The organism is Aeromonas simiae, from assembly GCF_000820125.1.
In the GTDB taxonomy this organism is placed as follows: Bacteria; Pseudomonadota; Gammaproteobacteria; order Enterobacterales; family Aeromonadaceae; genus Aeromonas; species Aeromonas simiae.
In genome coordinates this window covers 56,367-112,564 of sequence record NZ_CDBY01000049.1, presented here as the reverse complement: position 1 = coordinate 112,564, position 56,198 = coordinate 56,367, and the positions used below count along the sequence as shown (strand labels likewise).

Annotated in this window: 50 protein-coding genes, 2 tRNA genes and 1 pseudogene (2 of these 53 cut by a window edge); 21 read left to right on the top strand and 32 right to left on the bottom strand. The window is 62.7% G+C overall.

Annotated features, from left to right (window positions below; translation table 11 throughout):
• Window positions 1–746: the 3' portion of an ABC transporter permease gene (locus tag BN1134_RS09020; RefSeq protein ID WP_042046717.1), read on the top strand. It extends 433 nt beyond the left edge of the window; only the last 746 of its 1,179 coding nucleotides appear in the window; its start codon lies off the left edge, out of view; its stop codon occupies window positions 744–746.
• Window positions 747–884: 138 nt separating this feature from the next.
• Window positions 885–1,967: a calcium/sodium antiporter gene (locus BN1134_RS09015; protein ID WP_042046716.1), complete on the top strand. Its 1,083-nt coding sequence runs from the start codon at window positions 885–887 to the stop codon at window positions 1,965–1,967.
• Window positions 1,968–2,014: 47 nt separating this feature from the next.
• Here the strand turns inward: BN1134_RS09015 and prmA are convergent, their stop codons facing one another.
• The 4 genes from prmA to thpR form a co-directional block, all read right to left on the bottom strand.
• Entirely contained in the window at window positions 2,015–2,893 is an 879-nt protein-coding gene (prmA, locus tag BN1134_RS09010; protein ID WP_042046715.1) for a 50S ribosomal protein L11 methyltransferase, read from the bottom strand.
• A gap of 118 nt (window positions 2,894–3,011) precedes the next feature.
• A complete protein-coding gene (gene dksA / locus BN1134_RS09005; protein ID WP_042046713.1) occupies window positions 3,012–3,461 on the bottom strand; it encodes an RNA polymerase-binding protein DksA in 450 nt (149 codons plus the stop codon).
• 102 nt (window positions 3,462–3,563) lie between these two features.
• The gene (gene sfsA, locus BN1134_RS09000; protein WP_042046712.1) at window positions 3,564–4,322 is read right to left on the bottom strand and encodes a DNA/RNA nuclease SfsA; all 759 of its coding nucleotides are present in this window, start codon (window positions 4,320–4,322) and stop codon (window positions 3,564–3,566) included.
• Window positions 4,319–4,840 carry an RNA 2',3'-cyclic phosphodiesterase gene (gene thpR, locus BN1134_RS08995; RefSeq protein WP_042046711.1) on the bottom strand — a complete coding sequence of 174 codons (522 nt, stop codon included), beginning with the start codon at window positions 4,838–4,840 and terminating at the stop codon, window positions 4,319–4,321. The genes sfsA and thpR overlap by 4 nt, the downstream gene beginning before the upstream one ends.
• A gap of 89 nt (window positions 4,841–4,929) precedes the next feature.
• On the opposite strand from thpR, the gene hrpB reads away from it, so the two are divergent.
• The 4 genes from hrpB (at window position 4,930) to BN1134_RS08975 (ending at window position 11,882) form a co-directional block, all read left to right on the top strand.
• A complete protein-coding gene (gene hrpB / locus BN1134_RS08990; RefSeq protein WP_042046710.1) occupies window positions 4,930–7,374 on the top strand; it encodes an ATP-dependent helicase HrpB in 2,445 nt (814 codons plus the stop codon).
• A gap of 50 nt (window positions 7,375–7,424) precedes the next feature.
• On the top strand, window positions 7,425–9,737 hold the full coding sequence (gene mrcB, locus BN1134_RS08985; RefSeq protein WP_042046708.1) for a penicillin-binding protein 1B: 2,313 nt from the start codon (window positions 7,425–7,427) through the stop codon (window positions 9,735–9,737).
• A 12-nt stretch (window positions 9,738–9,749) separates the two neighbouring features.
• Complete coding sequence (gloA2, locus tag BN1134_RS08980) at window positions 9,750–10,166, top strand: SMU1112c/YaeR family gloxylase I-like metalloprotein (protein ID WP_042046707.1); 417 nt, start codon at window positions 9,750–9,752, stop codon at window positions 10,164–10,166.
• Between the two features lie 126 nt (window positions 10,167–10,292).
• The gene (locus tag BN1134_RS08975) at window positions 10,293–11,882 is read left to right on the top strand and encodes a DUF3369 domain-containing protein (RefSeq protein WP_042046706.1); all 1,590 of its coding nucleotides are present in this window, start codon (window positions 10,293–10,295) and stop codon (window positions 11,880–11,882) included.
• Between the two features lie 30 nt (window positions 11,883–11,912).
• Here the strand turns inward: BN1134_RS08975 and BN1134_RS08970 are convergent, their stop codons facing one another.
• Window positions 11,913–12,437 carry a DUF2937 family protein gene (locus BN1134_RS08970; RefSeq protein WP_042046705.1) on the bottom strand — a complete coding sequence of 175 codons (525 nt, stop codon included), beginning with the start codon at window positions 12,435–12,437 and terminating at the stop codon, window positions 11,913–11,915.
• A gap of 146 nt (window positions 12,438–12,583) precedes the next feature.
• On the opposite strand from BN1134_RS08970, the gene BN1134_RS08965 reads away from it, so the two are divergent.
• The 3 genes from BN1134_RS08965 (at window position 12,584) to BN1134_RS08955 (ending at window position 14,857) form a co-directional block, all read left to right on the top strand.
• Window positions 12,584–13,288 carry a phosphatase PAP2 family protein gene (locus BN1134_RS08965; RefSeq protein WP_042046704.1) on the top strand — a complete coding sequence of 235 codons (705 nt, stop codon included), beginning with the start codon at window positions 12,584–12,586 and terminating at the stop codon, window positions 13,286–13,288.
• A 240-nt stretch (window positions 13,289–13,528) separates the two neighbouring features.
• Entirely contained in the window at window positions 13,529–14,434 is a 906-nt protein-coding gene (locus BN1134_RS08960) for a sulfite exporter TauE/SafE family protein (protein ID WP_042046702.1), read from the top strand.
• 141 nt (window positions 14,435–14,575) lie between these two features.
• Entirely contained in the window at window positions 14,576–14,857 is a 282-nt protein-coding gene (locus BN1134_RS08955) for a hypothetical protein (RefSeq protein ID WP_042046701.1), read from the top strand.
• Between the two features lie 33 nt (window positions 14,858–14,890).
• Here the strand turns inward: BN1134_RS08955 and BN1134_RS08950 are convergent, their stop codons facing one another.
• The 5 genes from BN1134_RS08950 to BN1134_RS08930 all read right to left on the bottom strand — a co-directional run bounded on the left by BN1134_RS08950 (window position 14,891) and on the right by BN1134_RS08930 (window position 19,657).
• The gene (locus BN1134_RS08950) at window positions 14,891–15,859 is read right to left on the bottom strand and encodes a DUF481 domain-containing protein (RefSeq protein WP_042046700.1); all 969 of its coding nucleotides are present in this window, start codon (window positions 15,857–15,859) and stop codon (window positions 14,891–14,893) included.
• 83 nt (window positions 15,860–15,942) lie between these two features.
• Window positions 15,943–16,188, bottom strand: a complete 246-nt coding sequence (locus tag BN1134_RS08945) for a YfhL family 4Fe-4S dicluster ferredoxin (RefSeq protein WP_042046699.1) — start codon at window positions 16,186–16,188, stop codon at window positions 15,943–15,945.
• A gap of 1 nt (window position 16,189) precedes the next feature.
• Entirely contained in the window at window positions 16,190–17,554 is a 1,365-nt protein-coding gene (gene trhP / locus BN1134_RS08940; RefSeq protein ID WP_042046696.1) for a prephenate-dependent tRNA uridine(34) hydroxylase TrhP, read from the bottom strand.
• Window positions 17,555–17,662: 108 nt separating this feature from the next.
• Entirely contained in the window at window positions 17,663–18,394 is a 732-nt protein-coding gene (locus BN1134_RS08935; protein ID WP_084214762.1) for an EAL domain-containing protein, read from the bottom strand.
• 126 nt (window positions 18,395–18,520) lie between these two features.
• Window positions 18,521–19,657 (bottom strand): sodium:phosphate symporter, encoded by a 1,137-nt coding sequence (locus tag BN1134_RS08930; protein WP_042046695.1) that lies wholly within the window; start codon window positions 19,655–19,657, stop codon window positions 18,521–18,523.
• Window positions 19,658–19,887: 230 nt separating this feature from the next.
• Between BN1134_RS08930 and BN1134_RS08925 the strand changes: the two genes are divergently transcribed.
• Entirely contained in the window at window positions 19,888–20,244 is a 357-nt protein-coding gene (locus BN1134_RS08925; protein ID WP_042046694.1) for a hypothetical protein, read from the top strand.
• A gap of 93 nt (window positions 20,245–20,337) precedes the next feature.
• Here BN1134_RS08925 and BN1134_RS08920 read toward each other — a convergent pair whose 3' ends face one another.
• The 6 genes from BN1134_RS08920 to BN1134_RS08900 all read right to left on the bottom strand — a co-directional run bounded on the left by BN1134_RS08920 (window position 20,338) and on the right by BN1134_RS08900 (window position 28,041).
• Window positions 20,338–21,675: an APC family permease gene (locus tag BN1134_RS08920; RefSeq protein ID WP_042046740.1), complete on the bottom strand. Its 1,338-nt coding sequence runs from the start codon at window positions 21,673–21,675 to the stop codon at window positions 20,338–20,340.
• A gap of 451 nt (window positions 21,676–22,126) precedes the next feature.
• The gene (locus tag BN1134_RS08915; protein WP_042046692.1) at window positions 22,127–23,470 is read right to left on the bottom strand and encodes an APC family permease; all 1,344 of its coding nucleotides are present in this window, start codon (window positions 23,468–23,470) and stop codon (window positions 22,127–22,129) included.
• Complete coding sequence (locus BN1134_RS20300) at window positions 23,470–23,604, bottom strand: hypothetical protein (RefSeq protein ID WP_264293165.1); 135 nt, start codon at window positions 23,602–23,604, stop codon at window positions 23,470–23,472. The genes BN1134_RS08915 and BN1134_RS20300 overlap by 1 nt, the downstream gene beginning before the upstream one ends.
• A 229-nt stretch (window positions 23,605–23,833) precedes the next feature.
• Window positions 23,834–25,123, bottom strand: coding sequence for a 4-aminobutyrate--2-oxoglutarate transaminase (gene gabT / locus BN1134_RS08910; RefSeq protein ID WP_042046691.1), 1,290 nt, complete (start codon window positions 25,121–25,123; stop codon window positions 23,834–23,836).
• 73 nt (window positions 25,124–25,196) lie between these two features.
• Window positions 25,197–26,645, bottom strand: a complete 1,449-nt coding sequence (locus BN1134_RS08905; RefSeq protein WP_042046689.1) for an NAD-dependent succinate-semialdehyde dehydrogenase — start codon at window positions 26,643–26,645, stop codon at window positions 25,197–25,199.
• 7 nt (window positions 26,646–26,652) lie between these two features.
• Window positions 26,653–28,041 carry a glutamine synthetase family protein gene (locus BN1134_RS08900; protein ID WP_042046687.1) on the bottom strand — a complete coding sequence of 463 codons (1,389 nt, stop codon included), beginning with the start codon at window positions 28,039–28,041 and terminating at the stop codon, window positions 26,653–26,655.
• 236 nt (window positions 28,042–28,277) lie between these two features.
• Between BN1134_RS08900 and BN1134_RS08895 the strand changes: the two genes are divergently transcribed.
• Window positions 28,278–29,555 (top strand): NAD(P)/FAD-dependent oxidoreductase, encoded by a 1,278-nt coding sequence (locus BN1134_RS08895; RefSeq protein WP_042046686.1) that lies wholly within the window; start codon window positions 28,278–28,280, stop codon window positions 29,553–29,555.
• 57 nt (window positions 29,556–29,612) lie between these two features.
• Here the strand turns inward: BN1134_RS08895 and BN1134_RS08890 are convergent, their stop codons facing one another.
• Entirely contained in the window at window positions 29,613–31,502 is a 1,890-nt protein-coding gene (locus BN1134_RS08890) for a PTS fructose transporter subunit IIABC (RefSeq protein WP_042046685.1), read from the bottom strand.
• A gap of 488 nt (window positions 31,503–31,990) precedes the next feature.
• On the opposite strand from BN1134_RS08890, the gene ggt reads away from it, so the two are divergent.
• Window positions 31,991–33,778 (top strand): gamma-glutamyltransferase, encoded by a 1,788-nt coding sequence (ggt, locus tag BN1134_RS08885; protein ID WP_042046739.1) that lies wholly within the window; start codon window positions 31,991–31,993, stop codon window positions 33,776–33,778.
• Window positions 33,779–33,971: 193 nt separating this feature from the next.
• Window positions 33,972–34,367 carry a hypothetical protein gene (locus BN1134_RS08880; protein ID WP_042046682.1) on the top strand — a complete coding sequence of 132 codons (396 nt, stop codon included), beginning with the start codon at window positions 33,972–33,974 and terminating at the stop codon, window positions 34,365–34,367.
• 187 nt (window positions 34,368–34,554) lie between these two features.
• Here BN1134_RS08880 and manA read toward each other — a convergent pair whose 3' ends face one another.
• Entirely contained in the window at window positions 34,555–35,739 is a 1,185-nt protein-coding gene (gene manA / locus BN1134_RS08875) for a mannose-6-phosphate isomerase, class I (protein WP_042046681.1), read from the bottom strand.
• A 104-nt stretch (window positions 35,740–35,843) separates the two neighbouring features.
• Here manA and BN1134_RS08870 point away from each other — a divergent pair.
• A pseudogene (locus BN1134_RS08870) lies at window positions 35,844–36,682 on the top strand (helix-turn-helix transcriptional regulator).
• On the opposite strand, the gene BN1134_RS08865 reads toward BN1134_RS08870, so the two are convergent.
• The 3 genes from BN1134_RS08865 to BN1134_RS08855 all read right to left on the bottom strand — a co-directional run bounded on the left by BN1134_RS08865 (window position 36,624) and on the right by BN1134_RS08855 (window position 38,304).
• Window positions 36,624–37,439 carry a PTS sugar transporter subunit IIA gene (locus BN1134_RS08865; RefSeq protein ID WP_042046679.1) on the bottom strand — a complete coding sequence of 272 codons (816 nt, stop codon included), beginning with the start codon at window positions 37,437–37,439 and terminating at the stop codon, window positions 36,624–36,626. The pseudogene BN1134_RS08870 and the gene BN1134_RS08865 overlap by 59 nt on opposite strands.
• Window positions 37,426–37,737 (bottom strand): PTS fructose transporter subunit IIB, encoded by a 312-nt coding sequence (locus tag BN1134_RS08860; RefSeq protein ID WP_042046677.1) that lies wholly within the window; start codon window positions 37,735–37,737, stop codon window positions 37,426–37,428. The genes BN1134_RS08865 and BN1134_RS08860 overlap by 14 nt, the downstream gene beginning before the upstream one ends.
• Window positions 37,738–37,806: 69 nt before the next feature.
• A complete protein-coding gene (locus BN1134_RS08855) occupies window positions 37,807–38,304 on the bottom strand; it encodes an SRPBCC family protein (RefSeq protein WP_042046676.1) in 498 nt (165 codons plus the stop codon).
• Window positions 38,305–38,492: 188 nt separating this feature from the next.
• Here BN1134_RS08855 and BN1134_RS19255 point away from each other — a divergent pair, with 188 nt between their 5' ends.
• The 3 genes from BN1134_RS19255 (at window position 38,493) to BN1134_RS08840 (ending at window position 39,649) form a co-directional block, all read left to right on the top strand.
• On the top strand, window positions 38,493–38,663 hold the full coding sequence (locus BN1134_RS19255) for a YqaE/Pmp3 family membrane protein (RefSeq protein ID WP_042046674.1): 171 nt from the start codon (window positions 38,493–38,495) through the stop codon (window positions 38,661–38,663).
• A gap of 2 nt (window positions 38,664–38,665) precedes the next feature.
• Window positions 38,666–39,091, top strand: coding sequence for a GNAT family N-acetyltransferase (locus BN1134_RS08845; RefSeq protein WP_156991721.1), 426 nt, complete (start codon window positions 38,666–38,668; stop codon window positions 39,089–39,091).
• Window positions 39,092–39,241: 150 nt separating this feature from the next.
• Window positions 39,242–39,649 carry an H-NS family histone-like protein gene (locus BN1134_RS08840; protein ID WP_042046672.1) on the top strand — a complete coding sequence of 136 codons (408 nt, stop codon included), beginning with the start codon at window positions 39,242–39,244 and terminating at the stop codon, window positions 39,647–39,649.
• Window positions 39,650–39,780: 131 nt separating this feature from the next.
• Here the strand turns inward: BN1134_RS08840 and mscK are convergent, their stop codons facing one another.
• The 5 genes from mscK to cysK form a co-directional block, all read right to left on the bottom strand.
• Window positions 39,781–43,104, bottom strand: a complete 3,324-nt coding sequence (gene mscK / locus BN1134_RS08835; protein ID WP_042046671.1) for a mechanosensitive channel MscK — start codon at window positions 43,102–43,104, stop codon at window positions 39,781–39,783.
• A 148-nt stretch (window positions 43,105–43,252) separates the two neighbouring features.
• The gene (gene crr, locus BN1134_RS08830; protein WP_042046669.1) at window positions 43,253–43,762 is read right to left on the bottom strand and encodes a PTS glucose transporter subunit IIA; all 510 of its coding nucleotides are present in this window, start codon (window positions 43,760–43,762) and stop codon (window positions 43,253–43,255) included.
• Between the two features lie 43 nt (window positions 43,763–43,805).
• Window positions 43,806–45,533, bottom strand: a complete 1,728-nt coding sequence (ptsI, locus tag BN1134_RS08825; protein ID WP_042046667.1) for a phosphoenolpyruvate-protein phosphotransferase PtsI — start codon at window positions 45,531–45,533, stop codon at window positions 43,806–43,808.
• A 48-nt stretch (window positions 45,534–45,581) separates the two neighbouring features.
• Window positions 45,582–45,839, bottom strand: coding sequence for an HPr family phosphocarrier protein (locus tag BN1134_RS08820; protein WP_042046664.1), 258 nt, complete (start codon window positions 45,837–45,839; stop codon window positions 45,582–45,584).
• Window positions 45,840–46,290: 451 nt separating this feature from the next.
• The gene (cysK, locus tag BN1134_RS08815) at window positions 46,291–47,259 is read right to left on the bottom strand and encodes a cysteine synthase A (protein WP_042046663.1); all 969 of its coding nucleotides are present in this window, start codon (window positions 47,257–47,259) and stop codon (window positions 46,291–46,293) included.
• A gap of 857 nt (window positions 47,260–48,116) precedes the next feature.
• On the opposite strand from cysK, the gene BN1134_RS08810 reads away from it, so the two are divergent.
• Window positions 48,117–49,238 carry a beta-ketoacyl-ACP synthase III gene (locus tag BN1134_RS08810; protein WP_042046662.1) on the top strand — a complete coding sequence of 374 codons (1,122 nt, stop codon included), beginning with the start codon at window positions 48,117–48,119 and terminating at the stop codon, window positions 49,236–49,238.
• A gap of 40 nt (window positions 49,239–49,278) precedes the next feature.
• Here BN1134_RS08810 and tsaA read toward each other — a convergent pair whose 3' ends face one another.
• The 5 genes from tsaA to cydD all read right to left on the bottom strand — a co-directional run bounded on the left by tsaA (window position 49,279) and on the right by cydD (window position 54,376).
• Window positions 49,279–49,980, bottom strand: a complete 702-nt coding sequence (gene tsaA, locus BN1134_RS08805; protein WP_042046660.1) for a tRNA (N6-threonylcarbamoyladenosine(37)-N6)-methyltransferase TrmO — start codon at window positions 49,978–49,980, stop codon at window positions 49,279–49,281.
• A 58-nt stretch (window positions 49,981–50,038) separates the two neighbouring features.
• On the bottom strand, window positions 50,039–50,425 hold the full coding sequence (locus BN1134_RS08800; protein ID WP_042046658.1) for a DUF488 domain-containing protein: 387 nt from the start codon (window positions 50,423–50,425) through the stop codon (window positions 50,039–50,041).
• Window positions 50,426–50,441: 16 nt separating this feature from the next.
• Entirely contained in the window at window positions 50,442–50,813 is a 372-nt protein-coding gene (gene rcsF / locus BN1134_RS08795; RefSeq protein ID WP_042046657.1) for an Rcs stress response system protein RcsF, read from the bottom strand.
• Between the two features lie 73 nt (window positions 50,814–50,886).
• Window positions 50,887–52,614: a heme ABC transporter ATP-binding protein/permease CydC gene (cydC, locus tag BN1134_RS08790; protein ID WP_042046656.1), complete on the bottom strand. Its 1,728-nt coding sequence runs from the start codon at window positions 52,612–52,614 to the stop codon at window positions 50,887–50,889.
• Window positions 52,607–54,376 carry a heme ABC transporter permease/ATP-binding protein CydD gene (cydD, locus tag BN1134_RS08785; RefSeq protein ID WP_042046655.1) on the bottom strand — a complete coding sequence of 590 codons (1,770 nt, stop codon included), beginning with the start codon at window positions 54,374–54,376 and terminating at the stop codon, window positions 52,607–52,609. The genes cydC and cydD overlap by 8 nt, the downstream gene beginning before the upstream one ends.
• Before the next feature lie 201 nt (window positions 54,377–54,577).
• On the opposite strand from cydD, the gene BN1134_RS08780 reads away from it, so the two are divergent.
• Together BN1134_RS08780 and BN1134_RS08775 are read left to right on the top strand one after the other, a co-directional pair.
• A tRNA-Gly gene (locus BN1134_RS08780) sits at window positions 54,578–54,651 on the top strand.
• Between the two features lie 14 nt (window positions 54,652–54,665).
• Window positions 54,666–54,740 (top strand) — tRNA-Gly (locus BN1134_RS08775).
• A gap of 105 nt (window positions 54,741–54,845) precedes the next feature.
• On the opposite strand, the gene arcA is transcribed toward BN1134_RS08775, so the two are convergent.
• On the bottom strand, window positions 54,846–55,565 hold the full coding sequence (gene arcA / locus BN1134_RS08770) for a two-component system response regulator ArcA (protein WP_042046653.1): 720 nt from the start codon (window positions 55,563–55,565) through the stop codon (window positions 54,846–54,848).
• A 383-nt stretch (window positions 55,566–55,948) separates the two neighbouring features.
• Between arcA and BN1134_RS08765 the strand changes: the two genes are divergently transcribed.
• Window positions 55,949–56,198: the 5' portion of a DUF3293 domain-containing protein gene (locus tag BN1134_RS08765; protein WP_042046652.1), read on the top strand. The gene runs 137 nt beyond the window's last position; the window shows 250 of its 387 coding nt (coding positions 1–250); its start codon is at window positions 55,949–55,951; the stop codon falls past the right edge of the window.

Genomic DNA, 56,198 nt, shown 5'->3' with positions numbered 1-56,198 from the left:
CGCAGATCAAGGTGTCACGGCTGCTGGCCCACGGCGAGCCTCTGCCGGGCGCCAGCCAGGGGTGGAGTGCGGTCTCGCTCAATCTGGTGCCGGTGTTCAACCCCACCATGGGTTACCTCAACTACGTGGTGCCCGGGGTGTTTGTGCTGATCTTGCACCAGATCCTGCTGATGGGGGCGGCCCTGCTTGGCTCGACCCAGAACCAGATCACGGTGCGAGGCGGTAAGGGGTACTGGCAGCTGGCGCCCACCGGTCCGCTGCTGCTGGCCCGTACCCTGGTGATCGCCGTGCCTTACTTCATCCCGATCACCTATATGCTCGGTTTTTGTTTCGATGCCTATGGCATTGCGCGCGAGGCCAGCGCTTCCGAGGTGCTGCTGTTTGCCCTGCCGTTCGAGCTGGCCACCCTGATGCTGGGCATCCTGATCGGCGCCCTCTGCACCCGCCGGGATATTCCGAGCCAGGCCATCTTGCTCTCCTCCATGCCGCTGGTGTTTGTGGCCGGTTTCATCTGGCCCATCGAGATGGTGCCCGAGCCGCTGGTATGGATCTCTTACTGGCTGCCGAGTACGGCGGGGATGCAGGGGATGCTGCGACTGAACCAGATGGGGGCCGACTTTGCCCAGGTGCAGCCCCTGTGGTGGCGTCTGTGGGGGCTGACCCTGCTTTACGGCGCGCTCTCATGGTGGGCACTGCATTGGCGCAAGCGTTCATTGCCCATGACGGCGATGGCTAACGGCACATAACAAAAGGGCACCTCAAGGTGCCCTTTTTGCCATCGCGAATTGGGGTAGCATGGTGGGGGTCAATCGGTGGCAAGCACGTCAAGGGGGCTCGTCACCAAAGAGGGGCCTCGCAGGGGTTAACGGCACAAGGATGATCTTATGATGACGGCGGTGTGGCTGGCGCTCGGGCTGGCGTGTCTGGTTGGGGGGGCCGAGGCCCTGGTGCGTGGCGCGTCGCGTTTGGCGGTGGCGCTTGGGATCTCGCCGCTGGTGGTGGGGCTGACGGTGGTGGCATTTGGCACCAGCGCGCCCGAGCTGGCGGTGAGCGTGCAGTCGGCGCTGGAGGGGCAGGCCGGTATTGCGGTGGGTAACGTGGTGGGGAGCAACATCTTCAACGTGCTGTTCATCCTCGGTATCTCGGCGCTCATCGTTCCGCTTTCTGTGTCGCTACAACTGGTGCGCCTCGATGTGCCGCTGATGATCGCCGTCTCGCTGCTGGTGCTGCTGATGGGCTGGGACGGGCGCCTCTCGGCGCTGGAAGGGGGGCTGCTGTTTGCCGGCATCATCGTCTACACCCTGTTTCTGGTGATCCAGAGTCGGCGCGAGGGCAAGGCCGGGCAGGCGGAGTTCGCCGACGAGTACGGTGAGCCGGAGCCCCGCTCAGCCAGCCGTACACTGCGTCACCTGCTGCTGATCGTGGGGGGCTTGGCACTGCTGATCCTCGGCTCGCGGCTGCTGGTCGACAGTGCCGTCACCCTGGCCCGCTATTTCGGGGTGAGCGATCTCATCATAGGGTTGACCATCGTCGCTGCCGGCACCTCGCTGCCCGAGGTGGTCACCTCCATCGTGGCGGCGCTGCGCGGTGAGCGCGACATCGCGGTGGGCAACGTGGTGGGCAGCAACATCTTCAACCTTCTCTGCGTGCTCGGTCTGACTGCCGTGGTGGCGCCGGGTGGGCTCGAGGTCTCAGCGGCGGCGCTGCGCTTCGATATCCCGGTCATGATCGCCGTGGCGCTGGCCTGCCTGCCGATCTTCTTCACCGGCTACACCATAGCGCGCTGGGAGGGGGGATTGTTTCTGGCTTACTACGTCGCCTATACCGTCTGGCTGGTGCTGCACGCCACCGGCAGTGCATTGCAGACGAGCTATGCAGCCGCCATGGCGGGCTTCGTGCTGCCGCTTACCGCCGTCACTCTGCTGGTGCTGGCGGTGCGGGCGTGGCGCTCTGTGCCGGGCCGATAAGGCCGGCTGGGGATAAAGCAAGGGCTCCCGAAGGAGCCCTGTTAACGTCAGCCGTGCTTGGTGCCCGAGAGGCGGCACCACTCTTCCTGCACCGCCGTCGGATCCATGGTGAACCACTTGCCGTAGATGGTTTCGAGTTCGGGGGCCTGGCTCTCCAGCACGCCGGAGAGGGCCATGATGCTGCCGGGCTTGCCGAGATCGGCGATGAGCGGCGCCAGCTCGCGCAGGGGGCCGGCCAGGATGTTGGCGACCACCACATCGGCCTGGAGGCCGGCCGGTTGATCTTCGGGCAGGTAGAGCTCGAGGTGCTCTGCGACGCCGTTGCGTTCGGCGTTGTCGCGGCTGGCCTGGATCGCCTGGGGATCGATGTCGATGCCGATGACGCGCTCAGCACCCAGCTTCAGGGCCGCAATGCCGAGGATGCCGGAGCCGCAACCAAAGTCGACCACCGTCTTGCCGGTCAGATCCTGGCCATCGAGCCACTTCAGGCACAGCGCCGTGGTGGGGTGGGTGCCGGTACCGAACGCCAGGCCCGGATCGAGCATGACGTTGACCGCCTCGGGATCGGGCACGTCGCGCCAGCTCGGGCAGATCCACAGACGCTCGCCAAACTGCATCGGGTGGAAGTGATCCATCCACTCGCGCACCCAATCCTTGTCCTCCAGCTGCTCGACCTTGTGGCCGACCTGCTCGCCGAAGATCTGCTGAAAGAAGGCCACGATCGGTGCCGGATCCACTTCGGCATCGAACAGGCCCATCACCTCGGTTTCGCCCCACAGCGGGGTCTCGCCCGGCATGGGCTCGTAGACCGGCACGTCCTTGGCGTCCATGAAGGTGACCGCTTGGGCACCGCGCCCCAGCAGCATGTTGCTCACCTTGTCGGCGGTCTTGGCGGTGGCGTTGATTCGAATTTGTATCCAGGGCATGGCGCTGACTCTTGACGGTAAAACCCGCCGGATTCTACCACCGGGGGCGATGGGTGTCGAAACGCAAAGAGGGAGCCCGTGGGGCTCCCTCTTTGTATACGCGCGAGAGGTGGGCTGATCAGCCCGCCATCTGCTTCTCTTTGATCTCGGCCAATGTCTTGCAGTCGACACACAGATCAGCGGTCGGACGGGCTTCCAGACGGCGGATGCCGATCTCGATGCCGCAGTGCTCGCAGTAGCCGAATTCGTCTTCTTCCAGCAGTTGCAGCGTCTTCTCGATCTTCTTGATGAGCTTGCGCTCACGGTCGCGGGTACGCAGCTCGAGGGCGAACTCCTCTTCTTGTGCTGCGCGATCGACCGGATCGGGGAAGTTGGCTGCTTCGTCTTTCATGTAATCAACGGTGCGATCGACTTCCTGCATCAGCTGATTACGCCAGGCCGCCAGAATTTTGCGAAAGTGCGCCTTCTGGCGCTCGTTCATGTACTCCTCACCCGCTTGTTCCTGGTAAGGCTCAACTCCCGCAATGGCCAGGGGGCCCAGAGATTTCCTGTTTTCGCCTGTTGGCATGCCCTGTCTCCTATACTGCACGCGTCCCGTGCCATCCATAAATTAAGGCCGGTATCTATATCAGATGGGGTGGTGCGTGGCAAACAACCCATACCATTATTGCTACTCCGTCGAGATTTCTGATCCCTTGGGAATAATCCGGCTAACGGTTTCAAACGGGATAAACCCTTGCGGCTTAAAGCCTGTGATCTCAACATGGGGTTGGTAGCATAAAATTTCAACCCCTGCCCCAATCGCTTGCTCAAGAAGCAGACTGTATTGTGGATCAATGTGTGATGCAGCACACATTTTGGTAATCCCCGAGTGCAACACCATGAACAGCAACACGGCCCGGTGGCCGGCTGCCTTCATCGCCATCAGCTCGCGCAGGTGCTTGGCGCCACGGGTTGTCACTGCATCGGGAAAATAGCCCATCCCATCGTCACGCTCAGCATCGAGCAGGGTGACTGATTTCACCTCCACATAGCAGGATGGCCGCTGGTCATCTTCCAGCAGCAGATCGATGCGGCTGCCCTCTTCCCCGTATTTGACCTCGCTGCGCAGGCGCGCGTAGCCGGCGAGCGGGGCGATAGCACCGGCTTCGATCAGCTCGCGGGCAATCTGGTTGGCACGCGCGGTATTGACGCAGATGAGGTGGCCGCGCGGGCTCTGGGCGATTTCCCAGCTGTGGGGCAGCTTGCGCTTGGGATTGTCGGACGTGGAGTACCAGACCCGGGTGCCGGGGTCGGCGCAGCCGGTCATGGCGCCGGTGTTGGCGCAGTGCACCGTGAGGGTTGAGCCGTCGTCGAGCTGCACGTCGGTGAGAAAGCGCTTATAGCGCTGCAACAACAGGCCGCTTTGTAGTGGAGGATGAAATTTCATGCAGTCACTCGCTTGCGAAGTGGCCAGCAGGCGAGGGGCTCATAACGTACCCCCTCCTCGCTGCTGACCGACTGATAGAGACAAAAGCTGTCGGCATGTAGGACGAAATCGGGGGCCGGAGCGGGCTCCGGCGCCGCCGCGGCCTTGCGCGACAGGGTGATGTGGGGGCGGTAGTGCAGCTCGCCGTTGCCAAGGCCGAGGCGGGTGCAGTGGCGTTGTAGCTCGCGCACCAACACCGACAGCTCGTTGGGCCAGCGCTCGGGGCCGATCCAGGCCGCCTTGGCGCGACCAAACCAGCCACAGCTGTCGAGGGGGATGGTCAGTGGCGGACAGTGCAGCCGGGCCGCGATCGCCTCAAGCTGTGTCCGCTGCTGCGCCGTCACCTCGCCGAGAAAGGCCAGGGTGAGGTGCAGGTTGGTTGCCGGCACCGGCTCGCCGGGCCAGGGGCGGGCAGCGCGCCACGCCACGATAGGGTCGGCCAGCAGGCTGACCGGAAGGGCAAAAAACAGTCGGGCCAAGGGGTCTCCTGATGCAGCGGGGAAGGCCCCACGAAGGGGGCAAAGTGTGGCATCATAGGCGCCGTTTTTACCATGACGGAAGTGCTGATTTGTCGACTCTGCCGATCGCCGACCTGTTGCCCGCCATCGAGCAGGCGCTCTTGCTCCACACCCAGCTCATCTTGCAGGCGCCACCCGGTGCCGGCAAATCGACCCTGCTGCCCCTTGAGCTGGTGCGTCGCGAGCGCGTGGCCGGGCGCATCATCCTGCTCGAGCCGCGCCGGCTGGCGGCGCGTAACATCGCGGCCTACCTGGCCGCCCAACTGGGTGAGAAGGTGGGGGAGCGCATAGGCTTGCGGGTGCGCGGCGAGAGCCGGGTGAGCGGCAAGACCCGCCTTGAGATCGTCACCGAGGGGGTGCTGACCCGAATGTTGCAACAGGACCCCGAGCTGTCCGGGGTCGACCTGCTCATTTTTGACGAGTTTCACGAGCGCAGCCTGCACGCCGACACGGCGCTGGCCTTCGCCCTCGAAAGTCAGCAGGCCCTGCGCGATGACCTGCGTATTCTGGTGATGTCGGCTACCCTCGACGGCCTGCCCCTCGAGCGCCTGCTCAGCGAGGCGGTGGTGCTGCGCTCCGAGGGGCGCAGCCACTCGGTCGAGTGCTTCTACCGTCCGTGGAGCCGCCAGCAGCGCCTCGAACCCCAGCTCGGTGCCGTGGTGCTGGAGGCGCTGGCCAACCACGCCGGCAGCGCGCTGGTGTTTCTGCCCGGCCAGGGGGAGATAGAGCGTCTGGCCGAGTGGCTGCGCGAGCGGGTAGGGCCTGAGGTGGACATAGCCCCGCTCTATGGCCGCCTCGATATCCGCGCCCAGCAGGCCGCCATCGCTCCTGCCCCGGCCTGGCGGCGCAAGCTGGTGCTCACCACCAACGTGGCTGAGACCTCGCTCACCATAGAGGGGATCACCCTGGTCATCGACAGCGGTCTGGAGCGGCGCGCCCAGTTTGATGTGCGCAGCGGCGTGACCCGTCTCGAGACCCGCCAGATTGCCCGCGCCTCGGCGGTGCAGCGCGCCGGCCGGGCCGGTCGACTAGGCCCCGGCGTCTGCTACCGCCTGTGGAGCGCCGAGCAGCAGGATCGGCTCGATGAGCAGAGCCCGCCCGATCTGCTGACTCAGGAGCTAACCGGCCTGATGCTGGAGGCGGCCCAGTGGGGCAGCCGGGTTGAGGCGCTGCCGCTGCTCGATACGCCCCCTGCCGGGGCGCTGGCCCAGGCGCAGCGGCTGCTCACTTCCCTCGGCGCCCTCAAAGGGGAGCAGCAGCTCACCCCTCATGGCCGCGCCATGGCCCGTCTCGGCACCGCACCGCGGCTGGCGCATCTGCTGCTGCGCGCCGCCGAGCTGGAGGCCGAGGGTCTGTCAGGGATTGTCGCCGACGCCTGTTATCTGGTGGCCCTGCTGGAGGAAGATCTGCGAGGATCGGAGCGCCTCGGCGTCTTGTTCCAACGTCGCCGCGGCGCCCTGCATGGCCAGGCGCGGCGCTGGTTCGAGCGCCTCGGGGTCAGGCCGGGCGAGGCCCATGGGCAGTGGCTAGGCCTGTTGTGTGCCCTGGCCTGGCCCGATCGCATCGGGCGGCTGCGCAGCGGCAGTCGCTACCAGCTTTCGGGCGGGGTGAGCGCCGATCTGGTGGAGGATCACCCGCTCACGGGGGCGTCAGCTCTGGTGGCGGTCAATCTGGGCCAGAACGAGCGCGGCAGCCGCATCTTCGTGGCCGAGCCGGTTGAGCTGGGTGAGCTGGAGCGCCTCCTGCCCGAGCTTATCGGGGAGCGCGAGCATTTTGCCTGGGACGAGCAGGCCGACCGGGTACGGGCCGAGCGCCAGCGTACCCTGGGCGAGCTGGTGCTCGGCAGTGAACCACTGAGCGCCCTTAGCGATGAGCAGAAGGGGCGCTGCCTGCTCGACGGGGTGCGCGGCAAGGGGCTGCACTGCCTGCCGTGGGACGAGGCGAGCGAGGGGTTGCTGGCGCGGCAGCGCTGCGCCGCCGAGTGGCTGCCCGAACACCCCTGGCCTCAGGTGTCGGACGAGGCGCTGCTCGCCGGCCTCGAGCTGTGGCTGCTGCCGAGCGTGCTCGGCATGACCCGCCTCGAGCAGTTAAAGCGCGTCGATCTGGTGGCGGCCCTGCGCGCCCTGCTGCCCTGGCCGCTGCCGAGCGTGCTCGACGAGCAGCTGCCGGTCTATTTCACCGCCCCGACCGGCACCCGGGTGCGCATCCGTTATGTTCCGGGGCAGGCCCCCGCCATCCCGGTGCGGATCCAGGAGATGTTTGGTCAGGCCAGCACGCCGCGGGTGGCGCAAGGCAAGGTGGCGCTGCTGGTGGAGCTGCTCTCACCAGCCCAGCGGCCGCTACAGATCACCGCCGATCTGGCCGCCTTCTGGGCCGGCTCCTACGAGCAGGTGAAAAAAGAGATGAAAGGACGTTATCCGCGCCACTACTGGCCGGACAATCCGCTGGAGGCGATGCCGACACGGCTGACCAAGAAGCGGATGGAGCAGGGCTGACCCTGCCGTAACAACAACTCAGCGTGAATCGCCCGGGGAAAAAAGGAACGATGGCAACGACACGTAAGAAGAAACCGGCCAAGAAGGGCGCTGCGCGCCGCTCCATCGGCCGTACCCTGTTCTGGCTTGGTTTCAAGCTGGCGCTGGTGGGCGCCGCCTTCATGGTGGTGTTCGGCATCTACCTCGACACCAAGGTGCGCGAGCGCTTTGACGGCGAGAAGTGGCAGCTGCCGGTGATGGTCTACAGCCGACCGCTCGAGCTCTATCCCGGCCAGCGCCTCTCGCGCGACCAGATGTTGCGCGAGCTCAAGATGCTCAACTACAAGCCGGTACGCCAGCCGCACCAGCCGGGGGAGTATGCCCTCACCTCGGCCGGTATCGATCTGGTGCGCCGCCCGTTTGAGTTCTTCGACGGGGCCGACGGGGCCCGCGGCCTGCGGCTGGCCTTCAACGGCCCGCGTCTGGCCACCATCAGTGGCCTCGAGAGCGGTCGTCAGATGGGGTTTGCCCAGATGGACCCGGTGCTGCTCGATCGCATCAATACCGAGGATCGGGAGGATCGCCTGCTGGTGCGCCTCTCCGAGGTGCCGGACAGCCTGCTCATCACCTTGCTGACCACGGAGGATCGCGACTTCTACCAGCATGGCGGCGTCTCGCCGGTGGCTATCTTGCGTGCCATGGTAGCCAACCTGCTGGCCGGTCACACGGTGCAGGGGGGCAGTACCCTGACCCAGCAGCTGGCCAAGAACTTCTTCCTGACCCGCGAGCGCAGCCTGTGGCGTAAGTTGCAGGAGGTCTACATGGCGGTGATCATCGATTACCGCTACAGCAAGGATGAGATCCTCGAGGCCTACCTCAACGAGGTGTACCTCGGCCAGAACTTCTCCCAGGGGGTCTACGGCTTCGGGCTGGCCTCCTATTTCTACTTCGGCATTCCGGCCACCGAGCTCGACATCGATCAGGTGGCGCTGCTGGTGGGGCTGGTCAAGGGCCCCTCTTACTACGATCCCTGGCGCTACCCGGAGCGGGCCCTGAGCCGGCGTAACGTGGTGCTCAAGCTGCTGGCCGAGCACGGCAGCCTGACCGAGGCCGAGTATCAGCTTGCCAGCAAGCAGCCCCTTGGCATCATACCGCGCGGGCAGATGACCTATGGCCGCACCCCGGCCTTCATGACCCTGCTCAAGCGCGAGATCCAGTCCCAGTTCGGCCCCGATCTGCTCAAGCAGTCTGGGGTGAAGATCTTCACCAGCCTCGATCCCATCGCCCAGTTCGCCGCCGAAGAGGCGGTGGCCAAGGGGCTGGTGGAGATAGAGAAGGCGCGCGGCAAGAAGAAGCTCGAGGCGGCCATGGTGGTCTCGGACTGGCGCAAGGGAGAGATAGTGGCCGTGGTCGGGGGACGAGACCCGCGCTATGCCGGCTTCAACCGGGCGCTCGATGCGCGCCGCCAGATTGGCTCTTTGGTCAAACCCTCGGTCTACCTGACCGGCCTTTCCAACGGCATGAACTTGCAGACGCCGCTCAAAGATCAGCCGATCCGCATCCGTGGTCAGGATGGTCAGGTGTGGACGCCGCAGAACTATGACCGCAAGTTCTTGCAGAGCATACCGCTGATGGATGCCCTGGCCGGCTCGCGCAACGTGCCGACTGTCAATCTCGGCATGCAGGTGGGGCTCGACAAGGTGGTCGACACCCTGCACAAGCTGGGGGTGGAGCAGACGATTCAGCCTTACCCCTCCCTGGTGCTGGGGGCGATCGCCCTGAGTCCGCTCGAGGTCAACCAGATGTACCTGCCGATCGCCAATCGCGGCTTGACCCAGCCCCTGTCGGCCCTGCGCGCGGTGATCGACGGCAGTGGCCGGGTCATGTACAAGCAAAACAGCGTCGCCAAGCAGGTGGTGGATGCCGAGGCAAGCTGGCTGACCCTGTTTGCCATGACCAAGACCGTCAGCCAGGGCACGGCCCGCTCCCTGAATGCCCGCTTCCCCGGCCTGACCATGGCCGGCAAGACCGGCACCACCAACGAGCTGCGTGACTCCTGGTTCGCCGGCATCGACAACAACGAGCTGGTGAGCGTCTGGGTTGGCCGCGATGACAACACCCCGGCCGGACTGACCGGCTCCAACGGGGCGTTGCAGCTCTTTTCCAACTACATGGGCCAGCGTGGGGTCAACAGCCTGTCGCTGACTCTGCCCAAGGGCATCGGCTGGGCCAGCTTCTCGCGCAGCAGCGGCGGCCGGGTCGACAGCAGTTGCCCCGGCAGCGTGTCGGTACCGGCCAAGCTGGCGGGGCTGGGCGAGGCCATGTCGTGCGCCGGCTCGCCCCAGAGCGTGCTGGATGGCTGGTTCAACAACTTCTTCAACTAGGTGGGAAGCATCATGAGTGACAAGAGCGAAGGGGCGCTGCTGGGCGCCATCCACCACGTGGCGCTCATCGTGAGCGATTACGATCGGTCGCGGGCCTTCTATCACGAGCTGCTGGGGCTGCCGATCATCGCCGAGACCCTGCGCGCCGAGCGCCAGTCGTGGAAGCTGGATCTGGCCCTGCCGGGAGGCGGCCAGCTCGAGCTGTTCAGCTTTCCCGCCCCGCCGCCGCGCCCTTCGAGTCCGGAGGCGTGCGGTCTGCGCCACCTGGCGTTTCGGGTGGCGGCGCTTGAGCCGGTCATCGACCATCTGGAGCAACACGGCGTGGCCGTGGAGCCGGTGCGAGTGGACGCGCTGACCGGCCGGCGTTTTACCTTCTTTGCCGATCCGGACGGGCTGCCACTCGAGCTCTACGAGACTCCCGCATGCTGACCCAGGCCCTCCTCGTGAGGGCCTGTTTTTTCTGCGGCCCTGACGCTGGAGTGGCCACGATGAAGTGCTTGCTGGAGGCCCCGACGTTACGGTTATAGTGGTGACCTAGCGACAGGGAGAGCTGCAATGGCCGACATGGATGATGACAACGAGGTGTGGCTGATCGATGACGAGGAGGTTGAGCAGGAGAGTCAGGGCGCCGCACGCCCAGCCCCTCCTTGGTGCGTACTGATCGTCGATGATGAGCCGGACGTCCACGCGGCCACTCGGTTGGCCATCCGCGACATTCACTACAAGGGGCGCGCCCTCGAGCTTATCAGTGCCTACTCGGCAGCGGAGGCGGCGACCGTCTTGCGCCAGCGCACCGATATTGCCCTGATCCTGCTCGATGTTGTCATGGAGAGCGACGATGCGGGATTGCGGCTGGTCGAGCAGATCCGTAGCGAGTTCAATAATCAGCTGGTGCGCATCGTGCTGCGTACCGGCCAGCCCGGTCAGGCGCCCGAGCGCAGGGTGGTGCTCGATTACGACATCAACGACTACAAGACCAAGAGTGATCTCACCGCCCAGAAGCTGTTTACCACTGTGATTGCCTCCCTGCGCGCTTACGAGAGCCTGCGCGCCCTTGAGCGCAGCCGCCAGGGGCTCGCCTGCATTCTGGAGGGGGCGGCGGATCTCTATCAGCTGCGCTCGCTCAAGGAGTTTGCCTCCGGAGTGCTGCGGCAGGTGAGTGCCCTGCTCGATGTGGGGGCCGAGGGGATCGTCTGTGCCGAGCGCAGCTCGCGCCAGGGGGTGCCCCAGGTGTTGGCGGCCACCGGTATCTATATGCCGCTGTTCGGCGGCGCCCCGCTTGAAGACTTTCCCCAGCTGCTCGAGGCGTTGAGCCACGCCGAGGAGGCCGGCGCCCACCCCTTCGCCGAACCGCGCGAAGCCGTCTACCTGCGGGCACAGAACGGCCGCGAGTTTGTGCTCTGCCTGACTCCGGCATGGCCGCTGGAGCAGCTCGAGCGGGATCTGCTCGGTATCTTCTGCCAGCGCATGTCGGCGGCCTATGACAACCTCAACCTCAACCAGCAGCTACTCAGCGCCCAGGAGGCGACCGTGGTGGCGCTGGCCGCGTTGGCGGAGTTTCGTGACAGCGACACCGGCGGCCATGTGCTGCGGGTGCAGCAGCTGTGCGACGCCATCGTGCAGGAGTTACAGCAGGAGGCGGGGTATCGCGAGCAGCTCTCGCCCCGTTTCGTGGAGATGATCGGCATGGCGTCCATTTTGCACGACGTCGGTAAGGTGGGCACACCCGACAGCATCCTGCACAAGCCGGCGCGCTTTACTTCGGAGGAGCGGCAGGTCATGGAGTTACATGCCGGGATCGGTGCCCGCATCCTGCAAGAGGCCAGCAGCAGGGTGGAAGGGATGAGCTATCTCTCGCTGGGGGCCGAGATAGCTCGCCACCACCATGAGCATTTCGACGGCCGCGGCTACCCGGACGGGCTCGCCGGTGAGGCCATTCCGCTGTCGGCGCGCATCGTGGCGGTGGTGGATGTGTTCGATGCGCTGCTTAGCAAGCGGCCCTACAAGGAGCCCTGGCCGCTGGCCGAGGTGATCGACTATCTGCACGAGCGTGCCGGCAGCCAGTTTGATCCGGGCATAGTGGCGGCTTTGCTGCGCCTGGTGGCGCATGGGCGCATGCCTTACCCGCTGGAGGGGAACCGCTAATACAACGGGGAGCCAAGGCTCCCCGTTGTATTAGCGCAGTTCATTGCGTCGGCGTGGCGCCGGTCGAAACGGCCAGGCCAGGATGGCGTAGAGCAGATCCCCAAGCAGTGAGCCGAGCACGCCGGCGAGCAGACCACAGAGGATGGCCTCCTGTTTCAGGGGCACCACGTAGCTGTAGTGGGCCAGGGTATCGCGAACCAGTGCGCGGTCGGCGCTGCCGAGCAGGTGCAGGGTTTGCCGATACCAGGGGGCGGCGGCCAGGGATTGCTCCTGCTTGAGCAGGCTCTGCTGCTCGATCAGCAGGCGGATGCTGTCAGCATCGCCACGCATCACCGGGTCCGGGCTTTGCTGATAGTGGCGTTGTAAGGCGCCCAGATCGCCGGCGAAGTGGCGCTCGGCATTGGCTTGAAAGGGGGAGAGGCTGAGCTCGGCCTGTTGCAGACGAGCATCGATCCGCTGGAAGTAGAGCTCGAGCAGACCGGGCAACTGTACGCCGGCCAGCAGGCCGAGGGCAAACAGCACCATTCTCAGATAGCTGCGCATGACGAGATCCATGTCGAATAAGGGCGGGGCATACTAGATCGAAAAGGGCCCGCGCGCCAAGGCAGCATGTAACACCTGGAAACAGTTGACGGGTTGTTTTTCTCGGGGCGCGCGTTAACATTTGCCCCTTCGTGACGCTGACGAGAGAAGAATCGAGCATGAACAGACAAACTGGACTGTATGCGGCTCCGCTGCTGGGGGCCCTGATTGCCCTGAGCTGGTGGCTGCTCCCGGGGCACGGTTTCTGGGCTCGCTGGGATGTGGGGATCTTCCAAGGCTTCAACGCCCTGCTCGCCGAGCCGGGCCCGTGGCGACTCGCGATGGCCATCACCAATAACCGCCTGTTCGATCTGGTGTCCCTCTCTTGCATGGTATTGCTGTTGCTGACGCTGTTTTTACGCAGCGACGGTGCCGGGCGGGCTCGCTGGGTGGCCATTGGCCTGTTGATGGTGATCACGGCCCTGCTGCTCAACCGTATCGGCCACATGGTGCCGGTTGAGCGCCCGAGCCCGACACTCAGCGTACCGGGGGCCCTGCGCTTGACCGCGCTGATTGATTTTCCGACCAAAGACTCCTCCGGTGACAGCTTCCCCGGCGATCATGGCCTGATGCTGATGATCTTCGCCGCCTTCATGCTGCGCTTCGCGCCGCGCTGGATGGGGCTGACGGCCTGCCTCATGGTGGTGGTATTTACCCTGCCGCGCATCATGGTGGGGGCCCACTGGTTCACCGATATCTACATGGGGTCGCTCGCTATCTGCCTCATCTTCCTGCCCTGGCTGCTGCTCACCCCTCTCGGTGAAAAGGTGTTGGCCAGATTGATACCGCCAGTGGATCGCTTGTTCGGGCGCTGGTGGCGCTGAAGCAGGCGATGAAAAAGGCCGGGTTATCCCGGCCTTTTTTTTACCTATGCCATCGGAACACCCGGTGAGTCGTCGCGAATGACTCACTCCGATGGGGCTCGGATGCATCTACCGCCGAGCCTTTCATGCATAGCAGATCCTGGTGTGGGTGACTCGAGTGCTCGCGATTTTTTCTGCTGTCACTCTTTTCCTACCTGGCAGGCTGGCCTAAAATCGCCGCCCTGCTGAGGAGTATCCCCCATGTTGATGTTGTCTTTGCGGCTGGTATTTATCGCCGGCGCCCTCGTCTATCTGTTTCTGTTGTTGAGTGCATGGCACCGCCGTTGGCGCAGTGGCACGCTCGAATCGACCCCTTTTTGGAAGGTGGCGGCCATCGGTGGCTTTGCCAATTTTCTCGATACCCTGGGAGTGGGCAGCTTCGCGGTCAAGACCGCCTTCTACAAGCACTTCAAGATCATCGATGACAAGGTGTTACCGGGCACCCTCAACGGTCAGTGCGTGTTGCCGACCGTGGTGCAGTCCCTCATCTTCATCGGCGTGGTCAAGGTCGACCCCACCACGTTGGTTGGCATGATGATCAGCGCGGCCCTCGGGGCGGCCATCGGCGCCCGCTATGTCTCCTCGTTTGATCGCCAGACGGTGCGCATCGTGATGGCCAGCTCCCTGCTGGTGGTGGCGGGCCTTATCTTTGCCGGCCTGCTCGGCTTGTTCCCACTCGGTGGCGAGGCGATGGGGCTCACCGGTGGCAAGCTGGTGGTAGCGCTGGTGGGCAACTTCCTGTTCGGGGTGCTGATGAACGTGGGGATCGGCCTGTTTGCCCCCTGCATGACCATGCTCTATCTGCTCGGCATGCACCCCATCGCCGCCTTCCCCATCATGATGGGCTCGACGGCGCTGCTGAGCGTCTTCTCGGCGGGCACCTTCATCCGCCGCGGCGCCTTCGATGCCCAGGCGGTACTGGCAGTCGCCCTATTTGGCCCCATCGGCGTGGTGCTGGCCGCCTACCTGGTCACCTCGATGGACTTGGCCATGCTCAAATGGCTGGTGGGGGGCGTGGTCATCTACACCGCCTGGAGCATGTATGCCGCCTGGCGCGGTGAGCGGCGTCAGGGCCGCGTCACCATGACGGCGCAGCCGAGCCACTAAGCGGGCATTAACAGCGTGGGAACGAGGTGATGACATGGATGTACCTCTGCTGAATCGCTTCCCCCTTTTCTGGCCAGCAGAGGAGACAGCTGAGTCACCTTGTTCTAGGATCGAGCCGTTTCAATCGAAGAGATAAACACCATGAAATCACGCGTATTGTTGCTCTCCATGTGCCTCGCCGCCCCGGCGTGGGCAGGCATCCAGATCGACTCCAATGGCATCCACGTCAATGTCGATAACCAGACTGAGGTGCGCAAGTGGAAGGAGAAACATAAGAACGACTGCTCATGGATTGAGATCGGCGGCATCAAAGTGACCAGCGATGGCTGCACCGGCAAGGAAAATCAGAACAACCAGAACCGCAGTGTGCACGGCAACAACAACCCGGGTAAGGGGCACAACAAGGGTAATGGCAATCACTGATTGCAAAGGGCGCCAGCGGCGCCCTTTTCATGGCTAGAAACTGACCCCGAGGCTCAATAGCTGGCGCCACTCCCGGCCATTGACGTTGCGGCTGACCCCCTGATAGTCCACATAGACATCATCCCATGTGAGGTTGGCCGACCAGGAGAGGCGCAGGTTGTCGCTGATGTAGTAACGCATCCCCAGCTCACTGTCTACGGTGCGCTCATAGGTCAGGAACTCGGCGGGCTGGCTCAGGTAGTGGATGTATTCGCCACTGCTGAACAGCTCGAAGCGGGTATCTTCGATACGGTGCTGATAATCCCAGGCGAGGGTCATGGTCGGATAGGCGACGTGATCCGAGTTAAACAGCCGATAGAAGGTGGGATTGGCACGCCAGTACGCCTCGCGCAGGCCTCCCAGCAGCAGGAATTCGAGCTTCTTCTTGCTCTCCTTCCACACCCGGTAACCGGGCCCTGTGTTGTAATCCACCTCGAGATAGACAGGATCTTGCAGATCGCGCTGATAGTCGATGGTGCCCCGCCAGTACCAGCGGTCGGTAATGAAATAGTCGACTCTGGGTTTGAGACGGTAGTTGTGATCCGTGGTGACGCCGTTGGAGGTGTCGTATTCGTACTCCCCCTCCAGACCGCTACGCCAATCCGGGTTCTCCAGCTCCAGCTTGCCCTTGGTGCTGAGGCTGTTGGTGCGGTTGGTGCTGTCTTTGATCTTGAGGTTGATATCCCCGCTGCCGGTCAGGTGCCACTTCTCATCGTCAGGGGTGAGCAGGGTCAGATCGATCCCCTTGTTGCTGAGCTTGGGGGCTGCCTTCGGTTTGGCGCGCCAGCGCTTGACCGCACTGCGCGGGATCTCCACCTCTCCGCCAAAGGGAAACGTCAGGATGAGGCTCTCTTCATTGGCCTGCACCTCACCGGTCAGGCGATCGCCGTTTTTGAGCCAGATGACATCGGCCGCCGCAGGCAGGGCCAGCAGCAGGAGCAGAGCGAGGAGGAGTGGTCTCATGGGTTGCTTCATCTAAGGAAAGGGGTCACCGGCAAGAGAGGCGCAACCGGGGGCGCCTCTCTTGCTCATCAGCCAGGCTGACCTCAGCCGTGCAGGCGAGCGAATTTCTCCAATAACTGCGCCTCGGTCTCCACGTGGTTGGGGTCCCAGATGATGCAGTCGATGGGGCAGACGCTGATGCAGGTCGGCTTGTCGTAGTGGCCGACACACTCGGTGCAGCGACTGGGATCGATCTCGTAGATCTCCTCACCGAGGCTGATGGCCTGGTTGGGACACTCCGGATCGCACATGTCGCAGTTGATGCACTTGTCGGTGATAAGCAGTGCCATCTCAGGCCGCCGTGTGAGGGTTGCGGGTATCCTCGCGCTCACCGAGGTTGCGCAGCAGGATGCCGTAGTTCACGTCGACCTCCTTGGGCACCGGCACATAGACCACGTGGCCGTTGCCCGGCGCGGTGTCGATGAGCTCGCCCTTGCGGTTTTGCATCTGCTCCAGATTGAAGCGGATGTTGCCCTGCGGGGTCATCAGCTCCAGGCTGTTGCCGACCAGGAACTTGTTCTTCACCTCGACCTCGACCATGTCGCCGTTGCGGCCGGTGATCTCACCGACAAACTGCTGGGTGTCGGAGACCGAGTAGCCGTAGTCGTAGTTCTGGTACTCGCTGTGGGTGTGGCGGCGCAGGAATCCCTCGGTGTAACCGCGGTGGGCCAGATTCTCGAGGGTGGTCATTAAGGTCGGGTCAAACGGCCGGCCGGCCACCGCATCGTCGATCGCCTTGCGGTAGACCTGGGCGGTGCGGGCGCAGTAGTAGAACGACTTGGTGCGCCCCTCGATCTTGAGCGAATGCACGCCCATCTTGGTCAGGCGCTCCACGTGCTGGATGGCGCGCAGATCCTTGGAGTTCATGATGTAGGTGCCGTGCTCGTCCTCAAAGGCGGTCATGAACTCGCCCGGACGGTTGGACTCTTCGAGCAGCACCAGGGCATCGGTCGGCTTGCCACTGCCCAGGGTCGGGTCGACCTTCTGCACCACGATAGGCTCCTGACGGTGCACAATCTGGCCGACTTCGTCTTCCTTGCCCTCGTGCACCTTGTACTCCCAGCGGCAGGCGTTGGTGCAGGTGCCCTGGTTAGGGTCACGCTTGTTGATGTAGCCAGAGAGCAGGCAGCGGCCGGAGTAGGCCATGCACAGGGCGCCATGGACAAACACCTCCAGCTCCATCTCCGGCACCTGCATGCGGATCTCTTCGATCTCGTCGAGCGACAGCTCGCGCGACAGGATGGCGCGGGTCAGCCCCATCTGATGCCAGAACTTCACCGTGGCCCAGTTGACCGCGTTGGCCTGCACCGAGAGGTGGATGGGCATGTCGGGGAACGCCTCGCGCATCATCATGATGAGGCCGGGGTCGGACATGATCAGCGCATCGGGCTGCATCTCGACCACAGGGCGCATGTCGCGCACGAAGGTTTTCAGCTTGGAGTTGTGGGGCTGGATGTTGGCCACCACGTAGAACTGCTTGCCGAGGGCATGGGCTTCGTTGATGCCGAGCTGCAAGTTCTCGTGATCGAATTCGTTGTTGCGCACCCGCAGGCTGTAGCGGGGCTGGCCGGCATAGACGGCGTCGGCGCCATAGGCATAGGCGTAACGCATATTCTTGAGGGTCCCGGCCGGGGAGAGCAATTCTGGCTTGAACATGAGGTTCTCTCTGGTCTGATTGCAAATCAGGACACCGCCACCTGATGGCGGTGCGTAAGGGGTGCAAGATTGTACTCGTCCCCACCACCTCATGCAATTTTGCTACGCCTAGTGCCACTGCTCCAGCGGGGAGGGGCGGCCATAGGCAAACCCCTGGGCATAGTCGCAGCCGATATGCTCACACAGCGCCCCGTGATGGGCGTTTTCGATCCCTTCGCAGACCACTTCCATATCCAGCCGATGCAGGTAGTCGACCAGACCGCGCAGCATCTCGGTCGCGTGCTGGTCATCGCAGGCCTGTAGCAGCAAGGAGCGATCGAGCTTGATGATGTCATAAGGCTGCACCAGCATGCGCTGGAAGTTGCAGGCCTCGGTGCCGAAGTCATCGAGGGCGATGCGGGCACCATGGCTGCGCAAGGTGGCGATGAACTGCAACTGGTGGCTGTGCAGCGGGGCCACTTCCAGCACCTCGAACCAGATGGTGATGGCGACCTTGCGGGCCCGCGCCAGGATCAGCAGCAGCAGGTTGCGATAGACGGAGCTGGTGCGATCCGGCGTCAGGTTGATAGAGAGCACCCGGACGTTGTGGGAGGCCAACGTCGGGAGGTCATCGATGATGGCGTGCAGCATGGTGATGTCGATGGCCAGCACGGTATCGGCATCGAGACGCTCGAAAGGGATGCTGTCATAGCGGTCATGACGGTGGTAACGTGCCAGCGCTTCCACACCGACTCGCCGCTGTTTTCTGTCCAGGATGGGCTGATAGCAGGGAACGACGGCCCCTTCTTGTTTCAGGCCGGAAGTGGGCTCGACGTAGTGGGTAAAGTCTCCTTCTAACATGCATCCTCCTCCTATGTTCCCATAGTGTCACCATATCAGGAGTGGCGACCCCATGGGTGTAGGAGGCCTCTGAACCGAAAGCAGGAGGGGGATGGAGCGATGCAAAGCGTGCACCGCTCCAGGGGGTCAGCGAGCCAGCACCATCATCATGCCCGGCAGGGCGAAGAAGAGACCGACGACGTAACCCATGGCGATCAGCTTATTGCGGCTGCCGATCTCGGCAAGGTGTTCGGCCGCGCGCACCGGTAGCTCGCGCAGGAAGGGAAGACCATAGATGAGCACCACGGCAAACAGGTTGAACAGCACGTGCACCAGGGCGATGGTCAATGCCAGCTGGGCTCCGTCACCACTGATGGCGGTGGCGGCCAGCAGGGCGGTAATGGTAGTGCCGATGTTGGCCCCCAGCGTGAAAGGGTAGAGCTGGCGGGTGCTGAACACGCCGCCGCCGGCCAGCGGGATCATCAGGCTGGTGGTGGTCGACGAGGACTGCACCATGACGGTGACCAGGGTGCCGGAGGCGATCCCGGCCAGCGGGCCGCGTCCCAGCGCCTTGTGCAGGATCTCGTGGGCCTGGCCAACCAGCACGGCGCGCAGTACCTTGCCGAGCCAGGTGACACTGCCAAGGATGAGCAGGATCCCGATGGCGATGGTGGCGAGGGCGGCCGCCTTGCCGGGCATGAAGGCGGTGATGCTGTCGATGAGGGTGAGCGCCGGCTGGGTCAGCGGCTTCATGAAGTCCAGCCCTTTCATCGAGAGATCGCCGCTGCCCACCAGCAGGTTGGCCAGGGTATCGGCGCTGCGCGAGAGCAGGCCGAAGGCGAGCTCGAGCGGCAGGAAGATGGCGACCGCCATCAGGTTGAAAAAGTCGTGCACCGTCGCGGCGGCGAAGGCGCGGCGAAACTCTTCGCGATCCCGCACATGGCCGAGCGAGACAATGGTGTTGGTGATGGTGGTGCCGAGGTTGGCGCCAAGCACCATGGGAATGGCCATGCTCATGGGCAGGCCGCCAGCCACCAAGCCGACGATGACCGAGGTCACCGTGCTGGACGATTGCACCAGTGCCGTGGCCAGAATGCCGAGCAGCAGGGCGACGAAGGGGTTGCTGGCGAAGGCGAAGATCTCGGCTGCGCCCTCAGCGCCTCCCGAAAAGCCCTTAAAGCCATGGGAGACAGCGGCCACGGCCACCAGGATGAGATAGACCAGCGTCACTACGCCAAACCAGTTGAGTATCTGCCCGCGGGGGCGTGCTGCAGTGTCGTGCATGGAACCTCTTGATGCGACATCACGGGTTGGATGAGATGGGGGGCATTACAACAACGGTTTATGACAGTGAAATGACAATTTGACACTTTTATGATGCTTCAGTGACAGAGTCTGACTTTGTGATGACAGCCCTTTCCTACCATCCGGGAGCCGTGTCAGTAGAGGGGGTTGCCATTCGAAGCAAACGGCCTATGCTTCTCCACCGTAAGCAAACACAGGAGTCAAAGACTATGCGTGCGTTGATACTCGGCCTGACATTGGGCCTGATTGCAACCGGTGCCAATGCCGGCCTGCTCCATCGCGAGTGCACCCTCGACAAGGCTGTCAAGAATGAGGCAATGAACGCCACGCTGGGTGTGAAGAGCAATTGTGATGCGAACAAGCTGGTCGATCAAAAGACCCAGAAGGCCAAGGACAAGGTCGCCGACACCAAGCACAACGTGCTGCGTGACGAGCGCGATGCGGTGCAAGAGCGCAAGGATCAAGTTGAGCGCACCACCCGTCAGGTGCAAGAGACCCGCGACACGGCCAAGAAGATTGCCAATGATCCGGTCAAAGCGGCTGCCACTGCGGTGATCAACAAGTAAGACGAGTGCGAGTGCATTTAAAAAGGGAGCCATCGGCTCCCTTTTTGTTGTTCCACGGTGAGGTGGCAGGGGGAGCATGGCTCCCCCTTCTTATTAGCCTTCCAGCTCTTCGTACTGGCGGAACGGGATACGGAACACCGCCAGGCGCAGGAACAGGTAAGTGACGCCGAGCCCGGCCCAGATCAGCCCCAGCTCGAGGGAGCTCTGCTCCAGGTTGATCCACAGCGCGCCTATGGTGGCGGCGCCGAGCAGCGGCAGCAGCAGATAGAGCAGGTGCTCTTTCAGGGACTTGTTACGCTTCTCGCGCACCCAGAACTGGCCGATCACCGACAGGTTGACGAAGGTGAAGGCCACCAGGGCACCGAAGTTGACCAGCGCCAGCGCCATGTCGAGATCGAACGAGACGGCGGAGAGGGCCAGGGCGCCCACCAGCAGCACGTTGATGGCCGGGGTGCGCCAGGTGGGGTGGATGTAGCCAAACACCCGCTCCGGGATCATCCGATCGCGCCCCATCACATAGAGGATGCGCGACACACCGGCGTGGGCCGCCATGCCGGAGGCCAGCACCGCCGCCGTGGTGCACACCAGCACGATACTCTGGAACAGGGTTCCCCCCACGTAGAGGGCGATCTCCGGCAGCACGGCATCCGGCTCCTTGAAGCGGGCCAGATCCGGGAAGAACAGTTGCAGGCCGTAGGAGACGGCGACGAAGATGACGCCGCCGATCAGCGCGGTCAGCACGATGGCGCGCGGGATCACCTTGTCGGCGTTCGGGGTCTCCTCCGACAGGGAGCTCAGGCCGTCGAAGCCGAGGAAGGAGAAGCAGAGGATGGTGGCGCCGGTGAACAGCGGCAGCATGCTGGCCGACTCCACATGGAACGGACGGCTGCTCACTAGGGTGGCGGCGCCTTCACCGTGACTCACGCCCCAGGCGATGAGGCCGAGGAAGGTGACGATGATGGCGAGCTGGATCAGCACGATCGCCCCGTTGAGGTTGGCCACCAGCTTGATGCCGCGCAGGTTGAGGAAGGTCATCACGGTCACCAGGCCGAGGATGAAGATCCAGGGCTCGACGCCGGGGAACCTGGCGGTCAGGTAGATCTTGGCCAGCAGGATGTTGATCATCGGCATGAACATATAGTCGAGCAGGGAGGACCAGCCGACCATGAAGCCGATGTAGGGGTGGAACACCTTCTGGGCATAGGTGTAGGCAGAGCCTGCCGAGGGGAAGCGGCGCACCAGGTGGCCATAGCTGAAGGCGGTCAGCAGGATACCGGCCAGCGCCAGCAGGTAGGCGGTCGCGACGCGGCCGTCGGTGATCTCGCCGACGATGGCGAAGGTGTCGAACACCGCCATGGGGGTGAGGTAGGCAAGCCCCATGACAACCATCTGAAACAGGGTCAGGGTCTTGAGCAGCTTGGCACCGGCCATCATGCTTTCTCCTCTGGCAGTGCCTGTTGGGCACGTGGCAGCAACGAACCCAGGGACGCTATCGGAGCGTGAGCCTGGACATCAAGGGCGCCGGGGAGGCGCATACCGGTCATCGCCGGCAGGAAAGCAGTGAAACGCCCCATTTTCTTCCTCTTAGCGTCGGGAGATTGTGTGCAATCTCGGTATCATTTCCGGAGTGGTTCCGGCCTCTTTTGATGAATGTGGTACTGCCAGTAAAAGAAAGAACCGATGCCTCTGGCACCGGTCCTTTAATTCGGCGCGTATTCTGCCCAAAGAGAGGGGGGGAGACAAGCAAAAAGGCGCACGCTGACGCTTTTTATTTTGGGTGTGAGCAGTCACTATCGTTGTTGTTGTTTTCCCCTTTGATGAGTGCTTTGTTAGCAATAAAAAAAGAGCCCGCGAAGGGCTCTTTTTAATGGCGCACAGGGGCTTATTGGGCCTTCGCCTCCTGAGGCAGCAGGTTGACCCGGAACACCGTCAGACGCAGCAGCAGATAGAGGGCACCGAGGCCGGCCCAGATCACCCCCAGCTCGAAGGAGGCGGGCTCAAGGTTGAGCCACAGCACCCCGATGCAGGCGGCGCCACACAGGGGCAGGGCCAGGAACACCAGATGATCCCGCAGCGTCTTGTTGTGGCCGAGCTTGACGTAGAAGTGGGCGATCACCGCCAGATTGACGAAGGTGAAGGCCACCAGGGCGCCGAAGTTGATCAGCGCCAGCGCCATCTCCAGATCGAACGAGATGGCCGAGAGGGAGAGCACCCCCACCAGCAGTACGTTGAGGGCCGGGGTCTGCCAGGTCGGATGCACGTAAGAGAAGAAGCGCTTTGGCAAGGCGCGGTCACGCCCCATCACATAGAGCAGGCGCGACACACCGGCATGGGAGGCGAGCCCGGAGGCGAGCACCGCCACCGTGGTCGACACCAGCACGATGGTCTGAAACAGCTTGCCCCCCACATAGAGGGCGATCTCCGGCAGCACCGCATCCGGGTGCTGGAAGCGGGAGATGTCCGGGAAGAACAGCTGCAAGAAATAAGAGACGGTGATGAACAGCACGCCGCCGATCAGCGCGGTGAGCACGATGGCGCGCGGGATCACCCGGGAGGCGTCCGGCGTCTCTTCACACAGGGTGCTGATGGCATCGAAGCCGAGAAACGAGAGGCACAGGATTGAGGCGCCGGTCAGCAGCGGCAGCACGTGCATCTGCTCGGAGAAGAAAGGCCGGCTGCTCGCCATGGTGCCAAGCCCTTCGCCGTTGTGCACGCCCCAGGCGATGAGGCCGATGAAGACGGCGATGATGCTGAACTGGATCAGCACGATCAGGCTATTGAAGTTGGCCACCAGCTTGATGCCGCGCAGGTTGAGGAAGGTCATCACGCTGGCCAGCGTCAGGATGTAAGTCCAGGGGGCGACACCGGGCAGCAGGGTTTCCATGTAGATCTTGGCCAGCAGCATGTTGATCATCGGCATGAACATGTAGTCGAGCAGGGAGACCCAGCCCACCATGAAGCCGACATAGGGGTGAAACACCTTCTGGGCGTAGGTATAGGCAGAGCCTGCCGAGGGGAACTTGCGCACCAGGTGGCCATAGCTCAGGGCGGTGAACAGCATGCCGAGCAGGGCGAACAGATAGGCGGTCGGCACGTGGCCTTCGGTGATTTCGGTGACGATACCGAAGGTGTCGAACACGGCCATCGGGGTGAGATAGGCCAGCCCCATGATCACCACATGCCACAGTTTCAGGGTCTTCTTCAGACCAACAGCCTGGGTCTGCATCATGCATCCTCCCCTGTCTGCGCCATCCGGACGCAGTGATTCAACGACAGCAGGGCCTGACGGCGCTGGGTCTCAGAGGCGCCATATTGGCGCACACCGGCATGGGCCGGCAGGAAAGCATGCGGATGCTTCATGGTGTTCCTCACTGCGGCAAGAGATGGTGTGCCATCTCGCTATCACTTCCGGACGGGATGCCGGCCTCTGGTTATGGGTGGATCTACCATGGAAGAAGGACCGAGCGCACGGGGCGGCATCGGTCCTTCAAAGGCGGCGCATTGTGCCTCCACTCCCCCCCCTTGACAAGCGCAAATCAATGAGAAAACAGCATTAATTTTCGCTTGTAAGCGGTCACTTTCCCCCTGGTCAGGCCAGTACGGCCTCCAGGGATTGTTCGAGGAGATAAAGTCCTTCCGCGATGAGCGGCGCCGGGGTGGTCAGGGGGGCCAGAAAGCGGATCACGTTGCCGCGCACTCCGCACGAGAGCAGCACCAGGCCGCGCTGGCCCGCCTCGGCCACCAGCCGCTTGGTGAGATCCGGATCGGGCCGGGTCGCATCGCCGTTTTTCACCAGCTCCATCGCCACCATGGCGCCGGGGCCGCGGATCTGGCCGATGCAGTCGAAGCGCTCGGCCAGGCGGTGCAGTCCCGCCTTGAGCTGCTCGCCCTGAGCCAGCGCTTTTTGGTTGAGCTGTTCCTCCTCGATCAGATCCAGCACCGCCAGGGCGGCGGCGCAGGCAATCGGCGCGCCGGCGTAGGTGCCGCCGAGGCCGCCCGGCTTGGCGGCGTTCATCACCGCCTCCTTGCCGACCACGGCCGAGAGCGGGAAACCGCCGGCCAGGCTTTTGGCCAGGGTCATGATGTCCGGCTCGATGCCGGCGTACTCACAGGCGAAGGTCTTGCCGGTGCGGCAGAAACCGCTCTGGATCTCGTCGCAGATGAGCAAGATCCCGTGCTGGTCGCAGAGGCGGCGCAGGGCCTGCAAAAAGCCGGGGGCGGCGACATAGAATCCCCCTTCCCCCTGCACCGGCTCGATGATGATGGCGGCGACCCGGGTTGGCTCGATGTCGGCGGCAAACAGGGCTTCGAGGGCGGTGAGGGAGTGCTCCTCACTGATGCCGAGGTAATCGCAGGGAAAGGGGAGGTGGTAGATCTCGGCCGGGAAGGGGCCAAAACCCGCCTTGTAGGGGGCGACCTTGCCGGTCAGCGCCATGCCCATCAGGGTGCGGCCGTGAAAGCCCCCCTTGAAGGCGATGACGCCGGGGCGCCCTGTGTAGGTGCGGGCAATCTTGACGGCGTTCTCCACCGCCTCGGCACCGGTCGAAAGCAGCAAGGTGCGCTTGGGAGTGGGGCCGGGTACCAGGGCATTGAGCCGCTCGGCTAGCTCGACATAACCGCTGTAAGGGGTCACCTGAAAGCAGGTGTGGCTAAAATGCTCGAGCTGGGCGCGCACCGCGGCCACCACCTTGGGGTGGTTGTGGCCGGTGTTGAGCACGGCAATGCCGGAGGCAAAGTCGATGTAGCGCTTGCCCTCGACGTCCCACAGCTCGGCGTTCTCGGCCCGAGTGATGAACGCCGGCAGCAGGGTGCCGACCCCCTGGACCACGGCGGCCTCGCGGCGCGCCTGCCACTCCCGGTTGCTGGATGGATGGCTCATGTCTCCTCCCTGAGACGGGCGCCGGGCGCCCTGATGTGTGGATGAGCCGGGCCCAAGGCCCGGCGTGTCACGGCTAGCGGATGCCGCCGAAACAGAGGTACTTGGTCTCCAGGTACTCCTCGAGCCCCTCGGCCGCCCCCTCGCGACCCAGCCCCGACTCCTTGATGCCGCCAAAGGGGGCCAGCTCGGTCGAGATGAGCCCCTCGTTGATCCCCACCATGCCGTATTCAAGCCGCTCGGCCACTCGCCACACCCGGGCGATGTCGCGGCCATAGAAGTAGCAGGCCAGTCCGTAGGGGGTGTCGTTGGCCAGGGCTATCGCCTCCTCTTCGCTGGCGAAGCGCACCACGGGCGCGACCGGGCCGAAGATCTCTTCGGTCAGGATCGGGTTGTCCGGCTGCACCCCGGTGAGCAGGGTCGGGGCATAGAAAAGTGCCCCGGCGCCGTGGCGCTCACCACCGCACACCAGGGTGGCGCCGGCGGCGCGGGCGGCGGCAACCAGCCCCTCCACCTTGTCGATGGCCGCCGGGTTGATGAGCGGCCCTATCTGGGTGCCCTCCTGCATGCCGTCGCCAACCTTGAGGGCGGCGATGGCGGCGCCATAGCGGGCGACAAACTGGTCGTGGATGCCGTCTTGCACCAGGATGCGGTTGGCACAGACGCAGGTCTGGCCGGCGTTGCGGAACTTGGAGGCGATGGCCCCGGCCACGGCGGCATCGAGATCCGCATCATCGAAGACGATGAAGGGGGCGTTGCCGCCGAGCTCCAGCGACAGCCGCTTCATGGTGTCGGCGCACTGGCGCATCAACAGCTTGCCGATGCCGGTCGAGCCGGTGAAGGAGAGCTTGCGCACCGTCTTGTTGCTGCACAGCTCGTTGCCCACCGCGCTTGCCTGATGGGAGGTCACGATGTTGATGACGCCGGCCGGCACGCCGGCCTGCTCGGCCAGGGCCGCCAGCGCCAGGGCGCACAGCGGGGTCTCGGCGGCCGGCTTGATGACGATGGTACAACCGGCGGCCAGCGCCGGGCCGGCCTTGCGGGTGATCATGGCAATTGGGAAGTTCCACGGCGTGATAGCGGCAACCACCCCGACCGGCTGCTTGATGGTGGCCAGGCGGCGATCGCCGGAGAAGCCGGGGATGGTGCGGCCATAGGCGCGCTTGCCCTCTTCGGCGAACCACTGGATGAAGCTGGCGCCGTAGGTGACCTCCCCCTTGGCCTCGGCCAGCGGCTTGCCCTGCTCGCAGGTCATGATGCGCGCCAGCTCGTCGGCATGCTCGGTGATGGCGTCAAACCAGGCGTAGAGGCAACGGCTGCGCTCCTTGGCGGTGAGGGCGGCCCAGGCCGGCTGGGCCGCGGCGGCCGCGTCGATGGCGCGGCGGGTGTCGGCGCCGTCCATGTCGGGAACCCGGGTGATGATGGCGCCATTGGCCGGGTTGAGCACGTCGAAGGTGCGGCCGCTTTCGGCCGGGCACCAGCGACCGTCGATGAAGGCCTGGGACTTGATGAGGGAGTGGGACATGGGAACCTCAGGTGGTTTTCAGAATCCAGTTGAGCTCAAGCTCGGTGACGTGCCGCTCAAATTGCAGCAGCTCGTCATTCTTACAGACGTGATAGATATGGCAAAACTCCTCACCCAAATAGTGTTTGAGCACGTCGCACTGCTCGAACTCGGCCAGGGCATCGCTCATGCGAAACGGGAAGCTGTCCCCCTCGACGATGAGGCCGTTGCCCACCACGGGGGGCGGCGGCTGCAATCGGTGCTCGAGGCCGTGTTGCAGGGCGGCCAGGATGGCCGCGACCACCAGATAGGGGTTGGCATCGGCGCCGGCCACCCTGTGCTCGATGCGGCGATCCTGGCGATCGCCGCACGGGATGCGCAGGGCCACGGTGCGGTTGTTGTGGCCCCATGAGGCGTGCAGCGGCACATACATGCCGGGCTGGAAGCGGCGGTAGGAGTTGACGTTGGGGGCGAGCAGGGCGATCGAGGCGGGCAGCAGGTCTATCATGCCCGCCACCGCGTGCAACAGCAGCGGCGAGTCGTCCCCCTCGGCGTCGGAGAAGAGGTTGTTGCCCTGCTCGTCGACGATGCTGATGTGAATGTGCATGCCGCTGCCCGCCTGATCCGGGTAGGGCTTGGCCATGAAGGTGGCCTCCATCTCGTGACGCTCGGCCACCCCGTGAATGAGGCGCTTGAGGGCCAGCGCCTCGTCACAGGCGGCCAGCACATCGGCGCTGTGGCGCAGGTTGATCTCGAACTGGCCGGGCGCGGCCTCGGCCACGGCCCCATCGAGCGGCAGCCCCTGCTGCTCGGCCAGGGCGTGCACCTCTTGCAGGAAGTCGTCGAAGTCGTTGAGGTTGTCCACCGAGTAGACTTGGGCACCGACATCGCGGCGCTGGGTCACCGGCGAGCAGGGGGGCTGGATGCGACCACTTTCGTCCCGCTCTCGGTCGATGAGGTAGAACTCCAGCTCGACCGCCACCACGGGGTGGATGCCGCGCGCCTTGAGCGCCTCCCACTGGCGCTGGAGAATATTGCGTGGCTCGATGGGCATGGGGGCCTCGTCGTCCCCCTGCATGGTCAGCAGCAGCTGGCCGACCCGCTCCGGATCGCTGGCCGCCGGCATCAGGGTGCCTGGGATGGGCACGCAGCGGTGATCCGGCTCACCGAGATCCTGACCAAGCCCCGACTCTTCAACCGTATTGCCGTTGATATCCAGGGCAAACACCGAGACGGGGAAGTAGCACCCCTTCTCGAGTTTTTCCAGGGAACCAATGGGAATGCGCTTGCCGCGCAGGATGCCGTTGAGATCCGGCAGCAGCATGTCCATGTACTGCAGATCCGGGTGGTGCTCGAAGAAGCGGATGGCCTCCTCCATGAACGGACTTCGCACGCCATCCTTGGTCGTGTGATGCATAGGTCACCTTTGCGGGCTGTCAAGAATATTGAGCATATTCTGACCTTATGATGGCCCCCCCTGTTTTGCAAGTGTTAAATATATTTGAAAGTTAATGGGGCCGCATGCTAGAAAAAGGCCATATCAGCGGGAAATATGGCCTCGTTAGCGGTTTTTTAAAACGACAGGTGTTTATTATTTTAATCAACCCCTGTTGGCTATCGCGAACGGCCAGGATGGCTGCAAGGAGCAGGGAGATGACAGGACACGTCAACAGTTACTACGCCGCCAGCGCCAACCCTCACGTGCCATGGCCCCGTCTCGAGGAGGGCCTGACATGCGATGTCTGCGTAGTGGGGGGCGGCTACACCGGTCTCTCCAGTGCGCTGCATCTGGCCGAGCGGGGCTACAAGGTGGTACTGCTCGAGGCCAGCCGCATCGGCTTTGGCGCCAGTGGCCGCAATGGCGGCCAGATCGTCAACTCCTTCAGCCGCGACATCGACACCATAGAGCGCAACTGCCCCCCCGCCCAGGCCAAGCTGCTCGGCAGCATGCTGTTTGAGGGGAGCGAGATCATCCGCGAGCGGATCGAGCGTTACCGCATCCAGTGCGATCACCGGGTCGGCGGGGTGTTCGCCGCCGACACCGAGCGGCAGCTGCACGAGCTTAAAGCCCAGCAGGCGCGCTGGCAGCGCTGGGGCAATGAGCGGCTGGAGCTGCTCGATCGGGAGGGGATCAGACGGGTGGTGCAAAGCGATCGCTACGTGGGCGGCCTGCTCGATCTGAGCGGCGGCCACCTCCATCCGCTCAACCTGGCCCTTGGCGAAGCCGAGGCGATCCGCTCCCTCGGCGGCCTTATCTTCGAGCAATCCCCGGTGACGGATCTGGTGGCGGGGGAGGTCGTGACGGTGAAGAGTGAGCGGGGCTCGGTCAGGGCACGCTTCGTGGTGGTGGCCGGTAATGCCTATCTCGGCAATCTGGTGCCCGAGCTGGCGGCCAAATCGATGCCCTGCGGCACTCAGGTGTTGACCACAGAGGTGCTCGGTGAGGCGCGGGCCCGCGAGTTGTTGCCGCAAAACTACTGCGTTGAGGACTGCAACTACCTGCTCGACTACTACCGCACCAGCGCCGATCACCGCCTCATCTATGGCGGTGGGGTGGTCTACGGCGCGCGCGATCCGGCCGACATAGCGCGGCTCATCATGCCTAAGCTGCTCAAGACCTTCCCGCAGCTGGCCGGGGTCAGGGTGGAGTACAGCTGGACCGGCAACTTCCTGCTGACCCTGTCGCGGCTGCCCCAGTTTGGCCGCATCGGCAGCAACATCTATTACATGCAGGGCTACAGCGGCCACGGGGTCACCTGTACCCATCTGGCCGGCCGGCTGCTGGCCGAGGCCCTCGCCGGCCAGGCCGAGCGTTTCGATGCCTTCGCCAACCTGCCTCACTACCCCTTCCCGGGCGGGCGCCTGCTACGGGTCCCGCTCACCGCCATGGGGGCGGTCTGGTACAGCCTGCGCGATCGGCTCGGCATCTAGCACCCGAAACAAAGAAGTAAGGCCACCTCGCGGTGGCCTTACTGGTGGTGGCTGCGCTTACGCCAGGGCAGCACTGCGGCTCATGCGCCCTTTTTTGAGTGCGACGGCGACGATCCCTGTGATGACGGCGCCGGTCAACATGCACAGCAGCGCCAGCAGCGGCTTGTTCATGGCGCCGAGCAGGGCCACGATCGGGCCGCCGTGGGCCACGCTGTTGGTGATGCCGAGCAGGAAGGCCATGACGGCGGCGACCATGCTGCCGAGCACGTTGGCCGGAATGACCGCCAGCGGATCGCGGGCGGCAAACGGAATGGCCCCCTCGGAGATCCCCACCAGCCCCATGGCGGCGGCTGCCTTGCCCGCTTCAATCTCGCTCTTGTCGAAAAGATTGAGCTTGCGGCCAAGCACGGTAGCCAGCCCCATGCCGAGCGGCGCCACCGGGATGGCACAGGCCATGGCCCCCATGAACTGGGTCTGGCCCGAGGCGATCATCCCGACCGAGAACAGGAAGGCCACCTTGTTGACCGGGCCGCCCATGTCAAAGCCCGCCATGCCGCCGAGCACGATGCCGAGCAGCACCAGGCTGCCGCCGCTCATGGAGAGCAGCAGGGCATTGAGGCCGGCCATCATATCGGCGATCGGGGCGCCGATGATGAAGATGAAGACGGCGGCGATGAACAGGGAGGCGGTGATGGGGGCGATCAGGATCGGCACCAGTGGCTGCACCATCTTGTGGTAGTGGCGGGTGGCGATCCAGCGCACCAGGTAGCCGACCAGCAGGCCCGCTATGATGGCGCCGATGAAGCCGGTGCCGGCATCGGCGCCGTAGAAGCTGCCGTCGTTGGCGATCCAGCCGCCGATGAAGCCCGGTGCCAGGGCCGGGCGGTCGGCGATGGCGTAAGCGATATAGCCTGCCAGGATCGGGATCATCAGCTTGAAGGCGACCACGCCGACGTTGAGGATCTGGTTCCACATGCTCCCCTCGGGGATCTGCATCCCGTTCGGGGTCGGGTGGCCGCCAATGGCCAGCGACAGGGCGATGAGCAGGCCCCCGGTCACCACGAAGGGGATCATGTGGGAGACGCCGTTCATCAGGAAGCGGTAGAGATCGGTGCGCCCCGACCCCGGCTTCTCGGTGGGTTTATCTCCCTGGCTGGCCACGTAGGCGGGGGCCTTGAGTGCCTGCTGGATCACCCCCTTGCCATCCTTGATCGGCGCCTTGACGCCGGTCTCGATAAGGGGCTTGCCGGCGAAGCGGGAGAGATCGACCTGGCGGTCGCAGGCCACCACGATGGCGCTGGCCCTGGCTATCTCCTCCGCGCTCGGGCTATTTCTCACCCCGATGGAACCGTTGGTTTCGACCTTGATCTGATAACCCAGTTCGGCGGCGGCCTGCTCCAGTGCCTCGGCGGCCAGGTAGGTGTGGGCGACGCCGGTCGGGCAGCCGGTGACACCGATGAGAAAGCCCTGATCGGCCACCCTGTCGATGGTGCGATCCTGTTTGCCCTCAAGCAGCATGGCCAGGGCATCGGCCGGGGTGGTCGCCCGCAGCAGGCGGGCGATGAAGCCCTCCTCGATCAGCTTGGTCGAGAGCTCGGCCAGCACCTCGATGTGATGGTCGGCCCCGCCGGCGGGGGAGGCGATCATGAAGAAGAGGTGCGAAGGCTGACCATCTTCGGCGCCGTAGTCGATGCCGGCACGGCTGATGCCGATGGCCACCGCCGGTTGCAGCACGGCGACACTCTTGGCGTGAGGCAGGGCCACCCCCTCCTCGAAGCCGGTGTTGCCGAGGGACTCGCGCTCCCACAAGTCGGCCACAAACTGTCGCTCGTCGCCGATGCGCCCCTGGCGGGCCAGCAGGCGGGCCATCTCGCTAAATACCGCTTCCTTGCTGCTGGCCGTCAGGTTCAGGCAGATCAGCTGCTCGTTGATCAAAGACGTGATCATGTCGCTCTCCCCTTCCTCGTGGAAGTTCAGTTATCGATGGGGTCTTGGAGCGATTATCTGCCGCCTCATGGCGATAGGAAATTGCACTGGCGTTGCATTAACTGGACTTATGTTGCATCGAATCCGCTATGTGATCGCCCTCGCAAATAGCCGCCTCTCTGTCACCATCTACAGCTGATGAATAAAATTGTTACTATTCATATAGATGTGTGCATTTCTTGATGGGGATGCGATCTGTGTCGGTGGTCAACGAAACGAGTTGGGGGGCGAAATCTGTAAATTTGTAGCACTGATAAGGCGGTGGAAGGGCGCTCTCCATGTGGATGTTGCGGCTCTCTCTTAGCGGCTGGCCGAGGGGAGGAGGGGCACTGCGATATCCGTTCCGTTGTGATTGATATCTAACTCATTGATCGAATATGAGAAGTTGAACATGGGGCTGGAGTATGACACCGTCTGATGGTTTTTTGTTCGAGACGGGGCGCATCCATATGACACACAGATCACTGCTGCTGGCGCTGGCCTTGCTGGCTGGCTGCCAAGGCAACGGCCACCACGAAGCCCGCTTTCACTATGAGCCCACGGCTCAGGTGCCGGTTGATCCCGAGGCGGCCAGTGGCTGGCACGCCAAACCGGGTTGGCAGGGCCGCGAATTTATGGTGGCGGCGGCTAATCCGCTGGCGGTCGATGCCGGCTATCAGGTGATCCGCGCCGGGGGCTCGGCGGTGGATGCCGCCATTGCGGTGCAACTGGTGCTGACCCTGGTCGAGCCGCAATCGTCCGGGATTGGTGGGGGCTCCCTGATGCTGGTGTGGGATGGTCATCAGGTCAGCGCTGTGGATGGTCGTGAAACGGCGCCGGCCGCAGCAAACGAGCAGCTCTTCATGCAAGGGGGCAAGCCGATGCCCTTCTTCGCCGGTGTGGTGGGGGGCCGCTCGGTGGGAACCCCTGGCACGGTGCGGGCCCTGGCGCTGGCCCATGAGCGTTATGGCAAGCTGCCCTGGAAAGATCTCTTCACTCCCGCCATCACGTTGGCCGAGCAGGGCTTTTTCATCAGCCCACGACTGGCCTCCTTGCTGGCGGTTGAGCCCTATCTGGCCAAGGACCCCGAGGCGCGCGCCTATTTCTTTTTGCCCGATGGCTCACCCAAGCCGGCTGGCACACGCCTGACCAACCCCGCGTTGGCCAAGGTGCTGCGCACTCTGGCTGAGCAGGGGCCCGATGCCTTCTACCGGGGCGCCCTTGCCGAGGCCATGGTGGCCAAGGTGCGCCAGCACCCGGACAATCCCGGCCTGCTGAGCCTGAGCGATCTGACCCACTACCGCGTCAAGCTGCGTGACGGCCTCTGTTTTGACTATCGCCAGCACCGGATCTGCGGCTTCCCACCCCCCAGCTCAGGCACCCTGGCCCTCGGCCAGATCTTCGGCATGCTGGAGCACGTTGACATGGCGGCCCTGCCCCCAGTTCGGGGCGAAGATGGCCGGTTGGCTGCTTCAGCCGACGCCATCCACTACTACAGCGAGGCGGCGCGGTTGGCCTTTGCCGACCGGGATCGCTACGTGGCCGACAGCGACTTTGTGTCGGTGCCACAGGCCGGGATGCTCGACAAGGGGTATCTGGCCGAGCGGGCGCGCCTCATCGGTGCGCGCAGCATGGGTAAGGCGGTGCCCGGTACGCCCCCGCAAGCCGTGGTACGTGGGCAGGATGCGACCCCAGAGTTTCCCTCCACCACCCATGTGGCCATCGTCGATCGCGACGGCATGGCAGTCTCCATGACCAGCACCATAGAGAACGGCTTTGGCTCGCGCCTCATGGTCAACGGCTACCTGCTCAACAACGAGCTGACCGACTTCTCCTTTACCCCGGTGGATGAGGCGGGCCTGCCGGTGGCCAACCGCATCGAGCCCGGCAAGCGGCCACGCTCCTCCATGTCTCCCTTGCTGGTGTTTAGTAAACCAAGCGGCGAGTTGGTGATGAACCTCGGCTCGCCCGGTGGGTCGGCCATTATCAACTACGTGGGCAAGACCCTGCTCGGTACTTTGGATTGGGGGCTGAACCTGCAACAGGCCATCGATCTACCCAACTTCGGCAGCCGTAATGGCCCGACCGAGCTTGAAGAGAAGTACACGCCGCCTTCGGTGATCGAGGGGCTCAAGGCCAAGGGGCATGAGGTGATTCTCGGGGAGCAGACCTCCGGATTGCAGGGAGTGCAGCGTAACGCCGAAGGGTGGTTTGGCGCCGCCGATCCCCGGCGTGAAGGGGTCGCCAAGGGGGAGTAGTGCCCTTTGCCACCTTGTCGCAGCGCCGCCCGATGGGCGGCGTTTTTCATCGGCGCAACCCAGATGCCCGGTGTCATATCACATCAAGAGGATGGCTCGCCTCTTTCGCCCCCTTTAGGGGCTGCGGTTTTACACTCCGCGCCCCCTTTGACTAAGGTGATAGCGCTCAACCCACAACAACAGGTAATTCAAGATGAAGCGAATCATTGTGTTACTGGCGCTGTGCGCCATGGGGATCGGCGCGGCTCAGGCCGCTCCTATGCAGAGCTGCGCCGATCAGGCGGCAGCCAAGAAGCTGGCCGGGGCGGCCAAGACCAGCTTTGTCGACAAGTGCATGCGTACCCAGAATCAAGCCAGCCCCATGGCCCGTTGTGAGCAGGCAGCCAAGGAGAAGAAGCTCTCGGGGGCGGCCAAGACCAGTTTCATCAATAAATGCGTCAAGGATGCTGGTGGCCCAGGAATGCCAGGCATGGGCAATCACTGCGAGCAGTCGGCGGCCGACAAGAAACTGGCCGGGGCAGCCAAGCAGAGCTTTATGCAAAAGTGCATGAAGGACATGAAAGGCATGAAGGACATGAAAGGCAGTTGATGCGCTGCCAATACCGACAGGGGAGCCCGAGCTCCCCTTCGTTTTTCTGGTAGGTCACCAGTTGAGTGCAGGCGAGCCCATGTGACGGGTGGGGATCAAGTGACCACGCCAAGGCGCCAGAAACGTGACGCTGGGCACGAAATGAAAAGGGGGACCCTCGTCCCCCTTTCGCATGTGGCAGGATCGCTCAGCCATTGCCGGCCCGGGCAAACCGCCCCTTGGCCTGCACCCGATAACAACCGGTGACCGCGGGCACGAAGGCCGATTGTCCCGGCTGCAAGCTCAGGGACGCGCCCTCCTGCACCAGCGACAATTCGCCATCGATGGCCAGCAGCACCTCGGCGCTGGCGCTGTGCAGCTCGTGCTGCCCGGCCGGGTAGACGCTGAAGGTGAAATCCGGCACCGGCACGTCGAAGTGCTGCACCGCCCCCTCCAGGCGGGGCGCCAGCATTATCTTCTCCGCCGGCGTGGGCTCGCAGCGGGTGCAGGAGAGCAGCTCCTCCACGTCCATGTGCTTGCCGGTCAAGCCGGCGCGCAGCACGTTGTCCGAGTTGGCCATGATTTCCAGCCCCGCGCCACGGATGTAGGCGTGCGGCGTGCCGGCGCCTAAGTACATGGCCTGGCCCGGCGCCAGGGTCACCACGTGCAGCAGCAGCGGCGCAAACAGCCCCACGTCCCCTGGGTACTGCTCGAACAAGTCGAGCACGGCGGCGAAGGTCTCCTCCTCGCGGTGGGCCATTGCGGCGGCGTGCAGTGCCGCGAACGCCTCCTCTTTGGCGTGCCCCTGCAAGGTCAGCAGGGCGCGAAAAAAGCACGCCAGCCCGGAAGGGGTCTGCTCGGCGGCGAAGGCGCTGACCAAAGACGCCAGGCTCGGCGCGGCAACCAACTGGAACAGGGCGAGGATGGCGGCGAAGTCGCGAAAACCGTTCATCGCCTGATAGGGGGTGAGGGCGAACACCAGCTCGGGCTTGTGGTTGTCATCGCGGTAGTTGCGGTTTGGCGCGTTGGCGGCGAGCCCGGCGGCGTTATCGCGGGCAAAGCCGGCCTGAGCTTGCCCCTTGCTCGGGTGCACCTGTACCGAGAGGGCTTTCTCGGCGCACAGCACCTTGAACAGGAACGGCAGGGCGCCAACAGGCGCGGCGCTGGCGCCGAGGGTGGCCTCGGGGTGGGCGGCGATGAGGTCGGCCAAACGAGTGGGGGCACCGTCCACCTCGACCAAGGAGCAGCCGTTGGGGTGGGCGCCCATCCACAGCTCGGCCTGGGGCGCCCCTTCGGGGTTGGGTAGGCCAAACAGGGTGGTGAGGGCCGTGCGGCTGCCCCACTCGTAATGCTGAACCGGGTTGGTCATGCGGTAGAAGGCGTTCAGGCTCATGAGGGCCCCCTCGTGTGGCTATATGGGTCTGGCGCCGGACTATAACACGGGGTGATGGGGCGGCAACCCGTGCCGCCCGCTTCCCCCCTTAATCGGGATCAAGCATGAATATTATCTTTACCCAGTTGCTGGATGGTCTGCTTGGCGATGAGGCCGGGTTCGCTTCGCCACCGATCAGGGGGTACCGCCTGGGTTCAGTTATCAGGTTAACTTTCCCCGTCTCGAACTGGTGTTCAGTGGCCGTTATGTCAACCAGCTCTGGTCACCGGAGGGGACGCAAGAGGTGGCGATCCTGCCCGGTGAAGCCCTCTATATTCCCCCCAATGCCTGGAACAAACCCGACTGGGCCCATGAGTGCTCGGTGCTGAGCCTGCTGTTTGGCAAGCGTCAGTTGGGGTTTAGTCTGGTGGCCAAGCACAAGGGGGAAGAGGGGTTCTTCGATGTGCAAAAGCACAGCATTCCGGCGGGGGCGGGGCGAGCGCTGGAGCACATTCTGCTCTCCCTCAACACCCTGGCTCAGGAGGCGGTGACCGCTCCCATGGATAACCACTTGCTGCGGGCACTGCTCTCTTACTCACGGCAACTGCTGGCTGAGTCGGCGCAGGGCAGGCCACGCGGGGCGGATCTGTTCCACGGCATCTGCATCTACATTCAGGAGAACTTCCACCGCCCGATCAGTCGCGAGAGCATCGCTCAACGTTTTAATCTGTCGCCGAGCCACCTGTCGCGCCTGTTTCGCCAGCAGGGGCACATGCGCCTGGCCGATTACATCAGTTGGGTGCGGCTGGAGCGGGCCAAGTTCATGCTCAAGAAGTACCGTTTTCGCCTCGAAGAGGTGGCCAGTCGCTGCGGCTATCGCGACGTGAACTACTTTTGCCGGGTCTTCAAACAGAAGACGGGGCTGACGCCGTCCCAATATCGTGGTTTGTGCCCGCCGGGATGAGCCCCTCGAGCAGAATGGCGCGGCGGGCGGCGGGGGTACTGGCGCGTAGCAAGGCGGGGCAGAAGCGATCGTCCAGCAGGGCGCGCACCAGATGAGAGAGGGGACGCAGGTGCTCCTCGTGAGAGCGCTCGGGCAGGGCCAGCAGGATGACCAGCTGCACCGGGCCGAGCGATGACTGCCACTCCAGCGGGGTGGGGCTGTAGACCATGTCCAGGCAGGGAGCCAAGACGCTGCTGCTCATCACGTGGGGCATGGCCAGTCCGGGGCGCATCACGGTGGCGCACACCTGCTCACGGGTTAGCAGGTGGCGCATCAGTTGGGCCGGATCTCGCAGCCGCGAGTCGGGGAGCTGATTCACCAGCTGCTGCAAGCACTCCTGCTTGTCAGCACGCTTGAGGCGATCTGGTCTGGCGGGAGGAAAGTGGTAATCGGGCAGGTGCTGGCTCAGCCGCCGGTCTATTTCGTCATGGTCGGTTGGGCGGGGGCCCAGCAGCGCGCCCTGCTCGTTGACCCAGGAGGTCAGCACCAGATGGGCTAACTCGGCATCACAGCCCTCAATGACCAGCTGGCACAGATCGCCTGGGCATACCCCTAACGCCAGCACGGTGAGCGGTTGCGCCGGGTTGGCCTGTTGACGGCGGGTGAGGTTGAGCAGCAGCAGGCGGGATTGAAACAGCCCCCCCAGTCGGCGGAGTCGCTGGGCCTGGCAAATGGTCAGTGGGTGCCGGCAGTAGAAGGTCAGCTCACGCTGCAACATGCGCGATGGCGGCCTTGAGCACGGCGGAGGCATCGAGTAGGACCGCCTCCAGCGACACGACCCGTTGCGGGCAGCCGAGGAAGCGCTCTTTTTGCTCGATATCGGTGTCCGAGGCGATGAGCACCAGATCGGCCTGCGCGATGTCACGGGCGGTGAGGATATTTTCGATCCCCATGGCCCCTTGAGTCTCCACCTTGAGCCTGAGTCCCAGTGCGGCGGCGGCCTTTTGCAGGGCATCGGCCGCCATATAGGTGTGGGCTATGCCTGTCGGGCAGGAGGTAATGGCGATCAGCTTCATGGATGACCACTCGTTAGCAGGAAGAGGCTCAGGATAGCGCCAATCCTCTGTGCTGCCAACGCACCGGGATCAGCCATCACCCAGCAGCGCTTCACGCTCAGGGGGTTGCTGCCAGTTGATGGGCCCGTGCAGCAGGCGCCAGCGCAAGCGTGGCAGCAGCACGTTGAACCACTCGTCGCGGAAGAACTCGAAGGCTTCATCCCACTGGGGATCGTCGGCCCAACCGGTCTGGAACAGATAGAGGCGGGTGCCCATTCCTTCAGGCATGAAGCGCAGGCAAACCTGGGTTTTCTGGTGGCGGATATGGGTGAAATGGGGGGGGAAGTTCCAGCTAAAACTCAGCAATTGATAAGGCATGACCGCCATGACCCTGCACCCTTCAGTGCCCCGCTCGCCATAAGCGGCATCGGGACGAAAGAAGATCTCAAATGGGCCATTTGGCTCGGGGACGACCAGGCAATCCGGGGCGAAGAAGCTACGAATTCCGCACTCCGTTGTCCATGCATTCCAGACCGACTCTAACGGTGCCGGCAGTAGTATGTTCCCGGCAAGCTGTTTGCTGTCCATCTCAACCCCTGTTCACTGGTGGTTAATCCACCAATCATCATGCCTCTTTGAGACCGAAAGGGGTAGCGCTATGACGCGTCAATGAACGTCAGAGCAATCTATCAATAGCAGGGTGTGAGAAGGGTCACGATTGCCACCAGGAGGGCGGACTCCTAATGTAGAGGCGTCCTTTCACTGGAGTTTGTGCCATGGCACCGCTTATCAAGATTTTGCTCGCTATATTCCTGCCCCCCGTATGCGCGTTTATCCAGGTCGGGCTCAGCCTGCACTTTCTACTCAACATCGTGCTAACGCTGCTCGGAGGTGTGCCCGGTATGGTGCATGCACTCTGGTTGGTCGTGACTGACAAGCGAGGTTGAACATGATCATCCGAATGGCTGAAGCGTGCGATCAGGCCGCCCTGGCGGCCCTCTTTCTGCGGGTTCGTCGCGAGACATTTCATTGGGCCGATGTCAGCCGCTTCCACCTGCAGGACTGGGCCGAGCAGAGTGAGGGGGAGCAGGTCTGGGTCGCAGAGCAAGGGGAGCGGCTGTGCGGCCTGGTCTCCCTCTGGCAGCCGGATTGGTTTGTTCACCATCTCTATGTCAGCCGGGAGCACAGAGGCATGGGGATTGGTCGTCGCTTGCTGGAGGTTGCACTGGATCAGCGCAGCGCGGCGGCCACGCTAAAGGTGGCGAGCCACAACTGCGTGGCGTTGGGTTTTTATCATCGCCTCGGTTGGCATAATAGCGATGAGCAGGGAGAGTGCGAGCTGACGGGGCCCTGGGTGAAATTGCGGCTGCCGTGAAAAGGCGTCAATTAAAAAGAAAAAGAGTGCAATATTGCCTGTTGCCTATTTGGGGAGGTGATATTTCTCCCAGACAATATTGTCTCTATTCTATTCCGTGTTATTCTCTGAATGGTTAATCCCTGTCTTTTTACTCCCCGTGAGGAAGCAATGAACGAATTCCTTAAGGTTCTTCTGAACGTACGCAGTCTGCGTGCAGCTCTGCGTGAACTCTCTTTTGAACAACTGCAGGAAGCTCATGAAAAATTTGAGCTGATTTATAACGAGCGCATGGACAGCGTCGAGCAGGAGCGCGCCGAGCAGGAAGAACGCAAGCGCAAGCTGGCTGAATTCAGCGAGCTGTTGCAACAGGCGGGTATCGATCCGCGTGAGCTGGTGGGCAGCGCTGCCGCCGAAAAGAGTGAAGTGGCCTCGAAGAGCAAGCGAGCGCCGCGCCCGGCCAAGTACAAGTATCAAGAGAATGGCCAGGAGAAGACCTGGACCGGCCAAGGCCGTATGCCCAAGGTGATCGCCGAGGCGGTGGCCGCTGGTGGCAGCATCGATGATTTCTTGCTCTAAGCGTTATCGCAATAAAAATGCCGCCTGAGGGCGGCATTTTTATTGGTCAATGGATGACGGATTAATCTGATTGAATAACCACTAATAATAAAAACGGGCTCATCAAGAGCCCGTTTCCGTTTGATTACCCCTTATTGGGATACTGGGGGGGGCGGCAGTGAGGATCGCGATTCGATCTTCTGTTCATCCCCCTGCAGATTCTTGATATAGACATCCATCTGGTTGAAGGCGATATCGATATTGTTTTCCCTAAATAGCACATCGATTCGCCGGTTCAGCTCATCAATAGCCGGGTTACGATCGCCCAATTCGCTCACGAAGAAGCGCAGCTCATGATCCAGCGTGCTGGGACCGAAGGTCAGGAAATAGACGATGGGGTCGGGATCTTTGAGCACACGGCTATTTTCGAGCGCCGCTTGCTTGAGCAATTGGCGAGTCAGTTCGAGATCCGAGCCATAGGCCACCCCGACCCGCACGATCACCCGGGTCACCGTATCGCTCAACGACCAGTTGATGAGCCGTTCGGTCATCAGCTGCTGATTGGGGATGATCACCTCTTTACGGTCGAAGTCGGTGATGGTGGTGGCGCGGATGCGGATCTTGGAGACGGTGCCAGAGAAGGTGCCGATGGTGACGGTGTCACCGATGCGAACCGGACGCTCGAACAGGATGATGATGCCCGAGACGAAATTAGACACGATCTGCTGCATACCAAAACCGATACCGACCGAGAGACCGGCGGCCAGCCATTGCAGTTTGTCCCACTGCACGCCGAGCAGCGCCAGTGCGCTGAGGGTACCTATCCCCATCAGCACATAGTTGAGCATGGTGGTGATGGCGTAGGCGGTACCCTGACCCAGGCGCAGGCGTGAGAGCACCAGCACCTCAAGCAGGCCCGGCAGGTTGCGGGCCAACGACCAGGCGGCGCCGAGCACGAAGAAGCCGGTCATCACGTCGCGCAGGCTGATGGGGTAGAGCACCGCATTGGCGCCGGCGCCCTCGCTCTTGTGCCACAGCACGATGCCGTCGAGGTAGGAGAAGACCGCCACCAGATCGGACCACAACCAGTAGAAGGCGATGCCAAACACGCCGAGCAGGGCGATGCGGGTGAGGCGCAGCGACTGCTGGCTCACCTCTTCCAGCGCCATCGGCTGCTCTTCAATGGTCTCGCCCCCCTCGGCATCCTCGCTGGCCTTCTCTTTTTGCTCGCGCTTGGCGACGGCGCGGCGCCAGGCGAGGCGTCGCGCTGCCAGCTCGAGGCCACGCAGGGCGGTGCGATAGACTAGGCTCCACACCAAAATGAGGTAGAAAGACTCGATCAGCCGGCCGGTGAGCTTGAGCGCCGTGTAGTAGTAGCCCATCACCACCAGCACGATCAGCGCCACCGGAGCCAGTGCCAGCGCGATGGCGGTGACAGAGTGCAGCAGGCTTCCCTCTTCCCCCTGCATGCGCGCGCGCGAGATGGGGAAGACCAGATAGGTGGTCAGGCCAAGCAGCAGCAAGGTGAGGGTCTGGCCGATCACATCGTTGCCGAGGGTCGAGGGCTCGACCACCCCCTTGGTCGACAGCATGATGAGGGGCAGCAGGGGCAACCACAGATAGCGCATGCTGCCGTACTTGGCCTGCAGTTCGGCCTTGCTCAGGCGAAAATGGGTTTCGGCGATGCCGCCCGGACGCATAACATCCAGATAGAGGCCGAACACCAGATAGCCGAGCGCCAAGTTGACCGTGATGAGGAAGATCAGTTTGGCGCTGAGCAACCCGCAATAGGTCAGCAGCAGGCCGCTGGCTCCGATGAAGAGGCTACCCGGCAGGCGGGTGACCAGCGCCCATAGCAGCGCCTTGGGGGTGTGCCACTGGCTGTCATGGCGAAAACGCCCCAGATCCTTGGCGATCTTCTCCTGCTTGTGACGCAGTAGCGGACGCTTCCAGCGCAACAGACCACCCACCAGCAGCATCGGCAAGGCCAGCAGGCTGATGGGGAGGAGCATCTCCCCCCAGTGTTTCCAGTCAGGGCGCAGCACCCAGTCGGAAGACTGTTTGAAAGCCTGGGCTGGCCAGCTCAGGAACCAGCCGAGATCGATGGGTTTATTGCTGCTGACCCAGAAGATGTGTTGCTGCAGGGTAAACTCGATCTGGTCGTAGACGCGCTGGATCTGCTGTTGGGTCAGTTGCAGGCTGATGGCCGTGGTGAGCTGGGCATCGAGCTGGCGGTTGAGCTGATCGAGCAGATCGACCCGAGTGTCGATGAGCTCGCCGAGCGCCTTCTTGTCCTCTTCGCTGACCGGATCCGGATTCTGGGCGATGAGGGCGTCGATGAACTGGCTCTTCTGGAACAGCTCATCGCGCTGCTGGCTCAGCTCAAACTGGGCCAGATGCAGGTCGGCGATCTGCTCTTCCAGATTCTTGACCATCTGGTTGGGGGCGCTCTCAAGTTGCTGATAGAGCTGGTAGAGGATGCGCGAGAGCAGCAGGTTGCCCTTGAGCATCTGCACCTGCTCGTTGAGGTTGCGCTCCATCTGGGTGCCGCGCTCCAGCCAGCTCTTGGCTTGCATGTTCTTCTGGGTCAGCTGGTTGAGCTTGCTGGTGGCATCGATAAGCTGTTGGCTGAGCTGGTAGTTAGTCTCCTGCTCCTGCTGTACCAATGGGTTATTTTGTCTCGCCACCAGCTCACCGCTCTGCTCGGCGGCCTTCTCGGTATCACCGAGTCGTTTGGCGCTGAGCAAGCGTTGCAGCAGTTCGAGGCGCTTCTCTTCCTGATTGAGGTGGGCCGTCAGCAGATCTCGCTGCTTGGTGGTGAGCTCCTGAATGGCGCTCCGGCTGTCGAGATCCTTCTGCAGCTGGGTCAGGTTGAGTTCGATCAGCGCCTGCTCGCTCTCCAGCTTCATCTTCTCGGCGCTACTGACTCCGTCACCGCTGCCGAGGCGGGTACGGATCTCCTGGCTGCGCTGGTAGCCCTTGCTCATGTTGGCCTGGGCCCGCTCCGGCAGGGTTTGCAGGTTGGTGAGTGTGCTGTTGATCGCGCCCAGCTTCTCCTGCATGTCCTGCAACTCGGTCAGGGTGGTGCTCTGTAACTGCTCCAGCCGGGCCAGGCTGTAGTTGGCGTACTCTTTCTCGAGGGACTCAGTTTGGCTCTCCTTGCCAATGGCAAGCAGCTTGCTGTTGGTCTCTTCCAGCTCATTAGGCAGGGTTTTGACCCGCAGGGTATGGGCCTTGGCCTTGCTCTTGGCCTTGTCGATCGCCTCCAGCGTGGTCAGGGTTTCATTGAGCCATTTCTGGTCGTTCTGCTGGGCTGCCGTCAGTTTGTCCACCTTGCCGAGTTCGTCAAGTTGGCGCTGAACCTGGGCATGGGTGGGAAGCTCCTGCGCATGGAGCGGGAAACCAAGCAGCGATACGACGATGCATAGGGTGCTCAGTATGGGGGCTAAACGAAAACCTGATTTCTTGGGAAACATAGCGGTTCCGGATCTACGCGGTGGATATCAAGGGAAAAGCGCGCGGATTCTATCACTGGCTACTGGAGGGGGGCAGAGGGGGACAAAAAAAAACCGAAGCCACTGGCTTCGGTTTTTTTATGACCAGCGCGGTGAGACCGCGTCAGGCTTACTTCTTGATACGCAGAACCGGGGTTTCGCCCACGGTGACGGTACCTGTCAGCTTGGTCAGTTCTTTGATCTCATCCATGTTGGAGATGACGACCGGAGTCAGGGTGGACTTGGCCTTCTCTTCCAGCAGAGCCAGATCGAACTCGATAACCACGTCGCCCTTCTTAACCTGCTGACCTTCCTGAGCGATACGCTTGAAGCCTTCGCCCTTCAGCTCAACGGTGTCGATACCGAAGTGAACGAACAGCTCGATGCCGCTGTCGGACTCCAGGGAGAACGCATGGTTGGTCTCGAAGATCTTGCCGATGGTGCCATCGCACGGCGCAACCATCTTGTTGCCAGCCGGTTTGATAGCAATACCGTCGCCCACGATCTTCTCGGCAAACACGACATCCGGTACATCTTCGATCGGAACAATTTCACCGGACAGCGGGGCAAAAATCTCGATGCCGCCGGTATCGCTGCTGTCGTCGGAGACCAGTTTCTTCAGTTTGTCGAACAGACCCATAGTAAAGCTCCTAGAGAATTATTGTCGCTGTTTGCAGCCGATCTTAGCAGACTGCCTTCTGCTTGATAAAGCTATCGACGCAGGCTTCGATTTCGGCGGCGGTTGCAAAGCTCAGTGCTTGGTCTGCCATCGCCTTCACATCATCGAAGTTGGTATTACGGATAAGCTTCTTGATGCGCGGAATGGAGATGGCGCTCATGGAGAACTCATCCAGCCCCATCCCCAGCAGCAGCAGGGTAGCTCGCTCATCACCGGCCAGTTCACCACACATACCAGTCCACTTGCCTTCGGCATGGGAGGCGTCGATCACCATCTTGATCAGCGTCAGGACGGAGGGCGACAGCGGGTTGTACATGGCGGAGATCATCTCGTTGCCACGGTCAACCGCCAGGGTGTACTGGGTCAGATCGTTGGTACCGATGCTGAAGAAGTCTACTTCCTTGGCCAGGTGGCGAGCCATCACGGCAGCCGCCGGGGTTTCCACCATGATACCTACTTCGATGTCCTCATCAAAGGCATGGCCTTCGGCACGCAATTCGGCCTTGAGCTGTTCCACGGTAGCCTTGAGGCTGCGGAACTCTTCGACGGAGATGATCATCGGGAACATGATGCGCAGCTTGCCGAAGGCAGAGGCACGCAGGATGGCGCGCAGCTGGGCATTCATGATGTCGGTACGGTCGAAGAAGATGCGCACGGCGCGCCAGCCCAGGAACGGGTTCATCTCCTTCGGGAAGTTCATGTAGGGCAATTCCTTGTCACCACCGATGTCCATGGTGCGGACGATGATCGGTTGGTTCGGCATGGCCTCTGCCACTTCTTTATAGGCCTGGAATTGCTCATCTTCGCTCGGCAGGGCGTCGCGATCCATGAACAGAAATTCGGTACGGTACAGACCCACGCCTTCGGCGCCGTTGCGGATGGCGCCGTCAGTGTCCTTGACGGTACCGATGTTGGCGCAAACCTCGACCTGATGACCATCCAGGGTGATGGCCGGCAGATCCTTGAGCTTGGCCAGCTCTTCCTTCTCCGCCAGGTGACGAGCCTGGGTCTCTTTGAACTGGGTCAGCTCGGCTTCGCTCGGATTGAGTACCACCTTGTTGTTGATGGCGTCGAGCAGCATCATATCGCCATTCTTGACGCGACTGGTGATGTCGTTGGTGCCCACGATGGCCGGCAGCTCCAGAGAGCGGGCCATGATGGAGGTGTGGGAAGTACGGCCACCGATGTCGGTGACAAAACCCAGCACGTATTTCAAGTTGATCTGAGCGGTTTCGGACGGGGTCAGGTCTTTGGCGACCAGGATGACCTCTTCGTCGATGGTGCTCAGGTTGACAACCGGAATACCCAGCACGTTCTTGATGAGGCGGGTACCGATGTCACGAAAGTCGGTCGCACGTTCGCGCAGATAAGGGTCATCGAGCTCGGCCATCATGTTGGCGTACTGCTCGATGACTTCATGGATCGCTCGGTCGGCGGTCGCATTGTTCTCTTTGATGAAGGACTTGATATCGCCTTCCAGCTCTTCATCTTCGAGCAACATGATGTGGCCTTCGAAGATGGCCTCTTTTTCTTCCCCGAAGGTACGACCGGCCATCTCTTTGATGGCTTCCAACTGGGTAGCCGATTTGGCTCGGGCTTCAATGAAGCGATTGATTTCGGTGTCAGCCTGCTCGCCAGTGATGGGCGTCTGGTTGATAACGATTTCTTCTTCTTTCAAAAGAAGCGCCTTGCCGAATGCGATACCGGGAGACGCAAGAATGCCAGATATCATAACCCTTCCTAATAGAACCGAAGACTGTGGGGGTAAGGAAAAGCTGGATTACTCCAGCTCGTCCATCAGGGCTACCAGTTTCTCAACTGCTTGCTGGGCATCCGGGCCGTCAGCCTGGATGGTCACCTGGGTGCCCTTGGTCAGACCCAGGGTCTGCAGCTTGAACAGGCTCTTGGCGCTGGCAGACTTACCACCAGAAACCACGGTGATTTCGCTCTGGAACTCTTTGGCTTCTTTGACGAACTGAGCTGCCGGACGGGTGTGCAGGCCGTTTTCAGCAGTGATAACTACAGACTTCTCGTACATGGTTTAACCCCATATTATTGATATTTTTGCGTCTGGAAACGGTTGCGGAACCGTTTTCCTGACAGTCGTAAACTGGATATGTTGTAAAGTAACGAAATCGAACCTGCAATGGTTTAATCCAGGTCAATTTTCTGTGTACTAGTTCTCATCGAGGTTAGAACATTTTCTAACCAAACACATCATAACCCGCGCCACGCTTGGCTTCTGATTATTTCACGACAAAAATTAACACTTTGTTACTTTATGATACCTGCTCGGAATACAGCTGGCGACGGCCCATAGAATATGAGATTTATCACAGATTGTCTGCAATTTTTGTCAGTTGAAAATCCGTTTTTTTACCCATAAAAAAAACGGCCTCATGAATGTCTGTCGGGGGTGAGGCTAGTCAATAGCAACGCGGCGCTCAAGGGAGCGCCGCGTTTTGCTAACCGGATTGGTAGGAAATGGCTTATTGCTGGAGTTCCTGCTCGGAGAAGACGCCGGCAAACAGGGCGCTGGAGAGATAGCGCTCGGCGGCACTCGGCAGGATGACGACGATGCTCTTGCCCTCGAACTCTGGCAGCTTGGCCAGACGGTTGGCGGCAACCACGGCGGCGCCTGAACTGATCCCGGCCAAGATCCCTTCCTCTTCCATCAGGCGGCGCGCCATCTCGATGGCGTCATCGCTGGTGACCTTCTCAACCCGGTCGATGAGTGACAGGTCCAGGTTGCCCGGGATGAAGCCGGCCCCGATCCCTTGGATCTTGTGCGGGCCGGGTTTGAGCTCTTCGCCGGCCAGTTTCTGGCTGATAACCGGGGATTCTGCCGGCTCGACGGCGACCGAGACCACGGCCTTGCCCTGGGTCTGTTTCAGGTAGCGCGAGACGCCGGTCAGGGTACCGCCGGTGCCGACACCGGCCACGAACACGTCCACGGCGCCATCGGTGGCTTCCCAGATTTCGGGGCCGGTGGTCTTCTCGTGGATCTCCGGGTTGGCCGGGTTCTCGAACTGCTGCAGCAGCACATACTTGTCCGGATCAGAGGCCAGGATCTCGTCGGCCTTGGCGATCGCCCCCTTCATGCCGAGCGGACCTTCGGTCAGCACCAGCTTGGCGCCGAGTGCCTTGAGCAGCTTACGGCGCTCGAGGCTCATGGTCTCCGGCATGGTGAGGGTAATGGGATAACCACGGGCTGCGGCCACAAACGCCAGGGCGATGCCAGTGTTACCGCTGGTCGGTTCGATCAGCTCCTTGCCCGGCTTGAGGACGCCACGTTTCTCGGCATCCCAGATCAGGTTGGCGCCGATACGGCACTTGACGCTGAAGCTGGGGTTACGGCTCTCAATCTTGGCCAGGACACGTCCCTTGGTCACACGATTGAGACGCACAAGGGGGGTGTTGCCGATGGTCAGGCTGTTGTCCTCGTAAATCTTGCTCATGGTGCTGATCCCTGTGGTTTCGGTCAAATATGGGTCAAGAGTAACGCTTCGTCCCCGAATGGGAAGTGACGAATTGTTATAACCATATGTTATTAGTACCTATGTGGCTTATGCTGCGGATCTCCACCCCTGCCGGGGCCATCTCAAGGAAGGTCGCAACACTACCCTGCATCAGAGGCAGCCAGTGCTTCCATTGGAACGGGAAACGCCGTGGCTCATCAAGGTGAGCCGGGTCTCGGCAGAGCATGCTTGCCGGGGAGGGGCGCTGTGAGCCGATATCCCGGCATATCAAGTTCCCGCTGGGCGTTTGATGCCGCTGCGCGCCGGTATGGCCCTGGTCGAGTGGCCACTCGCGCTGCTGCGGTGGGGTCTGCAATCGATGGCTGCGGCTGAGCTTCTTCAATGTGGGGAACCGCTGAGTCCCACTTGGCCGGGGAGCGCGGCTCTTTTCGGCCCTGGGTCACGAGTTTAAACATCTGGAGTACATCTATTTCCACCACTGTCTTTATGATTTCGTCTGGCAAGATAAGGTGCCATGAGGAGTGCATCGCTGCGGCATGGCCATGGCGACGATCAGCGGGGATCTTAGTCGGTGATGCTACAGTGGCCCTACGCTATCACCTGGCCGGGCGGCTCGGGCGAGCCGCGAAGCGAAGATCCGGGTTAAAGGTCTGGGTTACGTCATGCCACCTTTCTAAGGAGAAGTGGCGTCATGCCACCCCGCGCCGGGGCTCTGTCCCCTCTTTCTGACCGATGCGCTCGCTGCTAGGTGAGCGCATCTCTCCACTGAACTTGGTAGGCTGAGGCGGTGGTGCAACGATAAACGAGGTCGCCAAGCGACCCATCAAGGAGCTGAAATGACATCCATCGTGATTAGCGGCAGTGGCCTCTATACCCCACCCCATGCCGTCTCCAATGACGAGCTGGTTAAGGCGTTCAACCGCTGGGTTGATCTCTATAACGAGGAGAATGCCTCGGCCATCGACGCCGGCCAGATCCCAGCAAAACAGTATTCCAGTTGCGAGTTCATCGAGAAGGCGTCGGGGATCAAGAGTCGCTATCTGGTGAGCCGGGAGGGGGTACTCGACCCCGAGGTGATGCAGCCGCTCATCCCGGAGCGTGGCGATGAAAAACCCTCGGTCATGGTGGAGATGGCGGTGGCGGCGGCCGAGCAGGCGCTGTTGGCCGCCGGTCGTGAACCGGGCGAGATCGATCTCATCATCGTCGCCGCCTCCAATATGCCGCGCCCCTATCCGGCGCTCGCCATCGAGTTGCAGCACTATCTGGGCGCAGGCGGGGCAGCGTTCGACATGAATGTGGCCTGCTCGTCAGCCACCTTTGCCATCAAGACTGCCGCCGATATGCTGGCGGCCGGCACGGCCAGGGCGGCGTTGGTGGTCAACCCAGAGATCTGCTCCGGCCACCTTAACTTTCGCGATCGCGACAGCCACTTCATCTTCGGCGATGCCTGCACCGCCCTGGTGCTGGAGCGTGAGGCCACGAGCCGCCAGCCGCACCCGTGGGCGCTGGTCGATGCACGTCTGGTGACCCAGTACTCCAACAACATCCGCAACAACTTCGGCTTTCTCAACCGGTGCAGCCCAGACACCCGCTACAGCCACGACAAGCTGTTCGTGCAGCAGGGGCGCAAGGTGTTCAAGGAGGTGCTGCCGATGGTCAGTGAGCTGGTCACCACCCAACTGGCCGAGGCGGGCTGGCAGAGCCAGGCGCTGGCGCGGCTGTGGTTGCACCAGGCCAACCTCACCATGAACCAGTTCATCGCCCGCAAGATACTGGGGCATGACGCCAGCACCGACGAGGCGCCGGTGATTCTGGATCGCTACGCCAACACCAGCTCGGCGGGCTCCATCATCGCCTTCCACCTGCACAATCAGGATCTGCCTGCCGGGGCGCGCGGCGTGCTCTGCTCGTTCGGCGCCGGCTACTCGGTCGGCAGTCTGCTACTCGAGCGGCGCTAGCCTTGGTAAAACACAACGCCACCGTAAGGTGGCGTTGTCGTCATAGGGGCTCGATGGCCGTGATCTCGCACTCGGGCTCATGGATGCGAAAGCGCACGTTCATGTCGTACAGGCGCACCCCGTACTCCTTGTCATCCGGCTTGCCCTTCTTGTAGGCCGGGCGCGGATCTTGGGCCAGCACCTCGCTTAAAAAGGTGCGCAGGGTGGGCAGATCGCGGCGCCGTGCCAGCACCGCCTCGGCCTCGGGGTGAAAGCGCACGCTGAGCAGATCCCCTGGCGGCTCAGGCGCGAAGCCACCCCGGGCGTGGGGCAGGCTGTCGGCGTAGGGGAGGTAGGGCTTGATGTCGACGACAGGGGTGCCGTCGAGCAAGTCCACGGCGCCGAGCTCGAGCCAGACGCCCCCCTTTTCCAACGTGACGCCGAGCAGGGGCACCACGGAGAGGCCGAGGGGGTTGGGGCGAAAGGTGGAGCGGGTGGCGAACACCCCGACCCGTTCGTTGCCGCCAAGGCGCGGCGGGCGCACCGTGGGGTGCCAGCCCTGCTCCATGGTCTGGTGGAACACGAAGCTGAGCCAGAGGTGGGAGAACTGCTCGAGGCCGCGCACCGCATCCGCCTGATTGTAGGGCGGCAGCAGCTCGAGCCGGGCGGTGGCCGAGCGAACCAGCCCCGGCTGGCGCGGGATGGCGAACTTCTCCTTGTAGGGGGAGTGGATCACCCCCAGGGTATCGATCTCGAACTTCATGACACATCCCCTGCAAAAAAAACGGGGCAATCTAGCACAGCTGTCCGGGTCACACCATTCATGCCAGTCGGGCGCCGAGAGCCAGCAGCTCATCGCGCAGCACACTGCGATGGCAGCGCGCGGCCTCTTCGCAGTAGCAGCCGATGGCCAGATCCGTGCTGTGGGAGAGGGCGGCGAGCAGGGCCAGGTTATGGCGCGCCTCGGGGCATTTCAGCTCGGCTTTGTAGCGACGCACGAAGCGCTGCCAGCTCTGCTCGTCTTCGGCCGCCTGGCCGAGCTTCATGGTCTCGCTGCTCGGCGCCAGATTGGGATACCAGACATCGAACCAGTCGCCGCTGGCGTAGTCACTCTTGGCCACGCCGCGCGGTGGCCGGCGCACCGTGCCGATGCGCAGCCCCTCGCCGGGCTGGCGCGGCGAACCGAGACGAACGATGGAAAGGGCCATGGGATCAGCTCCGGGGTTACTTCTCTTCGGCGACTTTCAACGCCTGACCGTAGCAGACGATCTGCTTGAGGCAGCCGGAGGTGCCGGTCAGCTCGCTGCACTTATCCAGCACCAGACCGTTGCCGCCCATGTCGGCGACCTTGGTGCGCGCCTCGGTGCGGGCGGTGGCGGCGCTCGGTACCGGTTGATCGCTCTTCTCCTGACAAGATTGCCCCTCGACGGTGCCGAGATAGAGGTAGTTGAGATCCGCCAGCTGGGACTGCTGGTAGAGCTCGACCCCGCTCGGTTTGAAGTAGTCGTCGAAGTTCTTCTTATCGAGATTGGTATTGAAGGCGAAGTTGGCGCAGCCGCTGGCCAGCAGGGGCATCATCAGGATCAGGCGTTTCATGGTCGCATCTTGTGTCGGGATCGGAGGGGCCATTATAGGGGGGGGCGAGCTTGCTCGGCCAGCCCCCTCCACATCAGGCTGGGGTCAGCCGCTGGTGCAGGCGGCGGTAGTGATCATCCTGGCGCAGTAGGTGGGCGTGGCTGTCGCACAAGCGTACCTTGCCCTCTTCCATCAGGGCGATGCGATCCATCCGCTCCAGCCCGCCGAGGCGATGGGTGATGAGCAGCACGCTGCGCCCGGCGCACAGCTCGTGCAGCAGGGCCATGATGGTCTGCTCGGTCTGGCGATCGAGCCCTTCGGTCGGCTCGTCAAGCAGCCACAGGGGGGCGTCGTGCAAGATGGCGCGGGCGATGCCGATGCGGCGCAGCTCGCCGCCGGAGAGCGCCCGTCCCCCTTCGCCCAGCCAGCCATCCAGCCCGTCATCGTCCAGCAACTGGCCGAGCCCGACTTGGAGCAAGACCTCGGTAAGCCGCGCATCCGACGCCTCGGGGGCGGCTAGGCGCAGGTTGGCGCGCAGGGTGTCGCTAAAGAGATGCACCCGCTGGCTCACCACCGTCATGGCACCGCGTAGCGCCGCTTCACTCAGGTTGGCCAGCGGTATGCCCCCCAGGGTGAGCCGGCCGGCGCTGGGCTCCCACTCCCGGGTCAATAGCGCCAGCAGGGTCGACTTGCCACAGCCGGTTTGACCGAGCAGCGCCACCTTTTCACCGGCGCGCAGGGTAAGGGAGCACCCTTGCAGCACGGGGGCGGTGGCCCCCGGATAGGCAAAGTGCAGATCCTCGATCACCAGCTCACCGTGCGCACCGCTCTCCTGCTCGCCAAACGCCAGTGGGGTGGCCTCTTCCAGGATCTGGTTGAGACGCCGAGCGGCGGTGAGGCTGGCGGTGAGGTGCTGGAAGGCGCCCGCCAGCGGCATCATGGCCTCGAAGCTGGCCAGGGTGGCGAACACCATCAGGGCGGTGAAGGGATCTGGCGCCTGGCCGGCCACCCCGTGACCAGCCAGCCACAGCATCAGCACCAGACTCCAGCCACTGATGAGCCCCATCAGCGCCGCCGACAGTCCCGTGATGCGGGCCATGGTGCGCTGGGAGGCGATCAGGGCTTGCTCCTCTTCACGCAGCCGCGTGAGCTGGGCGGGGGCCGCGGCGAACATCTGTAGCTCGGCCTGGGCGCCCAGGTAGTCGAGCACCCGGATGCGCAGGGCGGCGCGCCGCTCGATCAAGGCTTTGCCCGGCCCCTTGCCGAGACGGTAGAAAAGCAGCGGCAGCAGCAGCAGGGTGGCGAGCAGGATGGCGCCGAGGATCAGCGCCAGCGAGCGGTCAAACAGGGCGAGGAACCCCACCATGGCGAGTGAGCCGAGCAGGGCCACGCCGATGGGGGTGATGAGGCGCAGGTAGACGTGATCGAGCGCGTCGATATCGGCCACCAGGCGGTTGAGCAGGTCAGAGTGGCGAAAGCGTCCCAGCGTTGCGCTGGAGAGCGGTGAGAGACGCTGCCAGAACCAGACCCGCAGCCGGGTCAGCACCCGGAAGGTGGCGTCGTGGCTCACCACCCGCTCACCCCAGCGTCCGGCGGTGCGGATGATGGAGAAGAAGCGAACCCCGCCCGCCGGCGTCATGTAGTTGAAGTGATCGCGAGTGAACACGCTCAACCCGGCCACGGCGGCCGCGCTTAAGAACCAGCCGGAGAGTGACAGCAGACCCATGCCGGCTATCAGGGTCACCAGGGCGAGCAGCAGGCCGAGGGAGAGGCTGCCCCAATGTTGGCGATAAAGGCGCAGGTAAGGGAGCAGATCACGCATCGAGGTCACCTCCTTCACGTTCGGCCAACAGGGCGGCAAAGGGGCCGTCAGCCCGGCTCAAGGTGCGCCACGGCCCCTGCTCGACCAGTTGCCCGCGTGCGAGCACCAGGATCTGATCCATGGTCTCGAGCTGCTCGATGCGATGGGTGATCATCACCAGGGTCTGGCGGCACATCACCTCGGCCAGACTGGCCATGATGGCGCGCTCGGAGTGACGATCCAAACTGGCGGTCGGCTCATCGAGCACCATCAGGGCGGTGGGTTTGAGCAGCGTTCTGGCCAGGGCGATGCGCTGGGCCTGACCGACCGAGAGGCCGGCCGCTGCATCGCCGAGGCGGTAGTCGAGCCCCTTGGCGGCGACGAACTCCCAGGCCTGGGCGCGGCGCAGGGCAATCTCGAGGGCGGCATCGTCGGCTGCGGGATCGGCCAGTAGCAGGTTGTCGCGCACCGAGGCGGTCAGCAGCTGCGGGTTCTGAGAGAGCCAGCCCACATGGCGGCGCCATTGTGGCATGTCGAGTTCGCGCAGCTCCTGGCCGTTGACCTTCAGATTGCCCCGATAGGGCATGAAGCCAAGCAGGGCGTTGATGAGCGAACTCTTGCCGGCCCCGCTCACCCCGACCAGCGCCACCTGTTGGCCTGGCTCTATGGTGAAGGAGAGAGGGCCGACCAGGGTCTTGCCCTCGGCACTCAACACCTCGAGGGCTCGCGCCTCAATGTGAATGGGGGCCGAGGCCGAGAAAGGCTCAGTACCAGAGGCCGGCTCGGTCACTTCGGCTTCGAGGAAGGTGAGCAGCTGCTCGGCGGCGCCGATGGCCTGCGCCCTGGCATGGTAGTGGGTGCCAAGCTCGCGCAGGGGGGCGTAGAACTCGGGGGCGAGGAAGAGCACGAACAGGCCGGTGAAGAGGGTGACCTCGGTACCGTAATGGCCGAAATCGAGGTGATCGATATAGGTAAAACCAAAGTAGACGGCCACCAGCGCCACCGAGATGGCGGCGAAAAATTCCAGTACGGCGGTACTGAGGAAGGCCAGCCGCAGCACCTCCATGGTGCGCTCGCGAAACTCCTCTGAGGCGCGCTCGATCACTCTGCCTTCGGCCGCGGCGCGCAAAAACAGTTGCAGGGTACGCAGCCCCTTGAGTCGATCGAGGAAGTGGCCGGAGAGGCGCTCGAGCGAGCGGAAGTTGCGCCGGTTGGCATCGGCCGCACCGACGCCGACCAGGATCATGAACAGCGGGATCAGCGGTGCGGTGCCGAGCAGGATGATCCCCGCCGCCCAGTTGACCGGAAAGACCGCAACCAGGATCACCAGCGGGATGAAGACGGCAATGGCCATCTGCGGCAGGTAACGGGCGAAGAAGTCCTGCATCTCTTCTATCTGCTCGAGCAGCAGGCTGGCCCAACTGCCGGCCGGACGACGCTGAACATAGGCGGGCCCGAGGGCGGTGAGACGGGTCAGCACCAGATCGCGAATGGTCTGGCGCACGGCGGCGCCGGCATGGAACCCCGTCACCTCGCGGCCATAGGCAGCGAGCGCCTTGAGGGCGGTGACGACCAGTAGGGCGGCAAAATGGGGGAGATACTGCTCGGGGGTATGCCCCAGCATGATGAAGCCGTGCAGCAGGGTCGCCAGTAGCCAGGCCTGGGCAACCATCAGCATGCCCTGAACCAGCCCGAGCGTAATGCAAAGGGCTATCCAGCGCCGGCCATGGGCCGACTGTTTGCGCAGCCAGCCGTACAGGTGCCGCTGTGTCTGTTTATCCATGCCACCTCCGGATGCGTGGGGTGGCGCAAGACTATCCTCGCTCCATGGGCTTGGCAACCTTAGTGCATGGAGTAGGGGAGATGTTGAGGGTGAAAAATAGCCGTTTTGGATGAAGAGCGTGCAAACGCACGGGGGAAGTGCAAAAAAATGGTGAAATGGCGTTGCGCTTATCCTTAAAAGTCATATAGTAAGGCGCACAAAGCGGGTGTAGTTCAATGGTAGAACGGGAGCTTCCCAAGCTCTTAACGTGGGTTCGATTCCCATCACCCGCTCCATACATTGATGTTTGGCGGGCATCGTATAATGGCTATTACCTCAGCCTTCCAAGCTGATGATGCGGGTTCGATTCCCGCTGCCCGCTCCAGTCATGAAAAACCCGCTCATCGAGCGGGTTTTTTGCTATTGGCCGTTTGCTAGCGCCAAGGCAACAAAAAAGGGCGCCTTAGGCGCCCTTTTTGCATCAGCTGGATTATTCCACTTCCAGCTCGCCGCAGAAGCGATAGCCTTCGCCATGGATGGTGGCGATGATCTCCGGAGTGTCGGTGACGCTCTCGAAGTGCTTGCGGATACGGCGGATGGTCACATCCACGGTGCGGTCGTGGGGCTTGAGCTCGCGGCCGGTCATCTTCTTGAGCAGCTCGGCGCGGGTCTGGATCTGGCCCGGGTTCTCGCAAAAATGCAGCATGGCGCGAAACTCGGAGCGCGGCAGCTTGAACACATCGCCGGTGGGGCTTACCAGGGCTCGGCTGTTGATATCCAGCGCCCAACCGTTAAAGGTGTAGCGCTCGACCTGCTTCTTCTCTTCACCCAGGCCGTTGACGTTCATGGTACGACCCAGCAGGTTGCGGGCCCGAATGGTCAGTTCACGCGGGTTGAACGGCTTGGTGATGTAGTCATCGGCACCGATCTCGAGGCCGAGGATCTTATCCACCTCGTTGTCGCGGCCGGTCAGGAACATCAGGGCGATGTTGTCGTGCTCGCGCAGCTCGCGAGCCAGCAACAGCCCGTTCTTACCGGGCAGGTTGATGTCCATGATCACCAGATTGATGGTGTGCTCGGTGAGGGCCTGGTGCATCTCATCGCCGTTGTTGGCTTCGAGCACGGTATACCCTTCGGCCTCGAAGATGCTCTTGAGGGTATTGCGGGTGACCAGTTCGTCTTCGACGATCAGAATGTGTGGTGTTTGCATGGATGTTCCCAAATTCGTAGCAACTGATTATTCAAAATTTAACACTGGTTGGTGCATCCGACTCTGAATCCCGGTGTCCTGAAAAAGAATTACGTCATCCTGAGGGAACATGTCAGGTCGGCAAACCTGTAATCTGGTTGTGGCACAATCCATGGCCGTTGAGCAGTCTCGGGTGTCGAAGGCAGACTGCATCTGTGAAAGTAGTCCGTAACAGCAGATGCCGCATTTTAGCAATTAACAGAGGCATAACAACACTCTTTGCGGTTGGATAGCAAGTTTTTAACTCGGGTTTGATATAAGTCAAAACAGTGTTGACACCTGGATACGTGCCTGTGAGTAAAGCCGAAACGATCTCCCTTGATAGCTCAAAAGAGGTATCTGATATGTGGGAAAACTACAAACAAATCTGCTTTATCGCTCCATCTGCGCCTCCTGAATGGGACTATTACGCCATCATCACAGCTTGGAATCCTGGTAGTCTGCCCTTGCCGCAGGAACAAAATGAGGGGCGGCATCGATCTTTGCGGGAGCGGGTGGGCCATTTTCCCTCCCAAGAGGTGTGGGGGAGTGCCCCGGATCGCTCATGGCAGGAGTTCAGCCTGGCGGTGGCCTGTCCTCTGCCCTTGGCCCTCT

Coding starts and splice junctions, on each gene's coding strand:
- cydD (WP_042046655.1), bottom strand. CDS start 54,376: ATGGATAAACAGACACAGCGGCACCTGTACGGCTGGCTGCGCAAACAG.
- gabT (WP_042046691.1), bottom strand. CDS start 25,123: ATGAGCCATCCATCCAGCAACCGGGAGTGGCAGGCGCGCCGCGAGGCC.
- BN1134_RS08920 (WP_042046740.1), bottom strand. CDS start 21,675: ATGGCCGGTGCCAAGCTGCTCAAGACCCTGACCCTGTTTCAGATGGTT.
- sfsA (WP_042046712.1), bottom strand. CDS start 4,322: ATGAAATTTCATCCTCCACTACAAAGCGGCCTGTTGTTGCAGCGCTAT.
- BN1134_RS08945 (WP_042046699.1), bottom strand. CDS start 16,188: ATGGCACTGCTTATCACCGACAAGTGCATCAACTGCGACATGTGCGAT.
- BN1134_RS08820 (WP_042046664.1), bottom strand. CDS start 45,839: ATGTACGAGAAGTCTGTAGTTATCACTGCTGAAAACGGCCTGCACACC.
- BN1134_RS08925 (WP_042046694.1), top strand. CDS start 19,888: ATGCGTGCGTTGATACTCGGCCTGACATTGGGCCTGATTGCAACCGGT.
- BN1134_RS08895 (WP_042046686.1), top strand. CDS start 28,278: ATGACAGGACACGTCAACAGTTACTACGCCGCCAGCGCCAACCCTCAC.
- BN1134_RS08900 (WP_042046687.1), bottom strand. CDS start 28,041: ATGCATCACACGACCAAGGATGGCGTGCGAAGTCCGTTCATGGAGGAG.
- BN1134_RS08960 (WP_042046702.1), top strand. CDS start 13,529: ATGTTGATGTTGTCTTTGCGGCTGGTATTTATCGCCGGCGCCCTCGTC.
- prmA (WP_042046715.1), bottom strand. CDS start 2,893: ATGCCCTGGATACAAATTCGAATCAACGCCACCGCCAAGACCGCCGAC.
- BN1134_RS08865 (WP_042046679.1), bottom strand. CDS start 37,439: ATGTTGCAGCGTGAGCTGACCTTCTACTGCCGGCACCCACTGACCATT.
- BN1134_RS08840 (WP_042046672.1), top strand. CDS start 39,242: ATGAACGAATTCCTTAAGGTTCTTCTGAACGTACGCAGTCTGCGTGCA.
- BN1134_RS08965 (WP_042046704.1), top strand. CDS start 12,584: ATGAACAGACAAACTGGACTGTATGCGGCTCCGCTGCTGGGGGCCCTG.
- mrcB (WP_042046708.1), top strand. CDS start 7,425: ATGGCAACGACACGTAAGAAGAAACCGGCCAAGAAGGGCGCTGCGCGC.
- crr (WP_042046669.1), bottom strand. CDS start 43,762: ATGGGTCTGTTCGACAAACTGAAGAAACTGGTCTCCGACGACAGCAGC.
- BN1134_RS19255 (WP_042046674.1), top strand. CDS start 38,493: ATGGCACCGCTTATCAAGATTTTGCTCGCTATATTCCTGCCCCCCGTA.
- BN1134_RS08935 (WP_084214762.1), bottom strand. CDS start 18,394: ATGTTAGAAGGAGACTTTACCCACTACGTCGAGCCCACTTCCGGCCTG.
- BN1134_RS08845 (WP_156991721.1), top strand. CDS start 38,666: ATGATCATCCGAATGGCTGAAGCGTGCGATCAGGCCGCCCTGGCGGCC.
- BN1134_RS08950 (WP_042046700.1), bottom strand. CDS start 15,859: ATGAGACCACTCCTCCTCGCTCTGCTCCTGCTGCTGGCCCTGCCTGCG.
- BN1134_RS20300 (WP_264293165.1), bottom strand. CDS start 23,604: ATGAAGCATCCGCATGCTTTCCTGCCGGCCCATGCCGGTGTGCGCCAA.
- rcsF (WP_042046657.1), bottom strand. CDS start 50,813: ATGAAACGCCTGATCCTGATGATGCCCCTGCTGGCCAGCGGCTGCGCC.
- BN1134_RS08955 (WP_042046701.1), top strand. CDS start 14,576: ATGAAATCACGCGTATTGTTGCTCTCCATGTGCCTCGCCGCCCCGGCG.
- dksA (WP_042046713.1), bottom strand. CDS start 3,461: ATGCCAACAGGCGAAAACAGGAAATCTCTGGGCCCCCTGGCCATTGCG.
- BN1134_RS08890 (WP_042046685.1), bottom strand. CDS start 31,502: ATGATCACGTCTTTGATCAACGAGCAGCTGATCTGCCTGAACCTGACG.
- gloA2 (WP_042046707.1), top strand. CDS start 9,750: ATGAGTGACAAGAGCGAAGGGGCGCTGCTGGGCGCCATCCACCACGTG.
- cysK (WP_042046663.1), bottom strand. CDS start 47,259: ATGAGCAAGATTTACGAGGACAACAGCCTGACCATCGGCAACACCCCC.
- arcA (WP_042046653.1), bottom strand. CDS start 55,565: ATGCAAACACCACACATTCTGATCGTCGAAGACGAACTGGTCACCCGC.
- manA (WP_042046681.1), bottom strand. CDS start 35,739: ATGAGCCTGAACGCCTTCTACCGCATGACCAACCCGGTTCAGCATTAC.
- BN1134_RS08930 (WP_042046695.1), bottom strand. CDS start 19,657: ATGCACGACACTGCAGCACGCCCCCGCGGGCAGATACTCAACTGGTTT.
- BN1134_RS08905 (WP_042046689.1), bottom strand. CDS start 26,645: ATGTCCCACTCCCTCATCAAGTCCCAGGCCTTCATCGACGGTCGCTGG.
- cydC (WP_042046656.1), bottom strand. CDS start 52,614: ATGCGTGATCTGCTCCCTTACCTGCGCCTTTATCGCCAACATTGGGGC.
- BN1134_RS08880 (WP_042046682.1), top strand. CDS start 33,972: ATGAAGCGAATCATTGTGTTACTGGCGCTGTGCGCCATGGGGATCGGC.
- tsaA (WP_042046660.1), bottom strand. CDS start 49,980: ATGAAGTTCGAGATCGATACCCTGGGGGTGATCCACTCCCCCTACAAG.
- ptsI (WP_042046667.1), bottom strand. CDS start 45,533: ATGATATCTGGCATTCTTGCGTCTCCCGGTATCGCATTCGGCAAGGCG.
- BN1134_RS08810 (WP_042046662.1), top strand. CDS start 48,117: ATGACATCCATCGTGATTAGCGGCAGTGGCCTCTATACCCCACCCCAT.
- BN1134_RS08915 (WP_042046692.1), bottom strand. CDS start 23,470: ATGCAGACCCAGGCTGTTGGTCTGAAGAAGACCCTGAAACTGTGGCAT.
- BN1134_RS08855 (WP_042046676.1), bottom strand. CDS start 38,304: ATGGACAGCAAACAGCTTGCCGGGAACATACTACTGCCGGCACCGTTA.
- BN1134_RS08860 (WP_042046677.1), bottom strand. CDS start 37,737: ATGAAGCTGATCGCCATTACCTCCTGCCCGACAGGCATAGCCCACACC.
- ggt (WP_042046739.1), top strand. CDS start 31,991: ATGACACACAGATCACTGCTGCTGGCGCTGGCCTTGCTGGCTGGCTGC.
- BN1134_RS08975 (WP_042046706.1), top strand. CDS start 10,293: ATGGCCGACATGGATGATGACAACGAGGTGTGGCTGATCGATGACGAG.
- BN1134_RS08800 (WP_042046658.1), bottom strand. CDS start 50,425: ATGGCCCTTTCCATCGTTCGTCTCGGTTCGCCGCGCCAGCCCGGCGAG.
- mscK (WP_042046671.1), bottom strand. CDS start 43,104: ATGTTTCCCAAGAAATCAGGTTTTCGTTTAGCCCCCATACTGAGCACC.
- BN1134_RS08970 (WP_042046705.1), bottom strand. CDS start 12,437: ATGGATCTCGTCATGCGCAGCTATCTGAGAATGGTGCTGTTTGCCCTC.
- trhP (WP_042046696.1), bottom strand. CDS start 17,554: ATGTTCAAGCCAGAATTGCTCTCCCCGGCCGGGACCCTCAAGAATATG.
- BN1134_RS09015 (WP_042046716.1), top strand. CDS start 885: ATGATGACGGCGGTGTGGCTGGCGCTCGGGCTGGCGTGTCTGGTTGGG.